This is a genomic window from Amycolatopsis sp. TNS106 (assembly GCF_019330265.1).
Taxonomy (GTDB): Bacteria; Actinomycetota; Actinomycetes; order Mycobacteriales; family Pseudonocardiaceae; genus Amycolatopsis; species Amycolatopsis lurida.
The window spans coordinates 1,479,969-1,537,639 of record NZ_CP024972.1 but is presented as its reverse complement, the minus strand read 5'-3'; the positions used below and the strand labels follow the sequence as shown (position 1 = coordinate 1,537,639).

Annotated in this window: 50 protein-coding genes (2 of these 50 cut by a window edge); 23 read left to right on the top strand and 27 right to left on the bottom strand. The window is 67.8% G+C overall.

Features of this window, described 5'->3' with window-relative positions; genetic code table 11:
- A protein-coding gene (locus CVV72_RS06845; protein ID WP_219151564.1) for an MFS transporter crosses the window boundary here: on the bottom strand, window positions 1-985 show its 5' portion. Its footprint begins 389 nt before the window's first position; the window shows 985 of its 1,374 coding nt (coding positions 1-985); it begins with the start codon at window positions 983-985; the stop codon falls past the left edge of the window.
- A gap of 148 nt (window positions 986-1,133) precedes the next feature.
- On the opposite strand from CVV72_RS06845, the gene CVV72_RS06840 reads away from it, so the two are divergent.
- Genes CVV72_RS06840 through CVV72_RS06810 form a run of 7 tightly spaced genes read left to right on the top strand, consistent with a single transcriptional unit; the run spans window position 1,134 to window position 8,393 of the window.
- Window positions 1,134-2,597 (top strand): fumarylacetoacetate hydrolase family protein, encoded by a 1,464-nt coding sequence (locus tag CVV72_RS06840; protein WP_219151563.1) that lies wholly within the window; start codon window positions 1,134-1,136, stop codon window positions 2,595-2,597.
- The gene (locus CVV72_RS06835) at window positions 2,579-3,250 is read left to right on the top strand and encodes a GntR family transcriptional regulator (RefSeq protein WP_125676801.1); all 672 of its coding nucleotides are present in this window, start codon (window positions 2,579-2,581) and stop codon (window positions 3,248-3,250) included. The genes CVV72_RS06840 and CVV72_RS06835 overlap by 19 nt, the downstream gene beginning before the upstream one ends.
- A gap of 16 nt (window positions 3,251-3,266) precedes the next feature.
- Complete coding sequence (hpaE, locus tag CVV72_RS06830) at window positions 3,267-4,772, top strand: 5-carboxymethyl-2-hydroxymuconate semialdehyde dehydrogenase (protein ID WP_219151562.1); 1,506 nt, start codon at window positions 3,267-3,269, stop codon at window positions 4,770-4,772.
- Window positions 4,773-4,803: 31 nt separating this feature from the next.
- Window positions 4,804-5,898: a 3,4-dihydroxyphenylacetate 2,3-dioxygenase gene (hpaD, locus tag CVV72_RS06825; RefSeq protein WP_219151561.1), complete on the top strand. Its 1,095-nt coding sequence runs from the start codon at window positions 4,804-4,806 to the stop codon at window positions 5,896-5,898.
- Between the two features lie 9 nt (window positions 5,899-5,907).
- Window positions 5,908-6,693 carry a 2-oxo-hept-4-ene-1,7-dioate hydratase gene (gene hpaH, locus CVV72_RS06820; RefSeq protein ID WP_219151560.1) on the top strand — a complete coding sequence of 262 codons (786 nt, stop codon included), beginning with the start codon at window positions 5,908-5,910 and terminating at the stop codon, window positions 6,691-6,693.
- A complete protein-coding gene (locus tag CVV72_RS06815) occupies window positions 6,678-7,445 on the top strand; it encodes an HpcH/HpaI aldolase/citrate lyase family protein (RefSeq protein ID WP_219151559.1) in 768 nt (255 codons plus the stop codon). Before hpaH ends, CVV72_RS06815 begins: the two co-directional genes overlap by 16 nt.
- A 9-nt stretch (window positions 7,446-7,454) precedes the next feature.
- The gene (locus tag CVV72_RS06810) at window positions 7,455-8,393 is read left to right on the top strand and encodes a squalene cyclase (RefSeq protein ID WP_219151558.1); all 939 of its coding nucleotides are present in this window, start codon (window positions 7,455-7,457) and stop codon (window positions 8,391-8,393) included.
- A 277-nt stretch (window positions 8,394-8,670) separates the two neighbouring features.
- Here the strand turns inward: CVV72_RS06810 and CVV72_RS06805 are convergent, their stop codons facing one another.
- Both CVV72_RS06805 and CVV72_RS06800 read right to left on the bottom strand, forming a co-directional pair.
- On the bottom strand, window positions 8,671-9,912 hold the full coding sequence (locus CVV72_RS06805; protein WP_219151557.1) for an HNH endonuclease signature motif containing protein: 1,242 nt from the start codon (window positions 9,910-9,912) through the stop codon (window positions 8,671-8,673).
- A gap of 139 nt (window positions 9,913-10,051) precedes the next feature.
- Window positions 10,052-11,410, bottom strand: a complete 1,359-nt coding sequence (locus CVV72_RS06800; RefSeq protein ID WP_219151556.1) for an MFS transporter — start codon at window positions 11,408-11,410, stop codon at window positions 10,052-10,054.
- A gap of 40 nt (window positions 11,411-11,450) precedes the next feature.
- On the opposite strand from CVV72_RS06800, the gene CVV72_RS06795 reads away from it, so the two are divergent.
- Window positions 11,451-12,005 (top strand): hypothetical protein, encoded by a 555-nt coding sequence (locus CVV72_RS06795; protein WP_219151555.1) that lies wholly within the window; start codon window positions 11,451-11,453, stop codon window positions 12,003-12,005.
- Here the strand turns inward: CVV72_RS06795 and CVV72_RS06790 are convergent.
- The gene (locus CVV72_RS06790; protein WP_034323802.1) at window positions 11,983-12,387 is read right to left on the bottom strand and encodes a hypothetical protein; all 405 of its coding nucleotides are present in this window, start codon (window positions 12,385-12,387) and stop codon (window positions 11,983-11,985) included. The two genes, CVV72_RS06795 and CVV72_RS06790, sit on opposite strands and share 23 nt — an antisense overlap.
- Before the next feature lie 59 nt (window positions 12,388-12,446).
- Between CVV72_RS06790 and CVV72_RS06785 the strand changes: the two genes are divergently transcribed.
- Window positions 12,447-12,668, top strand: coding sequence for a hypothetical protein (locus CVV72_RS06785; protein ID WP_219151554.1), 222 nt, complete (start codon window positions 12,447-12,449; stop codon window positions 12,666-12,668).
- Between the two features lie 18 nt (window positions 12,669-12,686).
- Here CVV72_RS06785 and CVV72_RS06780 read toward each other — a convergent pair whose 3' ends face one another.
- The 15 genes from CVV72_RS06780 to CVV72_RS06710 all read right to left on the bottom strand — a co-directional run bounded on the left by CVV72_RS06780 (window position 12,687) and on the right by CVV72_RS06710 (window position 35,377).
- Window positions 12,687-16,421, bottom strand: a complete 3,735-nt coding sequence (locus CVV72_RS06780) for a glycoside hydrolase family 2 TIM barrel-domain containing protein (RefSeq protein ID WP_219151553.1) — start codon at window positions 16,419-16,421, stop codon at window positions 12,687-12,689.
- 22 nt (window positions 16,422-16,443) lie between these two features.
- Entirely contained in the window at window positions 16,444-17,901 is a 1,458-nt protein-coding gene (locus CVV72_RS06775; protein ID WP_255632559.1) for a family 43 glycosylhydrolase, read from the bottom strand.
- A 2-nt stretch (window positions 17,902-17,903) separates the two neighbouring features.
- Window positions 17,904-20,438, bottom strand: coding sequence for an alpha-L-arabinofuranosidase C-terminal domain-containing protein (locus tag CVV72_RS06770; RefSeq protein ID WP_219151551.1), 2,535 nt, complete (start codon window positions 20,436-20,438; stop codon window positions 17,904-17,906).
- A gap of 88 nt (window positions 20,439-20,526) precedes the next feature.
- Window positions 20,527-21,774: a multiple monosaccharide ABC transporter permease gene (gene mmsB / locus CVV72_RS06765; RefSeq protein ID WP_219151550.1), complete on the bottom strand. Its 1,248-nt coding sequence runs from the start codon at window positions 21,772-21,774 to the stop codon at window positions 20,527-20,529.
- A gap of 3 nt (window positions 21,775-21,777) precedes the next feature.
- Window positions 21,778-23,301, bottom strand: coding sequence for a multiple monosaccharide ABC transporter ATP-binding protein (gene mmsA / locus CVV72_RS06760; protein ID WP_198935859.1), 1,524 nt, complete (start codon window positions 23,299-23,301; stop codon window positions 21,778-21,780).
- A 4-nt stretch (window positions 23,302-23,305) separates the two neighbouring features.
- On the bottom strand, window positions 23,306-24,433 hold the full coding sequence (chvE, locus tag CVV72_RS06755) for a multiple monosaccharide ABC transporter substrate-binding protein (RefSeq protein WP_219151549.1): 1,128 nt from the start codon (window positions 24,431-24,433) through the stop codon (window positions 23,306-23,308).
- 26 nt (window positions 24,434-24,459) lie between these two features.
- Window positions 24,460-25,965, bottom strand: coding sequence for an L-arabinose isomerase (gene araA, locus CVV72_RS06750; RefSeq protein WP_219151548.1), 1,506 nt, complete (start codon window positions 25,963-25,965; stop codon window positions 24,460-24,462).
- Entirely contained in the window at window positions 25,962-26,648 is a 687-nt protein-coding gene (locus CVV72_RS06745; protein WP_219151547.1) for an L-ribulose-5-phosphate 4-epimerase, read from the bottom strand. Before CVV72_RS06745 ends, araA begins: the two co-directional genes overlap by 4 nt.
- Entirely contained in the window at window positions 26,645-28,318 is a 1,674-nt protein-coding gene (gene araB / locus CVV72_RS06740; RefSeq protein ID WP_219151546.1) for a ribulokinase, read from the bottom strand. Before araB ends, CVV72_RS06745 begins: the two co-directional genes overlap by 4 nt.
- A 151-nt stretch (window positions 28,319-28,469) precedes the next feature.
- The gene (yjfF, locus tag CVV72_RS06735) at window positions 28,470-29,453 is read right to left on the bottom strand and encodes a galactofuranose ABC transporter, permease protein YjfF (RefSeq protein WP_219151545.1); all 984 of its coding nucleotides are present in this window, start codon (window positions 29,451-29,453) and stop codon (window positions 28,470-28,472) included.
- On the bottom strand, window positions 29,450-30,487 hold the full coding sequence (locus CVV72_RS06730) for an ABC transporter permease (RefSeq protein WP_219151544.1): 1,038 nt from the start codon (window positions 30,485-30,487) through the stop codon (window positions 29,450-29,452). The genes yjfF and CVV72_RS06730 overlap by 4 nt, the downstream gene beginning before the upstream one ends.
- Window positions 30,484-31,986, bottom strand: a complete 1,503-nt coding sequence (locus tag CVV72_RS06725; protein ID WP_219153852.1) for a sugar ABC transporter ATP-binding protein — start codon at window positions 31,984-31,986, stop codon at window positions 30,484-30,486. Before CVV72_RS06725 ends, CVV72_RS06730 begins: the two co-directional genes overlap by 4 nt.
- Before the next feature lie 22 nt (window positions 31,987-32,008).
- The gene (locus tag CVV72_RS06720) at window positions 32,009-32,980 is read right to left on the bottom strand and encodes an ABC transporter substrate-binding protein (protein ID WP_219151543.1); all 972 of its coding nucleotides are present in this window, start codon (window positions 32,978-32,980) and stop codon (window positions 32,009-32,011) included.
- Window positions 32,981-33,058: 78 nt separating this feature from the next.
- On the bottom strand, window positions 33,059-34,072 hold the full coding sequence (locus CVV72_RS06715; RefSeq protein ID WP_219151542.1) for a LacI family DNA-binding transcriptional regulator: 1,014 nt from the start codon (window positions 34,070-34,072) through the stop codon (window positions 33,059-33,061).
- A 258-nt stretch (window positions 34,073-34,330) separates the two neighbouring features.
- Window positions 34,331-35,377, bottom strand: coding sequence for a LacI family DNA-binding transcriptional regulator (locus tag CVV72_RS06710; RefSeq protein ID WP_219151541.1), 1,047 nt, complete (start codon window positions 35,375-35,377; stop codon window positions 34,331-34,333).
- A gap of 225 nt (window positions 35,378-35,602) precedes the next feature.
- On the opposite strand from CVV72_RS06710, the gene CVV72_RS06705 reads away from it, so the two are divergent.
- The 4 genes from CVV72_RS06705 to CVV72_RS06690 are packed head-to-tail and all read left to right on the top strand — an operon-like array spanning window position 35,603 to window position 40,148.
- A complete protein-coding gene (locus tag CVV72_RS06705) occupies window positions 35,603-36,904 on the top strand; it encodes an extracellular solute-binding protein (RefSeq protein ID WP_219151540.1) in 1,302 nt (433 codons plus the stop codon).
- 3 nt (window positions 36,905-36,907) lie between these two features.
- Window positions 36,908-37,888, top strand: a complete 981-nt coding sequence (locus CVV72_RS06700) for a carbohydrate ABC transporter permease (protein ID WP_219151539.1) — start codon at window positions 36,908-36,910, stop codon at window positions 37,886-37,888.
- Window positions 37,885-38,742 carry a carbohydrate ABC transporter permease gene (locus CVV72_RS06695; RefSeq protein ID WP_219151538.1) on the top strand — a complete coding sequence of 286 codons (858 nt, stop codon included), beginning with the start codon at window positions 37,885-37,887 and terminating at the stop codon, window positions 38,740-38,742. The genes CVV72_RS06700 and CVV72_RS06695 overlap by 4 nt, the downstream gene beginning before the upstream one ends.
- A 2-nt stretch (window positions 38,743-38,744) precedes the next feature.
- Window positions 38,745-40,148 carry a GH1 family beta-glucosidase gene (locus tag CVV72_RS06690; RefSeq protein ID WP_219151537.1) on the top strand — a complete coding sequence of 468 codons (1,404 nt, stop codon included), beginning with the start codon at window positions 38,745-38,747 and terminating at the stop codon, window positions 40,146-40,148.
- Window positions 40,149-40,197: 49 nt separating this feature from the next.
- Here CVV72_RS06690 and CVV72_RS06685 read toward each other — a convergent pair whose 3' ends face one another.
- Window positions 40,198-40,461: a hypothetical protein gene (locus tag CVV72_RS06685; protein WP_219151536.1), complete on the bottom strand. Its 264-nt coding sequence runs from the start codon at window positions 40,459-40,461 to the stop codon at window positions 40,198-40,200.
- Entirely contained in the window at window positions 40,428-40,991 is a 564-nt protein-coding gene (locus CVV72_RS06680; RefSeq protein WP_219151535.1) for a hypothetical protein, read from the bottom strand. The genes CVV72_RS06685 and CVV72_RS06680 overlap by 34 nt, the downstream gene beginning before the upstream one ends.
- 410 nt (window positions 40,992-41,401) lie before the next feature.
- On the opposite strand from CVV72_RS06680, the gene abc-f reads away from it, so the two are divergent.
- The gene (gene abc-f, locus CVV72_RS06675) at window positions 41,402-43,021 is read left to right on the top strand and encodes a ribosomal protection-like ABC-F family protein (protein WP_219151534.1); all 1,620 of its coding nucleotides are present in this window, start codon (window positions 41,402-41,404) and stop codon (window positions 43,019-43,021) included.
- A gap of 284 nt (window positions 43,022-43,305) precedes the next feature.
- On the top strand, window positions 43,306-44,544 hold the full coding sequence (locus tag CVV72_RS06670) for an HNH endonuclease signature motif containing protein (protein WP_219151533.1): 1,239 nt from the start codon (window positions 43,306-43,308) through the stop codon (window positions 44,542-44,544).
- Between the two features lie 1,019 nt (window positions 44,545-45,563).
- Here the strand turns inward: CVV72_RS06670 and CVV72_RS06665 are convergent.
- Window positions 45,564-45,908 (bottom strand): MmcQ/YjbR family DNA-binding protein, encoded by a 345-nt coding sequence (locus CVV72_RS06665; RefSeq protein WP_125683301.1) that lies wholly within the window; start codon window positions 45,906-45,908, stop codon window positions 45,564-45,566.
- Window positions 45,909-46,032: 124 nt separating this feature from the next.
- Here CVV72_RS06665 and CVV72_RS06660 point away from each other — a divergent pair, with 124 nt between their 5' ends.
- Both CVV72_RS06660 and CVV72_RS06655 read left to right on the top strand, forming a co-directional pair.
- The gene (locus CVV72_RS06660) at window positions 46,033-46,662 is read left to right on the top strand and encodes a class I SAM-dependent methyltransferase (RefSeq protein WP_219151532.1); all 630 of its coding nucleotides are present in this window, start codon (window positions 46,033-46,035) and stop codon (window positions 46,660-46,662) included.
- Between the two features lie 2 nt (window positions 46,663-46,664).
- Window positions 46,665-47,459 carry a glycosyltransferase gene (locus CVV72_RS06655; protein WP_219151531.1) on the top strand — a complete coding sequence of 265 codons (795 nt, stop codon included), beginning with the start codon at window positions 46,665-46,667 and terminating at the stop codon, window positions 47,457-47,459.
- On the opposite strand, the gene CVV72_RS06650 is transcribed toward CVV72_RS06655, so the two are convergent.
- Entirely contained in the window at window positions 47,377-47,973 is a 597-nt protein-coding gene (locus CVV72_RS06650; RefSeq protein ID WP_219151530.1) for a TetR/AcrR family transcriptional regulator, read from the bottom strand. The genes CVV72_RS06655 and CVV72_RS06650 overlap by 83 nt on opposite strands.
- A gap of 99 nt (window positions 47,974-48,072) precedes the next feature.
- On the opposite strand from CVV72_RS06650, the gene CVV72_RS06645 reads away from it, so the two are divergent.
- Window positions 48,073-49,449: a cytochrome P450 gene (locus CVV72_RS06645; protein WP_219151529.1), complete on the top strand. Its 1,377-nt coding sequence runs from the start codon at window positions 48,073-48,075 to the stop codon at window positions 49,447-49,449.
- 29 nt (window positions 49,450-49,478) lie between these two features.
- On the opposite strand, the gene CVV72_RS06640 is transcribed toward CVV72_RS06645, so the two are convergent.
- On the bottom strand, window positions 49,479-50,153 hold the full coding sequence (locus CVV72_RS06640) for a helix-turn-helix domain-containing protein (protein WP_219151528.1): 675 nt from the start codon (window positions 50,151-50,153) through the stop codon (window positions 49,479-49,481).
- Between the two features lie 48 nt (window positions 50,154-50,201).
- Here CVV72_RS06640 and CVV72_RS06635 point away from each other — a divergent pair, with 48 nt between their 5' ends.
- Window positions 50,202-50,621 carry a DUF1761 domain-containing protein gene (locus tag CVV72_RS06635; RefSeq protein ID WP_219151527.1) on the top strand — a complete coding sequence of 140 codons (420 nt, stop codon included), beginning with the start codon at window positions 50,202-50,204 and terminating at the stop codon, window positions 50,619-50,621.
- A 100-nt stretch (window positions 50,622-50,721) separates the two neighbouring features.
- A complete protein-coding gene (locus CVV72_RS06630; protein WP_219151526.1) occupies window positions 50,722-51,174 on the top strand; it encodes a carboxymuconolactone decarboxylase family protein in 453 nt (150 codons plus the stop codon).
- 5 nt (window positions 51,175-51,179) lie between these two features.
- Here the strand turns inward: CVV72_RS06630 and CVV72_RS06625 are convergent, their stop codons facing one another.
- Window positions 51,180-51,905: a metalloregulator ArsR/SmtB family transcription factor gene (locus CVV72_RS06625; protein ID WP_219153851.1), complete on the bottom strand. Its 726-nt coding sequence runs from the start codon at window positions 51,903-51,905 to the stop codon at window positions 51,180-51,182.
- 133 nt (window positions 51,906-52,038) lie between these two features.
- Here CVV72_RS06625 and folE point away from each other — a divergent pair, with 133 nt between their 5' ends.
- On the top strand, window positions 52,039-52,635 hold the full coding sequence (gene folE, locus CVV72_RS06620) for a GTP cyclohydrolase I FolE (RefSeq protein ID WP_219151525.1): 597 nt from the start codon (window positions 52,039-52,041) through the stop codon (window positions 52,633-52,635).
- Here folE and CVV72_RS06615 read toward each other — a convergent pair.
- Entirely contained in the window at window positions 52,625-53,875 is a 1,251-nt protein-coding gene (locus CVV72_RS06615; RefSeq protein ID WP_219151524.1) for an MFS transporter, read from the bottom strand. The genes folE and CVV72_RS06615 overlap by 11 nt on opposite strands.
- 106 nt (window positions 53,876-53,981) lie before the next feature.
- Here CVV72_RS06615 and CVV72_RS06610 point away from each other — a divergent pair, with 106 nt between their 5' ends.
- Entirely contained in the window at window positions 53,982-56,519 is a 2,538-nt protein-coding gene (locus CVV72_RS06610) for a P-loop NTPase fold protein (RefSeq protein ID WP_219151523.1), read from the top strand.
- Here the strand turns inward: CVV72_RS06610 and CVV72_RS06605 are convergent.
- Complete coding sequence (locus CVV72_RS06605; RefSeq protein WP_219151522.1) at window positions 56,468-57,208, bottom strand: flavin reductase family protein; 741 nt, start codon at window positions 57,206-57,208, stop codon at window positions 56,468-56,470. The genes CVV72_RS06610 and CVV72_RS06605 overlap by 52 nt on opposite strands.
- Before the next feature lie 245 nt (window positions 57,209-57,453).
- Between CVV72_RS06605 and CVV72_RS06600 the strand changes: the two genes are divergently transcribed.
- Window positions 57,454-57,671, top strand: partial view of an AMP-binding protein gene (locus tag CVV72_RS06600; protein WP_219151521.1) — the beginning only. The gene runs 1,852 nt beyond the window's last position; the window shows 218 of its 2,070 coding nt (coding positions 1-218); its start codon is at window positions 57,454-57,456; the stop codon falls past the right edge of the window.

Below are 57,671 nucleotides of genomic sequence, written 5' to 3'. Positions count from 1 at the left end.
GTTGCGCGATCCAGCCGACCACGTAGGTGCGCCGCCTGCCGATCCGGTCGGACACCGCGCCCGCCGCCCACGTCGACAGCAACCAGGTCGCCGCCGAGGCGGTCACCGCCCACAGCACCGGACCCCGGTCGAGGCCGATCGGGCCCTTCGGGTTGGTCGCGTAGTTCTGGATGTAGCCGCCGGTGGTCATGTAGCCGACGGCGTTGTTGCCCGCGAACACCAGCGCGGCCACCAGGACGAGCACGGCGTGCTTGCGGAACAGCTGGATGATCGGGGTCCGGGTCCGCTCACGCCGTTCGGCGATCTCCCGGAACACCGGGCTCTCCTCGACGCGGCGCCGCACGTAATGGCCGACCAGGATCAGCCCGACACTGAGCAGGAACGGGATACGCCAGCCCCAGTCGAGGAACGCCTGGCCAGGGACGAGCAGGCTGGTCAGCGCCAGGACACCGGAGGCCAGCAGCAGCCCCAGCGGGACACCGATCTGCGGCGAGGCGCCGAAAAGTCCCCTGCGCTTCGACGGCGCGTGCTCGACGGCCATCAGGACCGCGCCGCCCCATTCACCACCGGCCGAAACCCCTTGGAGGATCCGCAACAGGATCAGCAGCACCGGCGCGAGGACACCGATCTGGTCGAACGTCGGCAGTACACCGATCAGCGTGGTCGCGGCACCCATCAGGATCAGGGTGAGTACCAGAACCACCCGACGGCCGTACTTGTCGCCGAAGTGCCCGGCGAGGAACGCCCCGAGCGGGCGGAACAGGAAGCTCACGCCCACCGTGGCGAAGGAGACGAGCGTGCTGTTGGCACCGAGGCCGGAGAAGAACAGCTTGCCGAAGACGAGACCGGCGGCGGACGCGTAAACGAAGAAGTCGTACCACTCGACCGTGGTGCCGACGACGGTCGCGAACGCGACCCGGCGCCGATCGGAAGACGGTGGAGCGGTCCGGCCGGGCGTGCGTTCATCCTGCGCTGGATTCGACACCTTGACTCCTTTGACGTAGGCCTGACGCGAGTGGCGGCCCGCAGGGATGTCCGGGCGAGGCGAAGGCCACTCGGTGACCGCCTTGCCACTGTGGCACGGAATCATATACGTTATTAGATACGAAGCAAGGTCGAGGATTCAGGGGAACATGGGCACTTACGAGGCACCGTCCGGTCCGACGGCCACCCGGCCGGGCAAGATCATCGCCGTCCACCTCAGCTACGCGTCACGCGCCGAGCAGCGCGGGCGGCGTCCGGCGAACCCGTCGTACTTCTTCAAGCCGTCGAGCTCGATCGGCACGTCCGGCGGTACGGTCGAACGGCCGGCCGGGACCGAACTGCTGGCCTTCGAAGGCGAGATCGCCCTGGTCATCGGCACCACGGCCCGGTGGGTCAAGCCGGACCAGGCGTGGGACCACGTCGCCGCGGTCACCGCCGCGAACGACTTCGGCCTCTACGACCTGCGCGCCGCGGACAAGGGCTCCAACGTCCGGTCCAAGGGGGGCGACGGCTACACCCCGCTCGGCCCCGGCCTCATCGACGCCCGCGACATCGATCCCTCGTCGCTGCGCATCCGCACCTGGGTGAACGGTGACCTGGTGCAGGAGGACACCACGGCCGGGCTGCTGTTCCCCCTGCGGCAGTTCGTTTCCGACCTCTCCCAGCACTTCACGCTGGAACCGGGCGACGTCATCCTCACCGGGACCCCGGCAGGCTCGACGGTGGTCTCCCCCGGCGACGTCGTCGTGGTCGAAGTGGACGTTCCCGGCACCTCGGTCAGCAGCGGAAGGCTCCACACCACCGTCACCCAGGGAATCCGGTCCTTTTCGGACATCGGCAGCCTGCCCGAGGTCGACGACAAGCAGCGCGCCGAAGCCTGGGGAACTCCCTCCGAAGCGGCCGAAGAGAACTCGCCCACGCTCAGCGAGGAACTGCGCGCCAAGCTGCTGCGCGCACCTGTCGCGGGCTTGTCCGCCCAGCTGCGCAAACGCGGGCTGAACAACGTCGCGATCGACGGCGTACGCCCCAATCTGCCCGGCTCGAAGGTCGTCGGCACGGCGAGGACCTTGCGCTTCGTCCCGAACCGCGAAGACCTGTTCAAGTCCCACGGCGGCGGTTACAACGCGCAGAAGCGCCTCTTCGACTCGGTCGGCGCCGGCGAGGTGATCGTCATCGAAGCACGCGGTGACAAGGGTTCCGGGACACTCGGCGACATCCTGGCGTTGCGGGCGCGGTACCTCGGCGCCGCCGGCGTGGTCACCGACGGCGGGGTCCGAGACTTCGAAGCCGTCGCCGCGACCGGGCTCCCGGTGTTCTCGCAAGGCCCGCATCCGGCGGTCCTCGGACGCAAGCACGTGCCGTGGGACACCGACGTCGCGGTCGCCTGCGGCGGGGCCACCGTGCTGCCCGGCGACATCATCGTCGGTGACGACGACGGTGTGGTCGTCATCCCGCCGTCGCTGGCCGAAGAGATCGCCGACGCGGCGCTCGTCCAGGAGGACGAGGACTCCTGGATCGCCGAGCAGGTCGGACAGGGCCGCCCGATCGAGGGGCTCTTCCCGCTGAACCCGTTGTGGCGGGAAAGGTATGAGGCATGGCAGAAGAAGCAGTGAAGACGACCAGCAAGTCCGAACTCGCCTACGAGTGGCTGCGTGAGCGGATCGCCAGGCACGAGTACGGGCCCGGCTACCGGCTCGTCCTCGCCGAGATCGCCGGCGCGCTCGACATGAGCGTCGTCCCGGTGCGCGAGGCGATCCGGCGGCTGGAGGCCGAACGGCTCGTCACCTTCGAGCGCAACGTCGGCGCGCGGGTGGCGATGGTGGACCAGAACGAGTACGTCCACGCCATGCAGACCCTCGGCGTCGTCGAAGGGGTCGCCACCGCGCTGTCCGCGCCGCAACTGTCCGAAGAGAACATCGCGCGGGCGCGGCGGGTCAACGAGCGCATGATCGCGCTGCTCGACCACTTCGACGCACACGAGTTCACCGCGCTGAACCAGCAGTTCCACTCGTTGCTCTTCGAGTGCTGCCCGAACCCGCAGATCCTCGACCTCGTGCACCAGGGCTGGACCCGGCTGTCCGGGCTGCGCGACTCCACGTTCGCGTTCGTCCCCGACCGCGCGCACCGCTCGGTCGAGGAACACGAAGAGATCCTCCGGCTGATCACCGAGAAGGCCGACCCGCTCGACATCGAATTCGCCGCGCGCAATCACCGGTGGGCCACCATGCAGGCCTTTTTGGACGCTCGAGAGCGCGCGAACCGCTGACTGAGGAGGGCACATCTTGACCACCACCACTCCCCGGCCGATCCCGGACGGTGTCCCGGAGCGGATCCGGCACTACATCGGCGGCGAACTCGCCGATTCGGCCGACGGCGCCGTCTTCGACGTGATCGACCCGGTCACCAACGAGGTCTACGTCCAGGCCGCCGCGGGGAAGAAGGCCGACATCGATCGCGCCGTCGCCGCCGCGCGGAAGGCGTTCACCGAAGGACCCTGGCCCAAGCTGTTGCCGCGCGAGCGTTCGCGCGTGCTGAACCGCATCGCCGATCTCGTCGAGTCGCGGGACAAGCGGCTGGCCGCGCTGGAGAGTTTCGACTCGGGTCTGCCGATCTCGCAGGCGCTCGGCCAGGCGCGCCGGGCGGCGGAGAACTTCCGGTTCTTCGCCGACCTGATCGTCGCGCAGGCCGACGACACCTACAAGGTGCCCGGCCGCCAGATCAACTACGTCAATCGCAAGCCGATCGGCGTCGCCGGGCTGATCACGCCGTGGAACACGCCGTTCATGCTGGAGTCGTGGAAACTCGCGCCCGCGCTCGCGACCGGCAACACCGTCGTGCTCAAGCCCGCCGAGTTCACCCCGCTCTCCGCGTCGCTCTGGGCGGAGATCTTCGAGGAGGCCGGGCTGCCGCCGGGCGTGTTCAACCTCGTCAACGGCTTCGGTGAGGACGCCGGTGACGCGCTGGTGAAGCACCCGGACGTCCCGCTGATCTCGTTCACCGGCGAGAGCCGCACCGGCAGCCTGATCTTCGGCAACGCCGCGCCGTTCCTCAAAGGACTGTCGATGGAACTGGGCGGCAAATCGCCCGCCATCGTCTTCGCCGACGCCGATCTGGAGACCGCGATCGACGCGACGATCTTCGGCGTGTTCTCGCTCAACGGCGAACGCTGCACCGCGGGCAGCCGGATCCTGGTCGAGCGTGCGATCTACGACGAGTTCGTCGAGCGTTATGCCGCGCAGGCCAAGCGGGTCAAGGTGGGCGACCCGAGCGATCCCGCGACCGAGGTCGGCGCGCTGGTGCACCCCGAGCACTACGACAAGGTCATGAAGTACATCGAGATCGGCAAGACCGAGGGCAGGCTGGTCGCCGGTGGTGGCCGCCCGGACGGCTTCCCGACCGGGAACTACGTGGCACCGACGGTGTTCGCCGACGTCAAACCGGACGCCCGGATCTTCCAGGAGGAGATCTTCGGCCCGGTCGTCGCGATCACGCCGTTCGACGGCGAAGACGAAGCACTGGCGCTGGCGAACAACACGAAGTACGGGCTCGCGGCCTACATCTGGACCAACGACCTCAAGCGGGCGCACAACTTCGCGCAGTCCGTCGAAGCGGGCATGGTCTGGCTCAACTCGAACAACGTCCGTGACCTGCGCACGCCTTTCGGCGGGGTGAAGGCGTCCGGGCTGGGACACGAGGGCGGCTACCGCTCGATCGATTTCTACACCGACCAGCAGGCGGTGCACATCAATCTCGGCGAGGTGCACAACCCCGCCTTCGGCAAGGGCTGACCCCGTTCCCCCGTCCACGAAGGATGACGCAATGAAGCCGATCCCCACCCCGAAATCGCCGCCGCCGGACGTCCTGCGCTGCGCGTACATGGAACTCGTCGTCACCGATCTGGCGCGTTCGCGCGCGTTCTACGCCGATGTCCTCGGACTGACGGTGACCGAAGAGGACGAGACCACGGTCAGCCTCCGCACGATCGACGAGTTCATCCACCACAACCTCGTGCTGCGCCAGGGACCGGTCGCCGCGGTCGCGGCGTTCTCGTACCGGGTGCGGTCGCCGGAGGACCTGGACAAGGCCGTCGCGTTCTACACGGAACTGGGCTGCCGGGTCGAGCGCAACGAGAACGGGTTCACCCGAGGTATCGGCGACTCGGTGCGGGTGCAGGATCCCCTCGGCTTCCCGCTCGAGTTCTTCCACGACGTCCAGCACGTCGACAGACTCAGCTGGCGCTACGACCTGCACGTCCCTGGCGCGCTGGTCCGGCTCGACCACTTCAACCAGGTCACGCCCGACGTCCCGCTCGCGGTCAAGCACATGGAAGACCTCAACTTCCGGGTCACCGAAGACATCCAGGACGACCAGGGCGTCACGTACGCGGCCTGGATGCGCCGCAAGCCGACCGTGCACGACACCGCGATGACCGGCGGCGACGGGCCGCGGATGCACCACGTCGCCTTCGCGACGCACGAGAAGCACAACATCCTGTCCATTTGCGACAAACTCGGCTCGCTGCGGATGTCGGACCACATCGAACGCGGCCCCGGCAGGCACGGCGTCTCCAACGCGTTCTACCTGTACCTGCGCGACCCGGACGGGCACCGCGTCGAGATCTACACGCAGGATTACTACACCGGCGACCCCGACAACCCGGTCGTCACCTGGGACGTGCACGACAACCAGCGCCGCGACTGGTGGGGCACGCCGGTGGTCCCGTCGTGGTACACCGACGCCTCTCTCGTGCTCGACCTCGACGGCAAACCCCAGCCGGTGGCCGCGCGGACCGAGGAGAGCGAACTGGAAGTCACCATCGGCGCCGACGGCTTCTCCTATACCCGCAAGGGTGACGACGAAGGCGAACTGCCGGCCTGGAAACAGGGCGAGTACAAACTCGGCAACCAGCTCTGAGGCGGGGACATGCTCGAACAGGAAACGATCACCGCGATCGCCGACGAACTGGCGGCCGCGGAGGAAGCCCGGGAGACCATCCCGCTGCTGACGGCGCGCTATCCGGACATGACCGTCGAGGACTCGTACGCCGTGCAGAACGAATGGCGGCGCCGGGGTATCGCGGCGGGGCGACGTCCGGTCGGCCGCAAGATCGGGCTGACGTCGAAGGTCATGCAGGCGGCCACCGGGATCACCGAGCCCGACTACGGCGCCATCTTCGCGGACATGGTGTTCGAGAACGGTTCCGTGATCGAGCACAGCCGGTTCTCGAACGTGCGCATCGAGGTCGAGCTGGCCTTCGTGCTCCGTGATCCCCTCGCCGGACCGGACACCACGGTGTTCGACGTGCTTCGCGCGACCGAGTACGTCGTACCCGCGCTGGAGATCCTGTCGTCCCGGATCGAGATGGCGGGCCGGACCATCGTCGACACGATCAGCGACAACGCGGCCATGGGCGGGATGGTCTACGGCGGCAACCCGGTCGCGGTGGACGCCGTCGACCTGCGGTGGGTTTCGGCACTGTTGTACCGCAACGAAACCATCGAGGAATCCGGTGTCGCCGCCGCGGTGCTGAACCATCCCGCGAACGGCGTCGCCTGGCTGGCGAACAAACTCGCCCAGCACGGTGACCAGCTCGACCCGGGCGACATCGTGCTGGCCGGGTCGTTCACGCGGCCGATGTGGGTGCACCCCGGTGACACCGTGACCGCCGACTACCGGGACCTTGGGGCGATCACATGCCGCTTCGTCTAGACCCGCCGTTCCGGGATCGGCTGGGCGAGCGGCCGCGGATCGGCATGTGGGTCACGTCGGGCAGCCCGGTCGTCGCGGAGATCTGCGCGGGTTCCGGACTCGACTGGCTGCTCGTCGACACCGAGCACTCCCCCGCCGGGCTCGAGACGGTGCAGTCGTTGCTGCAGGTGATCGCCGCGTATCCGATCACGCCGATGGTGCGCGCGCCGTCCGGCGACGCTGTCGCATTGAAGCAATTGCTCGACCTTGGCGCGCAGAACCTGCTGGTGCCCATGGTCGACAGCGCGGAGGAGGCGGAAGCCGTGGTGCGGGCCGTCCGCTACCCGCCGCGTGGCGTGCGCGGGGTCGGCAGCGCCCTGTCGCGGTCGGCACGCTGGAACCGGGTCGAGGACTACCTCGCGAAGGCCGAGGAGTTCACTTCGCTGTTCGTCCAGATCGAGTCGACGACGGGGGTCGCGGCCGCCGCCGAGATCGCCGCTGTCGACGGCGTCGACGGGGTGTTCGTCGGGCCTTCCGATCTGGCCGCCTCGATGGGGCTGCTCGGGCAGCAGACCCACACCGACGTCACCGTGGCCGTCTTGAGCACCTTCGAGGCCGTCCTTGCTCAGGGGAAACCGGTGGGAGTCAACGCGTTCGACCCCGCACAGGCCCAGCGCTACCTCGACGCGGGCGCTTCGTTCGTGCTGGTCGGCGCCGATGTCTCTCTGCTCGCTCAAGGTTCGGAGGCGCTGGCGCGGCGGCATCAGGCTTAAGGTCTCGGCATGCTCCCGTGGCTGCTCGACTCCGACCCCGCCCTGCGCTGGCAGGTGGAACGCGACCTCGCGCACGAGCCGCCCGAGGTCTGGGAGGCGACGCGGGCGCGGATCGCGACCGAAGGTTTCGGCGCGCGCCTGCTCGCCCACCAGGACCCGGACGGCCAGTGGGCGGGCGGCGCGTTCTTTCCCGCCGGCTTCACCGGTGCGGAAGGCGGGCAGCCGTGGACGGCGACGACCTGGTCGCTGAACACCCTGCGCGAGTGGGGCATGGACGCCGCGGCCCTGCACGGGACCGCCGAACTCCTCGCCGAGAACAGCCGATGGGAGTACGGCGACCTGCCGTACTGGGGCGGCGAGGTCGACTGCTGCATCAACGCGTGGACCCTCGCGAACGGCCTGTGGCTCGGCGCCGACGTCGCCTCGCTCGTCTTGTGGTTCTCGGAGCATCAGCAGCCCGACGGTGGCTGGAACTGCGAGTGGGTCTCGGGTTCCCAGCGCTCGTCCGTGCACTCGACGCTCAACTCGCTCAAGGGCCTGCTCGCCTTCGAGACCGCGACCGGCGGCACTCCGGCTTCGCGGGCAGCGCGGCGCTCAGGTGAGGAGTACCTGCTGGAGCGGGGCCTGTTCCGGCGGCTCTCGACCGGGTCGGAGATCGCGCCGTGGATCACGGTCTTCGCGTATCCGTTCCGCTGGTTCTACGACGTGCTGAACGCGGCCGACTACTTTCGTGAGGCGTCACTGCACGACTCCACTGCTCCGGATCCGCGGATGGCCGAAGCCGTCGAACGCATCCGTACCGCGCGGCAGCCGGACGGGACTTGGCTACAGGCCCACCGGCACGCCGGGAAGGTGTGGTTCGAGGTCGACGTCGAGGCGGGCGAGCCGTCGAAGTGGCTGACGTTGCACGGCACTCGAGTGTTGAACTGGTGGGATTCCGCGATTTGAGTATGTGCGGGTCTTCTTCGTGCGCTCGGGCGCGAGGTCTCTGGCGGGCACGGCGTGCCGTGAAGGCCTCCTTGCCTACCCTGAGGGTAGTGAAGGGGCCCCTCGCTACCTGCTCGCGTGGTTGGAGGCACGCATGATCGGGGTCCGGACATACGTTCGGGTCTGGCATGGGTCGCCGTCGGGACGTGACGTGGCATTTTCGAGTCGGTATTCGGGTTCGCCGGGGTGTGGGCATGGCGAGGGGCCCGTCGCCGGGTGGCTGGCGGGCTCCTCGAGTTCAGACGTGGTGCAGGGTGTTGCGCCGGGGTTGTCGAAGCGGATCTCGGTATTGCGGCGGGATGAATTCCGGAAGTCCGTCGGCGGCCATGCGGACTTCCCAGTCGCCGTGGTGGATCAGGCGGTGGTGGAATCCGCAGAGCAGGACGAGGTTGCGGAGGTCGGTCGGTCCGCCGTCTGCCCAGTGCACGATGTGGTGGGCGTGGCAGTTCTTGGGTTTCCGGTGACAGCCAGGGAAGGCGCAGCCCCCGTCGCGGATATTCAACGCCCGACGCTGACCCGGTGTCACGAACCGTCTGAGTCTCCCCACATCCAAGGGTTCGCCCGCGGCGCTCATCACGACGGGCAGCATCAGGCAGTCGCAGGCGGCCAGCCGGGCTTCCCTCGCGGTCATCGTGCCGACGAAGTCCAGGCACGCGGTCCCGAGACCTGACTTCAACTCGTCAAGTCCGATGGTGACATGGACGAGGGTGCGGTAGCCGCTGGTGCCAGGCTGGTCCGGGCACGCGATCGCCAGATCCAGGATGTCGACCCAGGCATCACCCATGCGCTCGCATTTCATCCGCAGATCCGCCTGGCCGAATTCGTCGACTGGGCGGGGTTGCGCGTAGGCCTCGAGTGCGGCGGCGGTGCGGGCCCCGGTCTCGTCATCGAGCAACCCGGTGAGTTTCCAGAACCCGTCTTTGCGGCGCTCCAGGGTGATTTCCCGGCGCGGCTCCTTCGGTTCCGGATCCTTGGGCGCCTTGCCGTCAGGGTCGAGCAAGGCGAGCAGGTTCGCCTCGGCCTTGGCCAGCTGCCGGGGACCGGCACTCGGGGCAAGATCGGCGAGAATCTTCTCCGCGTTCGCGCGGTCCTCGGCCGGGAGTTTCTTCACGATCTCCAGGATCTGATCGATCCGCTCGTCCCCGACCAGGCCCTCCGCCGCCACAGCGGCGGTGGCGGGCAGCGTGGCGGGAACCTCGGTGCCGTCCAACGCGCGGCTGGGATTCAGGGCGATGGCCCGCTTCACCACGGCACCCGCTTCACCGATCGACAGCCCCGCGATATCGGCGAACCAGTTCGCCGTGCGGCCATAGCCGTACAAGTCTTTGACGCCCCGGGACTCGATCTCCGCCAGGTACCGCCCTAACCCGGCGGTGGCCATGCGAATCACCCGTAAGGACTGCTGCACGCCATGGGCAAGCTCGAGCTTGCCGGCGCGCCACAACTCCTGCGGCAGTTCGGGAAGGAAGGTCTCGGACACGCCTCCAGAATACCGCAAACAATAGAACATGTGTTCGTAATTTTAAGCAACCGCCAAAGGGAACAGTAACCACTGACGAGTGAATCAGGTCGGCAACCTGAATGACCGTCCGCAAGGCATCCGAAAGGCAATTAGGTGACTAATTGCGAAGGACTCGAGCCCCGACAATTCGCGAGCGCCCCGGAAGCCGAAGCGCGGCCGCGACACCGCCAACGGCGACGAGACCCACGAACCCGAACACGACACCGAAAGCCAAGGCCGGCCGTGATTCGAGCCCCGCCAGGATCGCGCCGGTCACCGCCACCCCGGCCACCGCGCCCACCTGCCGGACCGTGTTGAACAGACCCGAGGCGCCGCCTGCGGCGTCGGGTTCGACGGATGCCATCGCGATGGCGGACAGCGGTGACCACGCCATCGCGTTGGCAGCACCCAGAAACGCGGCGCCCACCGAGATCCACCAGGGGTTCAGGCTCAACACCACCACCAGCCCGATGAACAGAATGCTCGTAGCGAGCAGGCTCATGCCGAGTATCGCCGGGCGTCGACCGCCCACCCGATCGACCCAACGGCCTGCGGGCGGGGACACCAGGATCGCGACGACCGCGTCCGGCGCGAGGACCACCGCGGCTTCCATCGGGCCGAAACCGCGGATCTCTTGAACATAGAGCATGGTGGGCAGTGCCATCGCGAGAACCGTCGCGCCGAGCGATGCCATCGCGATGCTCGCGGACGAATACCCGGACGAGCGATAGAGGCGCAAGGGCGCGAGCGCGTCTTCACCCTGGCCCCTTTCCCGAAACCAGAAAAAGACGAGAAGCACACCGGCGAGGGCGGCCGCAGGCACAGAAAGCGGGCTCCACGACAGGAGGGCCCACACCAGCAGACTCAGGCCCGCCGTACTCGACGCGGCTCCGAGCAGGTCGAAGCGTGCGCTATTCCCCTGGCTGCCCGGAATCAGGCGGATGCCCAGGACGACGGCGACGGCGCAGAGCGGCACATTGACCCAGAAGGTCCAGCGCCAATCCAAACTCGCTGTCAGCAGCCCGCCCAGAATGGGGCCGAGCAAGGTGGCCGCTGCAGCCACCGAGCCCCAGATGCCGAACGCCCGGCCCCGCTCGTCTTCGGCGAAGAGCCGTCGGATCAACGTGAGTGGTTGCGGTGCCATCGCGGCCGCGGCCAGGCCTTGCAGAATCCGGAACGCGATGAGCCAGCCGATCGACGGCGCGAGCCCGCACAGCGCCGAGGCGACGCCGAAGCCGCCCATCCCGAAAAGGTAGACCCGCTTGAGGTCGAAGAGATCACCGAGACGACCGGCGACCAGCAGCGGAACCGAAAACGCCAGCAGATAGCCTGCCGTCACCCAGAAGAGCGCGGCGACGTCCCCACCCAGATCGGCTTGGATGCTCGGGCTCGCCACCGCGACGATCGTCGTGTCGAGCAGGAGCACGAAGAACCCCGCGAGCAGCGCCGCGAGCCCACCCCATCTCGACGGCCCCATAACGCACACCTTAATGACGATCGCGGTTTAGGGTCTTGCCATGACCGCACTTCCGCGCGGCGGTGCCCCCGCCGAGGCTTTGGCCGAGGTCGAAGCGAGCATCGAGGACCGGTGGCGGTCGTTCCTCGCGGAATACGAGGTGACCGCCGGAACGAAAGAGGAGGCCGACCTCGCCGAATCGGTCATCGCCGACACTTCCGCGTTCGAATGGCGAATCGTCGACGCCGCCTTCGACAGGTTGACCTGCACCGACTGCGGCATCGGGCTCGGTGCGGGGCCCGTCGGCTGTGAGAAATGCGATCAGGCCAACGGCTTCCGGTTCGCGGCCATCGAGACCGACAGGCCAGCCACACCGCCGGGCACCGAGCACGGGCTCCGCGTCGCCACCGCGGTCGCCCGCACCCGGCACCGTTACGGTGTCCGGGCCCGTTGCGGTTTCGAACTCGGCCTTCCGCCTCTCCTCGACGGCGAGCTGCCCGGTACGGCTCAAGCGCAGGCGTACCGGGCAGCGATCAACAAGCTCACGGAAGAGGAATGCGAGCGTGTGACCTCGTTCGATGAGGTCACACGGCTCAGTAGTCGTCGCGTCCGGTGAACTGCTGCTCCAGCAGCTCCGCGGAACCCGCGACGAGCTCGAGCGGGTCGGTGAACTCGTTGATGTCGAGGTTCACCAACGGCAGGGAATGGCGCAGCACCAGGTGTTCGCCCATGACCACCAGCCCGCCGACGACGATCGTGTTGCCGATCTCGGTCAGCACGGACTCCAGGTCGACCTCGCTGACCCGTGCGAACGGCGTCGCGATCTGCACCCAGTCCTCACGGCGATCGAAGACCTCCCGTGCGATGACCACGGTCTGGGCCCGCTCTTCGTAGTCGTCGTCGCCATAGGACAACCGGATGCGAATTTCGTCCGTTTCGTCCTTCACCACCCGATATTCGTGCCGTACGAACGCGACCAGATCGGCCCATTCCGCCATGAATTCAATCTCCCTCGCAGTCGAAGATCGAGACTAGCGACAGCGGACGGTCTCGAACCGTGCCTCGTGCCGACATCACCCGGACGAAGCAGCATGCCCATGACTTCGCCCTGGACCGGCGACATGATCTACCCGCCCAGGCCGGCGGCCGCACACCGGAGGTGGGCGGAGACCCAGTCGGCCAAAGAGAGCGGCGCCGATCGGCGGCGGGCCGGTTCACCTACGGCATCGGGATCGGTTACGGCGCGGACGCCGCGCGGGATCCCTTCACCGCGCCGTGAAGGGATCCCGCCGGTCGGTCAGCCGCCTGCCGGCAGCCCCGCTCGCGCTTCCTGCGAGGTCAACGGCCGAAGCGAAAGCGTGTACTCGTAGTTGCTGTCGGGCTGGACCTGGCTGCGTTCCCGCACCGGGTTCGGCGTGTCACCGACGCCGGTCACCGCGTGGCTCGCGTGCAGCGTGAACCAGCCCTTGTTGCGCTGCAACTGGAACGGATACGCCGCCCGGTCGAGATCGTCGAACGGTGTCACGCTGACGTCGTTCGCGCCGCCGACCAGCAGGCCACCGGTCCGGCCGTCGGTGAGCAGCGCCCATCGGCTGTCGGTGTGGTTGCCGTGGTCCTGCGGCCGGTGGTACTCGACGTACTGCTGGTCCACCGTGCTCGACTGCACGCCGATCGGCGTCCCGTCCTTGCGGTCGACGTAGCTCTCGGCCTTTCGCCCATACCAGGCGAACCGGTCGTATCGGTCCGGCACCGCGAGCGAGACACCGATCCGGGGCAGATACGGCAGTGTGCGCACACTCCCTTGCGGCACCACCCGGTTGCCGAGACTCAAGGTCCCGGTCCGGTCGACGGCGTACGTCATCGTCTGGTCGAACCACGCCCCGGCGACGTCGGGTGCCGCGACCCGGCTGTCGACGATCACCCGCACGCCGCGCGAGCCGTCCTTCTCGACCCGGACACCGGTGACCGTGGTCTTCAAGCGATCCAGGCCGGCCTTACGCCAGTCCTCGCCCTCGGCCCTGCCCCAGGCGAAGGTCTCGTTGCTGATGGGCGCCCGCCACGCGTCGAGCTTCGGCCCGCCGGTCAGCAGTTCCTTGCCCTGATGCCGGATGGACGCCAGGGCGCCGGTGGCCTTGTCCACCTTGTACGTGACTCCCGCCGCCGACGCCGTCACCGAACCCGCGTCCTCGACGATCCCGACGGACTTCCCGTCGAGCGGACTCCGGTACAGGCCGGGAATCCGCTTCCCGCCCAGGGAGAACTGGTCGTGTGCCAGGATGTGCCCCCGCGCGAGCATCGACTCGCCCTGTGTCGTCACCGCTTCGACGGTGAGGAACCGCTCGCGGTCCCCGGGATTCGGCGGCGCGGGCACGGCGATCCGCCCGGTCGCCCCGGCGCCGACCCGCAACGGCTGCTCGCCCCGGGCGACGATCCGGGAGCCTTCCTGGATCCGCCACCGCAGGTTCAGCTCGTCGGTGCCCTTGAACTGCCGTTCGTTGGTCACCGACACCGTGCCGCCGGCGTAGGCGAACCGGAGCGGCTGGTGTGCCCACGCCATCTGCGCGGTCTCCGGCTGCGCCGAACGATCCGAGTCGATCAGACCGTCCACACCGGACAGACTGGAGCCGTAGGACAGGTGGCTCCCCCGGTCCGTGACGCTGTCGAAGTCCAGCGCCAGGACGGCACCGCCCGCCGGGGTGGAGCCGGACAGTTCAGCGGCGGACAGCGGCTTGTCGTAGATGCGGGCGTCGTCGACTGCGCCGCGGCCCATCCAGCCGATACTCGACGGATCGTTCCACGACGTTTCGAAGTCGCGGCCGATGTTGACCTCCGCCGAAGACGAGTCGATCGCGCCGGTGAACGGTTTGCTCCCGATCTCCTTGCCGTCGAGATAGAGCCGCAAGGCTGTTCCGTCGTAGGTGCCGCTCACCCGGTGCCAGTTCCCGTAGAAATCGGCAGGCACCTTCGCCTGCACCGCCTGCCATGTTCCACTGTGGATGAAGAACTCCAGGGTGTCCTGTGTCTTCATCTTGAGCGCGTACTGGTGGTCGCCCTTGCCGAGGATGCGGAAGTCGCCGGTCCATTTCCCCGGCTTCACCCAGGCGTCCAAGGTCAGCGCCTTCCCGGTGATGTCGAGTTTCCGGTCGCGGTAGACCTCGACGAAATCGTCCAGCCCGGACAACGCCAGCGCCTTGCCGCGATGGCCGTCGACCAGCTCCGGTTTGCCGCTGAGGTGCGCCGAGATGTCGTTGCCCGACGAATCGGGCGTGATCCGGATCCGCTGCCGGATGTTCTGCTCCGCCCAGTCCCAGATGAACCCGCCCTGGGTCTGCGGATTCGCCCGGATCGTGTCCCAGAACTCGCGGAAGTTGCCGAGACTGTTGCCCATGGCGTGGGCGTACTCGCCGAAGATCAGCGGTTTGGTGGTGTTCTTCGCCTGCTCGGCGAACTTCTCCGGAGACGGATACCGCGGACCCCACACGTCCGCGAACGGCGCGTCCCCGTCCGGGCTGTTCGACTGGTGGTAGATCGGCCGGGTCGGTTCGTTCGCATCCAGCCATTCCGCCAGCGCGAAGTGATGCGCGCCGAGGCCCGCCTCGTTGCCGGTGTCCCACAGGAACACGCTCGGGTGGTTCTTGTCCCGTTCGACCATGCCGATCATGCGGTCGAAGAAGGCGTCCCGCCAGGCCGGATCGTTCGCCTGGCAGTACTGAGCGCAGTTCTCGTGGTTGTGGGTCTCGATATCGATCTCGTCGTCGATCCAGAGCCCGTGCCGGTCGGCCAGCTCGTAGAAATAGGGATCCGACGGGTAGTGCGAGGTCCGGACCGCGTTGACGTTGAGCTGCTTCATCAGCGCGACGTCGCGTTCCTGCGCGCGGCGGGGCACGTGCCTGCCGTGATCGGGGTCGGTCTCCGCCCGGTTGACGCCCTTGAAGAGCACCCGTTTCCCGTTGACCAGCAGCTGTTTGTCGCGGATCTCGATCTCGCGGAACCCGACCGTCTCGCTGGTGATGTGCGTGACGCGGCCGTCGGGCGCGGTCAACGTGAGCACCGCCGTGTACAGGTTCGGCGTCTCGTCGGTCCACTTCGCCGGATTCCGGACGGGCAGGCTCAACGTGGTCTTGCCACCCGCGTCGACCTCCCCGCTCGTGGTCCCGACCTCCTTGCCCGCGGCGTCACGCAGGCTCAACCCGACCCGGTGCTTGCCCGTGGTTCCACCGGGTTTGGTGGCGACCTCGACCGCGGCCTTGAGGGTGGCGTCGGTGTAGGTCGCGTCGAGGTCGGTCGTCAGCCCGACGTCCTGGATGAACGTCCCCTGTGTCGAATGCAGGGTCACCGAGCGGAAGATGCCCGAGTACCGCCACTGGTCGACGTCCTCCAGATAGGCACCCGCACTCCAGCGGTGCACCTGCACGGCGATCCGGTTCGGGCCCGGGCGCAGCGCGGAGGAGATGTCGAACTCCGCCGGTGTGTAGCCGCCCTGGTCGTAGCCGATGTACTTCCCGTTGACCCAGACGAAGTACGCCGACGTGACACCCTCGAAGCGCAGGAAGGTCTCGCGTTCCGCCCAGTCCGCCGGCAGGGTGAAGTCACGGACGTAGGCGCCGGTCGGGTTGACGTCGCGCGGGACGCGCGGCGGGTCGTCGGGCTGGATCTCGGTGGCGATGTTGCGGAAGATCGGATGGTCCAGACCGTCCGTCTGCCAGGTGTGCGGGACGGAGACTTCGCGCCAGCGCGACGCGTCGTAGCCGTCCTCGTGGAATCCCGCCGGTACCTGCGACGGGTTGTCCGCCATCGCGATCCGCCACTTGCCGTCGAGCGACTGGGTGTACGGACTGCGTTCATCGCGGCGAGCCGCGGCCGAGACGTCGGCGTAAGGACGAAGGAATGCGTGCGGTGGCTCCTGGCCTTCGGCGACTTTGCGTGGATCGTCGAGATAGGACTGGACGTCGGCGGCCGCCGGAGTGACGGCCGCGACGAGGGTCCCGGCGAGCATCGCCAGGACCAGGACGATGGGGCGTGTTCGCAGCACTGCGTTCAACCTCCCAGGGAGTTCAGCTGAGCCGGAAGCTGACCCGTTGACGATCCCGCACCGTGGCACCGGGACGGAAGACCAAGATCCTTCCCTTGTCGTGGGCCAAATAGGTGGCAGGCTCACCCGGGAGGCGGAACGACACCGCCAGCCGGTCGGAAAGGCCCGGCACCTGGGTGAAACTCGCCGCCCGGCCGTACGCGTCGCTCTCCTCGTACGGATCGATCCGCACGGTCGTCGCGTCCACGACCCGGACGTACCGGTCCGGGAAGTTCACCGACTGCAGGGCGACGGTGCCCGCTCCACGGAACCCCGCGACGACGCGGAACTGCGAATCGGCGAGCTCGCGGACGTTGCCGTCGGCGGTCAGGCGGTACTCGTAGTGCCGTACGTACAACGCCGGATCGTCCAACGGGGACAGTCGCACGCAAGGGCCGCCCTTGCCCACCGGCACACCGAAACTCGGTGTCCCGTCGTCGTTCCAGTACAACCGCTGCACCCGCGTGTGCCGGTTCGGGTCATACAGCGGATCGCCGGTGATGTCGCGGTAGTCGCGGGCGTGGTACACGAGCACGTCCGAGCCGTCCTCGGCGACGGTGAACGAGTTGTGCCCGGGCCCGTACTGCCGGGTGGCCTCGTTCGTGGTGAACACCGGCTGCGGTGACTTCGTCCACGAACGCGGGTCGAGCAGGTCCGAACGTTCGTCCGCGGTGAGCAGCCCCATGCAGTAGCGCGCGTCGGTGGCACTCGCCGAGTAGGTCATGAACACCCGTCCGTTGCGGATGAGCACCGCCGGTCCCTCGTTGACCTTGAACCCCTGGATCTCCCACGGCAGCGTGGGCACCGCGAGCCGGACGGGATCACCCTTGAGGGCCAGTGGCGAGGCCATCTCGGCGAGGTACAGGTTGCTGTTGGTCGCGATCCCGGGTTCGCTCTGGGCCCAGGCGAAGTAGCGCTTGCCGCGATGCTCGAACGTCGTCGAATCGAGCGTGAACGTGTCCCATTCGGTCACCATCTGCCCGCGTAGCACCCACGTGCCCGCGCGTGGATCGTCCGAAGTGGACTCCAGCACATAGGTGCGGATTCGGAAGACGTCGTCGGAGTCACCCGCGGCGAAGTAGACGTACCAGCGTCCGTCGATCCGATGCAGTTCCGGCGCCCAGATGTGGCCGCCCATCTTGCCGGACGACGGACGCCGCCAGATCGTCGTCTCCCTGGCGGTGGCCAAGCCGTCGATCGTGGCGGCGCCGCGCACGACGATGCGGTCGTATTCGGGCACCGAACCGGTCAGGTAGTACATCCCGTTCACCGGCCGGGTGATGAACGGGTCGGCCCGCTGTTCGACCAGCGGGTTCCGGGTGGTCAGCGACGCGGGAGCGACCTCGGCGGCTTGGGCCGTACCCGGCGCCAGGCCGCCGACGGCGGTGACGGCCAAGAGCCCGACTCCGGCTTTGAACAGGTCACGGCGGTCGATGGTCATGGTCATCCCCTCACTCGGGCCGGGAACCGCAGGAAGGTCACGGAGTTCGGCGGAAAGGTGTAGGTGAAGGCGTTCGACACGCCGGAGAACCGCGATTCACGGGGTGCGATCGGCGTACTGAAAGCGGTGTTGACGTCGTCCGGCGAGCCTTGGAGCGTTGTCACCCGGGCGGTCGAACCAGGCTGGACGCGCGTGCCGAGATCGACCCGAGTGCGGGCGGCCGCTGCCTGGGCGTTGACCACCTTGACCACGAGTTCACCGGTCTTGACGTCGCGGGTGACGACCTGTCGGAACGGCTCGGCGACCTTGTCGTCGGTGAACGAGCCCCACTTCTGCCCGTCGAGGAACAGCGTGACCTGACGGCCCCGCACCTCGACCCGAAGGTCGTACTGCTTGCCGGTCTCGATCCTGGTGTCGTTCTGAAGCAAGGTCGTCTTGCCCCCGCCTTCGGTCTTCTCGACGGCGGAGACGGTGTTGTTCCAGCCGCCGAGGTTCCACCAGTAGTTGTTGCCGGTGTCCTTGACGCCGAACGCGACCAGGAAGCCTTCCCTGCCGCCGGTCTTGGTCGCCTTCACCGAGAAGTCGTAGTTGCTCCACGACGGATCACCCGCGGTCACCAGGGTGTTCTCGGCGGCCTGGTCCGACTGGACGTAGGCCCCGTTCGACACCGCCCAGGCACCTCGTCCGGCCACCTTCGACCAGCGCGAGTCGTCGCCGGAGAAGTCGTCCGAGAACAGCTGCGCGCCGTCGGCAGAGGTGACCTTGACGTCGTCATAGGCCGCGCTCGTCGCCCAGGTGGACAGGCCGATCGCGCCCGAGATCGGCGCGACCGTGGCAGGCGTGGCCGAGGCCTTGCTAGGGACCACGTGATCACCGACGTTGGTCATGAACAGCTTCTGCGTCTCGTAACTGGCCGAAGCCCACGAACGCTGGTTGTCGAACCAGATCATGTCCGGTTTCCACTGCACGTAGTCGGTGTTCGCCAGCAGCGGCGCGTACGACGCGAGCTTGACGACGTCTGCGTTCCGCTCCAGTCCGGTCATGTACGCGGCCTCGGCCAGCGCGTTGCCGAACTTGTTGTCCAGCGACGCGTATTCACCGAGGAACACCTTCGGGCCGTTGCGGTCGTAGGTGTCGTAGCGCTGGTTGTTCTGGAGGAACCACTGCGGGCTGTTGTAGTAATGCTCGTCGACCATCGAGACCTTCGCGTTCCGGTTGAGGTCCCACAGCCGGTCGAACGTCCCGCCGGTGTCGTCCGGTCCCGAGTTGCTGATCACCGTGATCCCCGGATACTTCGCCGCGATCGCCGTGCGGAACTCGGTGAAGCGGGCGAAGAACTCGTCGGGCAGGTTCTCCTCGTTGCCGACGCCGACATGCGTCAGGTTGAACGGTGCCGGATGCCCCATCTCGGCCCGCTTCCTGCCCCAGGTGGAGGTGACCGGGCCGTTGGCGAACTCGATCAGATCGAGCGTGTCCTGGATGTGCCGCCGCAGCAGCGCCGGGTCGTCGGTCGCCTTGTTCTGACCGCAGCCGGTGACCAGCGCCGGCACCACCGGCAGCGGCATCGCGCCGATGTCCTCGGAGAACTGGAAGTATTCGTAGTAGCCGATGCCGTAGGACTGGTTGTAGCCCCAGAAGTTCGCGTTCGTGGCCCGCTGCTCGACCGGGCCGATGGTGTCCTTCCATTGGTACGACCGCTTCCGTTCCCAGTTCGGCGCCTCGTAACCCTGGTGGCTGCCGGTGTTGACGAGGCAGCCGCCGGGGAACCGCACGAAACCGGGTTTGAGCGCGGCGATCTTCTCCGCGAGATCGATCCGCATGCCGTTGGGGCGGTTCTTGTAGGTGTCGCGCGGGAACAGCGACACCATGTCCAGCCGCAGGGTCCCGCCGCCGGACGCGGTGAGCGCGAGCCTGCCCAGCGCGCTCGACTCCCGCGCCCGGACACTGCCGGTGTACTTCACCCAGCCGTCGCCGCGGACCTGCACCCGCAGCGGATCGGCGAGCGGCTTGCCCGCCGGATCGGTGACGGCCACCGTGAGCGGAGTGCCCGCCGCCCGATCGGTCCGGGCGAACACCGAGAAGTCGTACTGCTTGCCCTTCTCGACCCGGATCCCCGAGTTGTAGCCGGAGTTCGCGACGCCGTACTCGCCGCCGGCGAGGTCGAGCTTGAGGTAGCGGCGGTTCCGTTCGTTGAGCCGCCGGTCGTCGTCGGCCACCGTCGCCGTACCGGTTCCGCCGTTGAGCGACGTGGGTGCCCACGACGTCAACGGCGTGTACGACGCGTTGTCGGCCTTGTCGTACTCGAAGGACCGGTTCTGCACGAGTTCCGCGTACAGCCCGCCGTCGGCGGCGCGGTTGATGTCCTCGAAGAAGACCCCGTACATCGAACGGTCGATCGCGGCACCGCGTCCCGCCGCTTCGACGGCGAGGCTGTAGTCGGTCGTCGGTGTCTGGCCCGAAGCGGTCTGAACGGGCACGAGGACACCGGCGGCGATGGTCAGGGACAGCACACCGATCCGGGTTGACCTGCTGCGCACAGCACTTCCTTTCGCGACGTTGCGAGGAATGGTCGAGCGGGTCGTGAGTGTCTTGGGTCGTTGGAACGACCCAAGACACTCACGACCGTCAGGCGACGGTCCGGGCCCGCCGTTTCGTCCAGATGTCGTACGCGACGGCGGCGAGCAGCACGAAACCCTTGACCAGGTTCACGCTCTCCGTCGGCGCGCCGATGAGGGACATACCGTTGTTGATCACGCCCATGATGAGACCGCCGGTGATCGCGCCGACCACCTTGCCGACGCCGCCCTGCACCGCGGCGCCGCCGATGAACGCCGCGGCGATCGCGTCGAGTTCGAACATGTTGCCCGCGGTCGGTCCGGCCTGGTTGAGCCGTCCGGCCACGATGATCCCGGCGAGCGCCGACAGCACGCCCATGTTGACGAAGATCCAGAACGTCACGGACTTGACCTTCACCCCGGACAGCGTCGCCGCCTGGAGGTTCCCCCCGATCGCGTAGATGTGGCGGCCGAACACCGCGCGCGTCGTCACCAGCGAGTAGCCGATCACCAGCACGGACAGCAGGATCAGCACCCACGGCAGGTTCTTGTACCGTGCCAGCTGCACCACCACGAACAGCACCACGGCGGCCGCCGCGACGATCTTCAGCAGGAACATCGGCAGCGGGTCCACCTCCTGCAGGTAGTTCAGCCGGGCCGTCCGCTTGCGCCACCGGGAGACGACCGCGCCCGCGATCGCCAGCGCGCCCACCAGGAGGCTGACGACGTCGGCGCCGCCGAGCGGGCCGAGCCCGATATTGCCGAGATACCCACCGGTGAACCCGTTCGCCAGCGTCCGCACCTCGTCCGGGAAGGGGCCGATCCCCTGGTTCCCGAGCACGGTGAGGGTCAGCGCGCGGAAGATCAGCATTCCCGCCAGGGTCACGATGAACGCGGGGATGCCGAAGTAGGCGACCCAATACCCTTGCCATGCGCCGATCACCGCGCCGACGGCCAGCGTGATCAGCAGCGCGATCGGCCACGCCATACCCATGTTCACCATCAGCACGGCCGAGATCGCGCCGGTCAGCGCCACCACGGAACCCACCGACAGGTCGATGTGCCCGGCGATGATGATCAGGATCATGCCGATCGCGAGGATCAGCACGTACGAGTTCTGTACGATCAGGTTCGAGATGTTCTGCGGTTCCAGCAGCGCGCCGCCGGTGAGGATCGAGAACAACACGACGATCAGCGCGAACGCGACGTAGATGCCGCTCTCGCGCGGGTTGAACGAGATCCGGCGCGGCGCCCTGGGCTGCCCGGCTCCCTGCTGGTCCGGGACACCGGTGACGGTGTCGGCGGAGGCGGTGCTCATGTCTTACTCCTGTTCCCTGGTCATCGCCCGCATGAGGACCTCTTGGGTGGCCTCGGCCCGGCCGACCTCACCGGTGATCCGGCCCGCCGACAGCGTGTAGATCCGGTCGCACAGACCGAGCAGCTCCGGCAGCTCGGACGAGATGACCAGGACGGCCTTCCCCTCGTCGGCGAGCCGGTTGACGATCGTGTAGATCTCGTACTTCGCGCCGACGTCGATGCCGCGGGTGGGCTCGTCGAGGATCAGCACGTCCGGATCGGTGAGGATCCATTTGGACAGCACGACCTTCTGCTGGTTGCCGCCGGAGAGCGTGCCGGTCACGCTGCGCACGTCCGGGGCCTTGATGTTCATGCTCTTGCGGAATTCTTCGGCGACACGGTGTTCTTCGTTCTCGTCCACCCAGCCGCGCCGGGCGAGTTTGCCCAGCGCCGCGCCGGAGATGTTGCGCTGGATGTCCTCGATGAGGTTGAGCCCGTAGCGTTTGCGGTCTTCGGTGGCGTACGCGATCCCGTTCGCGACGGCGTCGCCGACCGTGCGCACCTCGATCTCCTTGCCGTCCTTGATCAGGCGACCGGAGATGTCCTTGCCGTACGAACGGCCGAAGACGCTCATCGCGAGCTCGGTCCGGCCGGCGCCCATCAGTCCCGCCAGCCCGACGATCTCGCCGCGCCGCAACGTCAGGCTCGCGCCGTCCACGACCACCCGGCCGTGCTGCGTCGGGCTGTGCACGGTCCAGTCCTCGATCCGGAGAACCTCGTCGCCGATCCGCGGTTCCCTCGGCGGGAACCGGTTCTCCAGCTTCCGGCCGACCATCCCCGCGATGATCCGGTCCTCGGTCACCGTGCTCGCGTCGAGCGTCTCGATCGTCCTGCCGTCCCGCAGGATGGTGATCGAATCGGCGATCGCGGCGATCTCGTTGAGCTTGTGCGAGATCAGGACGCAGGTGACGCCGTCGTCGCGCAGGCCGCGCAGCAGTTCGAGCAGATGCGCCGAATCGTCGTCGTTCAACGCCGCCGTCGGCTCGTCCAGGATCAGCAGTTTGACCTCTTTGGACAGTGCCTTGGCGATCTCGACCAGCTGCTGTTTGCCCACACCGATGTCGAGCACCGGCGTCACCGGGTTCTCCCGCAGGCCGACGCGCCGCAGCAGCTCGCCCGCCTCGGAGTTGGTCCGGTTCCAGTCGATCAGCCCTCCGCGCGCCTTCTCGTTGCCGAGGAAGATGTTCTCCGCGATGGACAGCTGCTGGCACAGCGCGAGTTCCTGGTGGATGATCACGATCCCGCGGCGTTCGCTGTCGCGGATCGCGGAGAACGCGCACGGCTCGCCGTCGAAGACGATCTCACCGTCGTACGAGCCGTGCGCGTAGACGCCCGAGAGCACCTTCATCAGCGTGGACTTGCCCGCGCCGTTCTCACCACAGATCGCGTGGATCTCGCCCCGGCGCACCGACAGGTTGACGTCCTGCAGCGCCTTCACGCCGGGGAAGGTCTTGGTGATCCCCCGCATCCGAAGGATTTCGTCGGTCACGTCGCTACCTCAGCTGTTCCGCTTTGTAGTAGCCCGAGTCGATGAGTTCCTTCTGGTAGTTGCCCTTGTTGAGGATCACCGACTCCAGCAGGAACGCCGGGACAACCTTCTGGCCGTTGTTGTAGTCGGTGGTGTTGTTGGTCTCGGCCTTGCCGCCCTTGAGCACCGCGTCGGCCATCTTCACCGTGGTCTCGGCGAGTTTGCGGGTGTCCTTGAAGATCGTCGAGTACTGCTCACCCGCGATGATCGACTTCACCGACGCGACCTCGGCGTCCTGGCCGGTGACCACGGGGTACGGCTGGCCCGGGGTGCCGTAGCCGTTGCTCTTCAGCGCCGAGAGGATGCCGATGGAGAGCCCGTCGTACGGCGAGAGCACGCCCTGCACCTTGTCGCCTGAGCTGTAGGTCTTGGTCAGCAGGTCTTCCATCCGCCGCTGCGCGGTCGCCGCCTGCCAGCGCAGGATCGCCGCGACGTTGAACGCGGTCTGGCCGCTCTTGACGACCAGCGTCCCGTTGTCCAGATACGGCTTCAGCACGGACATGGCGCCGTTGAAGAAGAACGTCGCGTTGTTGTCGTCCGGCGAACCGGCGAAGAGCTCGACGTTGAACGGTCCCTTGCCCTCACCGGGCGAACCGTCCTCCTTGAGCACCTTCAACCCGGTCAGCAGCGACGTCGCCTGCTGCACGCCGACCTTGAAGTTGTCGAAGGTCGCGTAGTAGTCGACGTTCGGGGTGTTGCGGATCAGCCGGTCATAGGCGATGACCGGGATCTTCTTGTCCGCGGCCTCCTGCAGCTGGGTGGTGATCGCGGTGCCGTCGATCGAGGCGATCACGAGCAGTTTCGCGCCCTTGGTGATCTGGTTCTCGATCTGGTTCACCTGGGTGGGGATGTCGTCCTCGGCGTACTGCAGGTCGACCTGGTAACCCAGCTTCTCCAGCGCCGCCTTGATGTTGTCGCCGTCGTGGATCCAGCGCTCCGACGACTTGGTCGGCATGGTGACGCCGACGAGGCCGCCCGCGGCACCTCCCGCGGCCGCCTGCTGATCGACGGTCTTCTCACTCGAACCGCAGGCCGTGAGCGCGGCACCGAGGCCGACCGCCACGGCCAGTGTGGCCAGTTTCGTGAACTTCATTGTTCCTTCTCTCCGGTGGGGACCGATCAGAATCCTTGTGCGAGCCGGTGATAGGCCTGGTTCCAGCGCATCCGGTCGGCGATCGAGGCGGAGGTCGTGGTCTGGTCGATCACCAGCAGCTCGACGTCGAGCATGGTGGCGAAATCCCGGATCGATTCGGCTCCGACGGCCTGCGTGAGCACCGTGTGGTGCGGTCCGCCCGCGGTGATCCAGGCTTCGGCGGACGTCGCCAGCGACGGCGCCGGCTTCCACACCGCGCGCGCCACCGGCAGATTCGGCAGCGGCTCATCCGGCGCGACGACCTCGACCTCGTTGGCCACCAGGCGGAACCGGTCGCCGAGGTCGGCGAGGCCGATCACGACGGCGTCACCGGCGGCGGCGTCGAACACCAGGCGGACGGGATCTTCGCGGCCGCCGATGCCGAGCGGGTGGATCTCGCACGAAGGCTTGGCGGCGGCGATGGTCGGGCAGACTTCGAGCATGTGCGCGCCGAGGATCTTCGGCTCGCCGGGCCCGAAGTGGTAGGTGTAGTCCTCCATGAACGACGTTCCGCGCTCGGAGTCGCGGCCCATCGCCTTCACCGCGGTCAGCAGCGCGGACGTCTTCCAGTCCCCCTCGCCGCCGAAGCCGTAGCCGTCGGCCATCAGCCGCTGCACCGCGAGCCCCGGGAGCTGCCGCAGTCCACCGAGATCCTCGAAGTTCGTGGTGAACGCCCCGAAACCGCCGTCCGTCAGGAACGTGCGAAGCCCCTTCTCGATCCGAGCGGCGTACCGCAGCGACTCGTGCCGCTCCCCCGCCTCGGCCAGCTCCGGCGCGAGCGCGTACGAGTCGGCGTATTCCTCGACGAGCGTGTCGACCTCGGCGTCGGGCACCGCGTCGACCAGTGCGACGAGTTCGTTGACGCCGTAGGTGTTCACCGAGACGCCGAACTTCAGCTCCGCCTCGACCTTGTCCCCGTCGGTGACCGCGACGTCGCGCATGTTGTCACCGAACCGCGCGAGCTTGAGCGAACCGATCGTCTGGCGGCCGACCGCCGCGCGGACCCAGGCGTCGATCCGGTCGGCGACCGACGGATCCGCCGCGTGCCCGGCGATGGTCTTGCGCGGCACCCCGAGCCGGGTCTGGATGTAGCCGAACTCGCGGTCGCCGTGGGCGGCCTGGTTCAGGTTCATGAAGTCCATGTCGATGGACTGCCACGGCAGCGCCTCGTTGAGCTGCGTGTGCAGATGCAGCAAGGGTTTCCGCAGCGCGTCCAGGCCGGTGATCCACATCTTCGCCGGCGAGAACGTGTGCATCCAGGCGATCACGCCGACACAGGCGTCGTCCGCGTTCGCCTCGAGCATCACGCGCCGGATCGCCGACGGCTCGGTCAGCACCGGCTTGGCGACGATCCCGGCCGAGATCCGGCCGGTGTCGGCCAGCATCCGCTGGATCTGCAACGACTGGCCCGCGACCTGTTCGAGGGTCTCCTCGCCGTAGAGCGCCTGGCTCCCGGTGAGGAACCAGACCTCGGTCTTCCGCTGTGTGCTCACTTCTCTCCCTGCTGGCCGTAGACGTTCTGGTAGCGCGCGTAGAGCCGGTCCACGTCCTGTTCGGACAGTGGCTCCGGCGTTCCCAGCGCGGAAGCGATGTGGACGGTCTTCGCGACGTCCTCGACCATCACCGCGGCCTTGACCGCGTCCCGTGCCGTGCGGCCGACGGTGAACGGGCCGTGGTTGCGCATCAGCACCGCGGGCGAGCGGCTGGACCGCAGCGTCTCGACGATGCCCCTGCCGATCGAGTCGTCGCCGATCAAGGCGAACGGCCCGACCGGGATCTCCCCGCCGAACTCGTCCGCGATCATCGTGAGCACGCACGGGATCGGTTCGCCGACAGCGGCCCACGCGGTCGCATACGTCGAATGCGTGTGCACGACACCGCCGACCTCCGGCATGTGCCGGTAGACGTAGGCGTGTGCGGCCGTGTCCGATGACGGCGCCAGGTCGCCGTGGACGACTTCGCCGTACAGGTCGGTGACGACCATCGTGTCGGCGGTCAGGTCGGCGTAGGACACGCCGGACGGTTTGATCACCATCAGGTCGTGCCCGGGGACGCGCGCCGACACGTTGCCCGCGGTCCAGATGACCAGCTCGTAGCGAGTCAGCTCACTGTGCAACCGGGCGACGGTGTCCCGCAGTTCTTCGAAGGTGTCCGTGATCTCCACGGCGAGACTCATCGGTGCTGTCCTTTCCTGGCGGCACGGCGACCGGCGGCGAGCCGGTGCATGACGTCGTTGACGCCGCGGCCGAAGTAGTCGTGCAGCGCGGCGTACTCGGCGTAGAGGTCGTCGTAGGCCTTCACGTTTTCGGCGATCGGGCGGTGGACCGCGCGGCGGACCGAGCCCATCGCGAGCGCCGCGGCCGGGACGTCCGGATGCGCTCCGGCGGCGACGGCGGCGTGGATCGCCGAGCCCAGCGCGGGGCTCTGCGCGGAGCCCGCCACCGAGAGCGGCAGGTTCGTCACGTCGGCGTAGATCTGCATCAGCAGCGGATTCTTGACCAGGCCACCGGCGACGATCAGTTCGGTGACCGGCACCCCGGCGCGCTCGAAGGTCTCGATGATCGTCCTGGTGCCGAACGCGGTCGCTTCCAGCAGCGCGCGATAGGTGTCCTCGGCGCGGGTCGCGAGCGTCTGCCCGACGACGACGCCGGACAGTTCGTGGTCGACCAGCACCGACCGGTTCCCGCTGTGCCAGTCGAGCGCGACGAGACCGTGCTCACCGATCTCCTGCAGCGAGGCGAGCCGGGTGAGCAACTCGTGGACGGAGATCCCCGCTTCCCTGGAATCGTCCACATAGGACGCCGGGACGCCGTGCTCGACGAACCACGCGAAGATGTCGCCGACGCCGCTCTGGCCCGCCTCGTAACCCCACTGCCCGGAAACGATCCCGCCGTCGACGACGCCGCACATCCCCGGCACCTCGCGCAGTTCGGCGCCGTTCATCACATGGCAGGTGGAGGTGCCCATGATCGCGACCATCTGCCCCGGCTCCACCGCTTGGACGGCGGGCGCGGTGACATGCGCGTCGACGTTGCCGACGGCGACCGCGATCCCTTCCGGCAACCCGGTCCATTCCGCCGCCTGGGCGCTCAGGCCTCCCGCCTTGGCGCCGAGAGCACCCAGCGGATGGACGAGCTTGTCGTCCACGAAGGACCCGAAGCCGGGCGCGAGCTCCTCCAGGAACTCGGCGCTCGGATAGCGGCCGTCCTGCAGAATCCCCTTGTACCCGGCGGTGCACGCGTTGCGCACGTAGGTCCCGGTGAGCTGCCAGACGATCCAGTCGGCGAGTTCGACCCAGTGCCGCATCCGGTCGTAGACCTCGGGCGCCTCTTCGAAGACCTCCAGCGCCTTGGCGAACTCCCACTCCGAGGAGATCAGCCCGCCGTAGCGCGGGAGCCAAGACTCATCGCGCTCGCGCGCCAGCGCGTTGATCCGGTCGGCCTGCGGCTGCGCGGAATGGTGCCGCCACAGCTTCACGTAGGCATGCGGATTCCCGGCGAACTCGGGAAGTTCGCACAGCGGCGTGCCGTCGGCCGTGGTCGGCACCATCGTGCACGCGGTGAAGTCGGTGCCGAGGCCGATCACGTCGGCGGGATCCGCGCCGGCGGCCCGGACGGCTTCCGGCACAGCGGTGCGGAGGACGTCGACGTAGTCCGACGGCACCTGCAGCGCCCAGTCCGGCGGCAGACCGTGCCCGGTCTCGGGCAGGATCCGGTCGATCACGCCGTGCCGGTACTCCGAAACCGCGCTGCCCAGTTCCGCGCCGTCGCGGACGCGGACCACGACGGCCCGGCCGGACAGCGTCCCGAAGTCGACGCCGACGACCAGCGGCTCCCCTGTACTCACTTCTTCTCCCGCATTGTTAGCGTTCACATTTCTGGCCGAAAACCACGACCACGCGTGCTTGAAGCCGTAACTCGCGTGTTCGGAGCCGTAACTCACGTGTCTCCAGCCGATCCGGCTCTGATCACGCGAGTTACGCCCCTGATCACGCGAGTCACGTGGTCCGCCTGCCGACGAGGCGTTGGAGGACGATGAAAACGAACAGCAGCGCGCCGGTGATGATCGACGTCCACCAGGAGTTCAGCGTGCCGTCGAAGGTGATCAGGGTCTGGATGATGCCCAGCACCATGATCCCGAGCACCGTCCCGAGGACGTAGCCGGAACCGCCGGTGAGCAACGTGCCACCGATGACGACGGCCGCGATCGCGGTCAGTTCCAGCCCGACGCCGTTGAGCGGATCGCCGGAAGACTTGTACAGCACCAGGAGCAGACCGCCGAGCGCCGAGCAGAACCCGCTGAGCGTGTAGACCGAGATCCGCGTGCGGCCGACGTTCAGGCCCATCAGCAGCGCGGACTTCGGGTTACCGCCGATCGCGTAGACCGTCCTGCCGAACCGCGTTCCGTAAAGGACGTACGCGGCGACGGCGACCACGACCAGCGCGACGACCACGCCGATCGAGATGTGCAGCTCCCCGCCGAGCGGGATCTGCGTCTGCGCGAGGCTCGCGACCGTCGGGTCGTCGATCGAGTAAGCCTGGGTGCTGATCGTGTAGCAGAGCCCCCTGGCGAAGAACATCCCGATGAGCGTCGCGATGAACGGCTGGATCTCGAAGACCTGGATCAGCACACCCATCCCGAAGCCCAGCGCCGCGCCGATCGCCAGGACCGCGGGGATCACCGCGAAAACCGGCCAGCCCTGGTTCTGCAGCAGGTCGGCGGAGACCACTGTGGACAGCGCAACGACCGAACCCACCGACAGGTCGATCCCGCCGGTGAGGATCACGAACGTCATCCCGACGGCGACGACCAGCAGGAACGCGTTGTTGATGAACAGGTCGAGCACGACCTGCCCGGAACCGAACGCCGTGTAGCTCGACGCGCCGTAGATGTACGCGCCGATGAGCATCGCCATCGTCGCCAGGATCGGCAGGTGCCGCTGCCTCGGCCGATAGCCCTTGATGCGGTCGAGTGTCGTCATACCCCGGCCTCCACCTTCTCCGGCACGACGGCGGCAGGCGGCGGGACCGCTTTCCGCCGCCTCGCGAGCTTCTTGCGGAACACCGGCGACTGCAGCAGGCAGACCGCCAGCACGACCACGGCCTTGAAGAGCATGATCGACTGCGGCGCGATGCCGAGCGCGTAGACGGTGGTCGTCAACGTCTGGATGAGCAACGCGCCGATCACCGATCCGGTGAGCGAGAACCGGCCACCGGTCAGCAGCGTCCCGCCGATGACGACGGCGAGGATCGCGTCGAGTTCGATGAACTGTCCGGCGTTGTTCCCGTCGGCGCTGTGCACGTTCGCGCTGATCATCAGTCCGGCGATGCCGGCGCAGAGCGCGCAGAAGACGTAGGTGAGCCAGATCAGCCGGGCCGACCGGAGCCCGGCGAGCCTGCCCGCCTCCGGGTTGCCGCCCACCGATTCGACCAGCAGTCCCAGCGCCGACCGGCGGACCAGCACGGCGGCGATGGCGAACACCGCCAGCGCGATGAGGATCGCGCTGGGCAGGCCGAAGGTGAACCCGCTGCCGATCCACTCGTAGGGATGCGAATTGACGGTGATGATCTGGCCGCCGGTGATCAGCTGGGCGATACCGCGGCCCGCGACCATCAGGATCAGCGTCGCGATGATCGGCTGGATGCCCAGGACCGCGACGAGCCAGCCGTTCCACACGCCGAGCGCGAGGGCCAGCCCCAACGCCATCCCGACCGCGGCGAGCGTCCCGCCGAGGCTGTTCTGATCACCGAGTCCGCTGATGTGCAGGCAGGCGAGCGCGCCGCTGATCGCGACCACCGCGCCGACGGAGAGGTCGATCCCCCGCGTCGCCACCACCAGGGTCATGCCGATCGCGATGAGGATCAGCGGGGCGCCGTTCTTCAGGATGTCGATCAGGTTCCCGTAGAGATGCCCGTCGCGGAATTCGATCGCGAAGAACGCCGGATGGACGATGAGGTCGCCGAGCAGCAGCGCCAGCAGCGCGACCACGGGCCAGAACAGCCGATGCTTGGTCATCGTGCGACTCCTTCGGCCATCGTCGCCATGACGCGGTCCGCGGTCAGCGATTCGTTGTCCAGTACGGCGACCACCGCACGGTCGCGCAGCACGACGACCCGGTGGCTCAACCGCAGCACCTCCTCGAGTTCGGCGGAGATGAACACGACGGCCATCCCCTCACGCGAGAGCCGGGCGACCAGCCGTTGGATCTCCGTCTTGGCGCCGATGTCGATGCCGCGGGTCGGCTCGTCGAGGATCAGCAACCGCGGTTCGGTGATCAGCCACCTCGCGAGCAGCACCTTCTGCTGGTTGCCGCCGCTCAGGTCACCGACCTTCGCTTCCGCGTTGGCGGGCCGGATGTCGAGCATTTCGATGTAGCGTTCGGCGATCTCGTCCTGCCGCCGCCGCGGGATCGGCCGCGCCCAGCCTCGCGAGGCCTGCAACGCGAGCACGATGTTCTCGCGCACGGTGAGTTCCTCGACGAGGCCTTCGGTCTTGCGGTTCTCCGAACAGAACGCGATGCGGTGGTCGAGTCCGGTCCGCGGCGTCTTCAGCGACACCGGCTCGCCGTCGATCCGCACGGAACCGCTGTCCGCGTGATCGGCGCCGAACAGCAGCCGCGCCAGTTCGGTGCGGCCCGAACCGAGCAACCCGGCGAGGCCGACGACCTCGCCCGCCCGGATGTCGAGCGAGAACGGCGCGACACCGCCCTTGCGGCCGACGTCGCCCGCTTCGAGGAACACCGGCGCTCCGGCGAGGTCGTGCCGGCTGTGGCCCGCGTCCTCGATGTCTTCGAGTGCTTCGAGTTCCTTGCCGATCATCCTGGTGACCAGGTCGACCGGGGTGATCTCCTCCGTGCGGTACTCGCCGATCAGCTTCCCGTTGCGCAGCACCGTCATCCGGTCCGCGACGGCGAAGACCTGCTCGATGAAATGGGAGACGAACAGGATCGCCATCCCCTGATCCCGCAGCGAACGCACCACCTTCAGCAGCTGCACGACCTCGCCTGCGTCCAAACTGGACGTCGGTTCGTCGAGCACGAGAACCCGCGCGTCGACGTCGAGCGCCCTGGCGATCGCGACCAGTTGCTGCACCGCGATCGAGCAGCCGCCCAGCTCGGCCGAAACGTCCACCTCGACGTCCAGCCTGGCCAGCAGCGCGGCCGCCCGGCGGCGTGTCTCACGCCAGTCGATGCGGCCGCGCCGTCGCGGCTCCTTGCCGAGGCAGATGTTCTCCGCCACCGACAGGTTCGGGCAGAGGTTCACTTCCTGGTAGACGGTGCTAACGCCGGAGCGCTGTGCCTCTCCCGGGCCGCTGAACGCGACCGGGGAGCCGTCGAGTTCGATCGTGCCCGCGTCCACCCCGTGAACGCCGGTGAGCACCTTGATCAGGGTGGACTTCCCGGCACCGTTCTCGCCCATCAGGGCGTGCACTTCGCCGGGGAACATCCGGAAGGAGACGTCGTCGAGGGCGACCACGCCGGGGAACTCCTTCCGGATGTGGCTCATCCGCAGCATCGCGAGGGGTTCTGTCATCGGCTCAGTACTGGCGTTGCGGCAGCGCGGCCTTCGCGGCGGCCTGGTCGAATTCGGTCTCGGTGGTCTCGATGCGCGGAGGGACCTGCTCACCGGCGGCGACCTTCTTCACCAGGTCCATCAGCTGCGGTCCGAGCAGCGGGTTGCATTCGACGACGTGGTTGATCTTGCCGTCGGCCAGTGCCTGCAGGGCGTCGCGGACGCCGTCGACCGAGACGATCTTGATGTCCTTGCCGGGCACCTTCCCGGCCGCCTCGATCGCTTCGATGGCGCCGAGCGCCATGTCGTCGTTGTGCGCGTACAGCACGTCGATCTTGGGCTGGGACTTCAGGAAGGCCTCCATGACCTCCTTGCCCTTGGCCCGGGTGAACTCACCGGTCTGCGAAGCGACGACCTTGAACCTCGGGTTCGACGAGATGACGTCGGCGAATCCCTTCTTGCGGTCGTTCGCCGGCGCGGAACCGGTGGTGCCCTGAAGTTCCACGATGCTGACGTCACCCGCCGCGGAGCCGAACTCCTTGGCCAGCCACTCGCCCGCCTTCTTGCCCTCGGCGACGAAGTCCGAACCGAGGAAGGTCTTGTACAGCGACTTGTCCGGCGAGTCGACGGCCCGGTCGGTCAGGATCACCGGGATGTTCGCCGTCTTCGCCTCCTTGAGCACGGTGTCCCAGCCTGATTCCACGACCGGCGAGAAGGCGATCACCTTCACCTTCTGCTGGATGTAGGACCGGATCGCGGCGATCTGGTTCTCCTGCTTCTGCTGCGCGTCGGAGAACTTCAGCTCGATCCCGGCCGCCTTCGCGGACTCCTGGATCGACTTCGTGTTCGCCGTGCGCCAGCCGCTTTCCGCGCCCACCTGGGCGAAGCCGAGGGTGAGGGCGCCGCCACCACCCGTCCCGCCGCCACCGCCGCACGCGGAGAGCAGGAGCAGCCCGGCCACTCCGGCCACGATCGCCGTCCACGGTTTTCTTGCCACATCGACTCCTAGATCCGCACTGATCAGTTGAGTTAGCGTTAACACTCACACCTTGAGCCTCGAAAACGGCTCTGGATGCTACGAAAGGCCGGTGCTCTCCCGCACGATCAGTTCGGGGACCACCAGGTCGCGGTCGCGGTTCTCCCCGCCGTTCATCCGGCGGCGGAGCAGGTCGAACGTGCGCCTCCCGACTTCGACGAAGTCCTGGCGCACCGTCGTCAGCGGCGGCGTGTAGTACGCCGCCTCGGGAACGTCGTCGAAGCCGACGATCCGCATCTCCCCCGGCACGTTCACCCCTGCTTCGGTGCAGGCGCGGAGAAAACCGAGGGCCATCTGGTCGTTCGCCACGAACACCGCGTCCAGCCCCTGTTCGCCGACGAGGGACCGTCCCGCCGCGTACCCGGAACGCGCGCTCCAGTCACCGCGGATGACGGGTGGGATCCGTGCGCCGTGCCGCTGCAGGGTCTCGCGCCAGCCACGTTCGCGGTCGAGCGCCTCCAGCCAGTCTTCGGGGCCGGCCACGTGCCAGACGGTCTGATGACCGAGGCCGAGAAGGTGCTCGGTGGCGCGCCGCGCGCCGTCGTACTGGTCCACCGAGATCACCGGCACCGGCGCCTTCTCCCCGCCGCCGACCGCGACGAGCGGCACGTCGCTGGGCGCCGCCTCCAGCGCACGGGCGGCGGTGACGTGCGGTGCGATCACGACGATGCCTTCGACGGCCTGGCGCCGCAGGCGCTCCACCGCGTCCGTGATGGACGACCGGCCCGGACGGCTGATGCTGGTTATGGTCGTCGCGTAGCCGGCTTCGCGGGCGGCGTGCTCGATACCGCTCAAGGTGCTGGCCGGACCGTAGAGGTTGGCCTCCAGCGCGACCACTCCGAGCGTGCCCGAGCGGCCGGTGACCAGCGCGCGGGCGACCGAGTTCGGCCGGTAGTCCAGTTGCTCGATGGCGGCGTTGACGCGGACGCGCGTCTCGGCGCGGACCGGCCCGGTGCCGTTGATGACCCGCGAGACCGTCATATGCGAAACCCCCGCGAGCGCGGCCACGTCGGTGAGACTGGCCTGCTTGCTCTCGGTGGTTTCGCGCGCCATCGCCTGTCTCCCAATCCCGGTACCGTGTGACGAGTGCCGCAAGTGTTAGCGATAACACGTGCCGGGTCAAGCGCTCCCCGAGTCACAGTCGGGTCACGGAACCGGCTACGCGCGGCCGCTGGCGGCGATGCGGATTACGAGAGGTGAGTCGAACGTGGCATGTCGCGAAAGCCACTTTCGGGACGTCTGATGTCTCGAAAGTGGCTTTCGCGACACCGCCCGCGGGGCTGTCACGTCCGGCGCAGACGTGATACCGCCTCAGCTGGAGGCGCGATGCGTGAGCGAGACCGGCAAGATCCGCTGGCGGGGCTTGAGATCCCGGTCGTCCATCACCGCGAGCAGGGTCTCGACCATCACGCGCACCTGCTCGCGCGGGTCCTGGTGGACCGACGTCAGCGGCGGGTCCATCTCCGGCGCGAGGGTCGCGTTGTCGTCGAAGCTGACGACGGCGACGTCCGACGGGATACGCCGTCCGGCGGAATGCAGGGTGCGGAGCGCGCCGAGGGCCATCATGTCGCTGGCCACGAAGACGGCGTCGAGGTCGGGGCGCCGCGCGAGCAGGTTCGCCATCGCCTTCGCGCCGCCGGTCAGGGTGAAGTCGCCTTCCTCCATCAGGTCCGCCGGGTCGAGTCCGGCGTCGAGGAGGGTCTTGCGCCAGCCGGAGAGCCGATCAATCGCCGCGCTCTGGTCCTGCGGGCCCGCGATCGTGGCGATCCGGCGATGGCCCGCCTCGACCAGATGCGCGACCGCGAGCTTCGCGCCGCCCTCGTTGTCGAAGTCGACGACGTGGACACCGCGTTTCAACCCGGCCGCCTGCCCGCCGTACACCACCGGGATCCTCAACTGCCGCAACGCCTTGGGCAGCGGATCGGTCCGATGCGGCGCGAAGACCAGTACGCCGTCGACGTGCCCGCCGTCCAGGAACCGGACCGTGCGGTCGAGATCCTCGCGGGTGTCACTGAAGATCAGGACCATCTGGCAGCCGACGTCGGCGAGTTCGCGATAGCCCGCACGCATGACCGCGGTGCGGTACGGGTCGTCGAGCAGCCGCGCCTCCGGCTCCGACAGCACGACCGCGACCGCGCCGGTCCGTTTGGTCACCAGCGATCTGGCCGCCTGGTTCGGGGAATAGCCGAGTTCGCGCGCCGCGGCCTGGACCTTCTCGCGGGAGCGCGCGCTGACGTAGCCGTCGTCGTTCAGCGCGCGGGACGCCGTCGACCGGCTGACCCCGGCGGACGCGGCGACGTCCTCCAGTGTCGGCCTGCCGTCTTCCCCTGGTCGAGGCCCCACCCGCGCCACCTTCACTGTTCAGCTCCATCCGGACACCGACAGCTTAGTGCGCGGCGAGCGACGACACTGAGAGCGCTCCCCTGATGGAAACACTCTCATTACAAGCCCTTGACACGGCCATACCTTGGCGACAGACTCTGCGCATCCTGGGAGCGCTCCCATTTTCTCCTCACCCCCATCAGCAAGGGACGAAGACGTGAGAAGAGTCCACCAACCCATCGGCGCAAGGGGTTAAGAACCGTGAGAAGCATCCGGAACGGCCTGGTGCTGGCACTGGGTATCACGATGACGACGTTCGGACTGGCGGCGTGCGGTGGTGACGACGGCGGGACCCCCGCCGCGTCGGACCCGAACGCGAAGATCGAACTGTCGCTGGCGACGTTCACCGAGTTCGGCTACGAGGAGCTCATTCCCGAGTACGAACGACTGCACCCGAACATCAAGATCACCCACCGCAAGACCGGTCAGGGCGGGCCGTACCACCAGGATCTGATCACGAAACTGGCCGCGGGTTCCGGCCTCGCCGACGTCACCGCCGTCGAGGAAGGGCATCTGTCGAACGTCCTCGACAAGGGCTCGAAGTTCAACGACCTGACCAAGATCGGCCCGGCGGAGGCCTCCCCCGACCGCTGGCTCGCCTGGAAGTACGACGCGGCGAAGACCAAGGACGGCAAGGTCATCGGCTACGGGACGGACATCGGCCCGCTGGCGATGTGCTACCGCAAGGACATGCTCGAAGCGGCAGGCATGCCGTCCGACCCCGAAGCGGTCAAGCCCTTGTTCGCTACTTGGGACAGCTACTTCGCCGCCGGCGACCAGTACGTCGCCAAGACCGGCGGGAAGGCGTGGTTCGACTCGGCCGCCCAGAACTTCAACTCCATGGTCAACCAGCTCCCCACCGGGTACATCGGCAACGACGACAAGCCGACGCTGGAATCGAACCAGGGCATCAAGGACGCCTGGACCAAGGTCACCGGCGCGGTCGCCAAAGGACAGTCGGCCAAGCTGACCGCGTTCAGCAACGAGTGGAACTCCGGTTTCAAGCAGGGCGCCTTCGCGACGAAGGTGTGCCCCGCGTGGATGCTCGGCGTGATCGAGGAGCACTCGGGGCCCGAAAACGCCGGCAAATGGGCGGTCACCGCGGCCTTCCCCGGTGGCGGCGGGAACTGGGGCGGCTCGTACCTGACCGTGCCCACGCAGTCGAAGCACCCGAAGGAGGCGGCCGAACTCGCCGCCTGGCTGACCGCGCCCGAACAGCAGATCAAGGCGTTCAAGGCGAAGGGCACCTTCCCCAGCCAGGTCAAGGCACTGGAGGACCAGGCGCTGCTGAGCGAGACCGACGCCTACTTCGGCGGCGCCAAGATCGGCCAGTTGTTCGCCGAGCAGGCGAAGAAGGTCGCGAAGCCACAGTACAAGGGCCCCGGTGACGGCCAGATCCAGGAGAACGCGTCGAGCCCGGCGCTGCAGGCCGTCGAACAGGGCAAGTCGGCGGACGAGGGCTGGACGCAACTGCTCGACGCCGCGAAGAAGATCACGCGCTGACCGATGACCGTCGTCGACAAGATCGCGCCGGACGAGGAGAAGGCCGGGGTGCGCACGTCGCCCCGGCCCACCCTCCGCCATCGGCTGAGCCGGTGGGACGTCAAGGTCTCGCCGTACCTCTACATCGCCCCGTTCTTCGTCGTGTTCGGGATCGTCGGGTTGTTCCCGCTGCTGTACACGGCGTACGTGTCCCTGTTCAGCTGGGAGGCGGGTGACGACAACCCCGTTTTCATCGGGCTGGACAACTTCAAGGAGTTGTTCGCCGACACGCAGTTCTGGAACGCGCTCGAGAACACCGTCAGCATCTTCCTGCTCTCCAGCGTTCCGCAGCTGATCATCGCGGTGCTCCTGGCGGCGCTGCTGAGCGCCAGGCTCCGCGGGGCGACGGGCTGGCGCGTCGGCATCCTGCTCCCCTACGCCGCCAGCCTGGTGGCGCTCGGGATCATCTTCGCGAACCTGTTCGGGCCGAGGTACGGGCTGGTCAACGGCCTGCTGCAGACGATCGGACTCGACCCGGTCGACTGGCAGGCAGGCCGGTTCAGCAGCCACGCCGCGATCGCGATCATGGTGAACTGGCGCTGGACCGGGTACAACGCGCTGATCGTGCTCGCGGCGATGCAGGCCATCCCGAAGGAACTGCACGAGGCCGCCCTGATCGACGGCGCGGGCGCCGCACGCCGCTTCTTCAGCATCACGCTCCCCTTGCTGAAGCCGACGCTGATCTTCGTCACGATCACCTCGACGATCGGCGGCCTGCAGATCTTCACCGAGCCCAAGCTGTTCGACGCCATGCCGGGCTCGAACAACGGCGGCTCGTCCAACCAGTTCCAGACCGTGACGCTGTACCTGTACCAAACGGCCTTCGAGAACTACGAACTCGGTTATGCCTCGGCGATCGCGTGGGTGCTGTTCGTGATCATCGTGCTGATCGCGCTGGTGAACTTCTTCCTCACCGGCAGGCTCACGGCGGTGAAGAAGAAATGACAGCCCTCCACAGTGGACTCAAGCGAGGCGTCTCGGCACTGGGCAAGCCACGCAGGGCGACCTACGTCGTGCTCGTGATCTTCGTGCTGGGCTCGCTCTTCCCGTTCTACTGGTCGTTCCTGGTCGCCAGCCGGGACAGCGGGATGCTCACCGAACGGGTCCCGCCCTTCCTGCCCGGCGGGAACTTCTTCGCCAACGCGGCCAGGGTGTTCGACACCGTGCCGTTCTGGAAGGCGCTCGCGAACAGCCTGATCGTGTCCGGCACGGTCACCCTCACCACGGTGCTGTTCTCGTCGCTGGCCGGGTTCGCCTTCGCCAAACTGCGCTTCCGTGGGCGGAACGGGCTGTTCGTGTTCATCGTCATCACCCTCGCCGTACCGACCCAGCTCGGCATCATCCCGTTGTTCATGGCGATGTCGGAGTTCGGCTGGGCAGGCGGATTGCAGTCGGTGATCGTGCCCAACCTGGTGACCGCGTTCGGCGTCTTCTGGATGCGTCAGTACACAGTGGACGCCGTACCGTACGAACTGATCGAGGCGGCGCGCGTCGACGGCTGCAGCATGATCCGGATCTTCTGGAACGTCTGCCTGCCCGCCGTCCGGCCGGCGGCGGCGATCCTGGCGATGTTCACGTTCATGACGTCGTGGAACGACTTCCTCTGGCCGCTCGTGGTGCTGGACGCCGGCAACCCCACCGTCCAGCTGGCGCTGGAGAAGCTGCAGAGCGGTTATTACGTCGATTACTCGCTGGTGCTGGCCGGGACCACCCTGGCCACCATCCCGATCCTCATCGTCTTCCTCCTCCTCGGCCGCCAGATCGTGGCCGGGATCATGCAAGGTGCCGTGAAAGGGTGACCATGTCCGCTCATCCCGACAGTGTCCGGGCGAAGACCGCGCTCCTGTTCCCGCCCGGATTCGTGTGGGGCGCCGCCACCGCGGCCTTCCAGGTCGAAGGGGCCACGGCCGCCGACGGCCGGACCGACTCGATCTGGGACGTCTTCGCCCGCCGCCCCGGCGCCGTCGCCGGTGGTGACACCGGGGAGCCGGGCGCCGATCACTACCGGCGTTATGCCGAAGACGTCGATCTGATGCGAGGGCTCGGGCTCGGCGCGTACCGCTTCTCGCTGTCGTGGCCGCGGATCCGGCCCGACGGCGGTGCGCCGAACCCGCGCGGCCTAGCGTTCTACGACCGGCTCGTCGACAAGCTGCTCGAAGCCGGAGTGGAGCCGTGGGCGACGCTGTATCACTGGGATCTCCCCCAGTCACTGGAAGACGAGGGCGGCTGGGCGGCACGTGAGACCGCCTTCCGGTTCGCCGAATACGCCGAAACGGTCGTCGCACGCCTGGGCGACCGGGTGCCGCGCTGGTCCACCTTGAACGAACCGTGGTGTGCCGCGATGCTGGGTTACGCGCGCGGGATCCACGCGCCCGGCAGGCAGGAACCCCGCGCCGCCGTCGCGGCCGCGCACCATCTGCTGCTGGGCCACGGACTGGCGATGGACGTCCTGCGGCGGCACGCGCCGGCCGCGTCGTCGGGGATCACGCTGAACCTGTACCCGGTGTCGGCGGTCGACCCCTCGTCCACTGTGGACTCCGAGGCCGCGCGCCGGATCGACGGCCTGCAGAACCGGCTGTTCCTGGATCCGGTGCTGCGTGGCGCCTACCCCGGGGACCTGCTGACCGACCTGGCGCCGCTCGGTATCGGAGAGCTGGTGCGGGACGGCGACCTCGCGACCATCGCCGCTCCGATCGACTGGCTGGGCGTCAACTACTACCGCGGCTACCAGGTCGCGGGCACCCCGCTGCCCGGCAGCGAACCGGCGGGCACCGACTGGCTCGGCTCCCCCGACGTCCATTTCGTACCCGACGAAGCGGCGCCCCGCACCGACTCCGGCTGGGAGGTCCAGCCCTCGCGGCTCACCGAATGCCTACTCCAGGTCCACCGCGACTATCGGCCGATCCCGTTGTACATCACCGAGAACGGCGCTTCCTATCCGGACGCGGTGATCGGCGGGGACATCGCGGACACCGACCGGATCGCCTTCCTCGACTCGCATCTGCGCGCCGCGTACGAGGCGATCGAGGCAGGCGTCGACCTGCGCGGCTATTTCTATTGGTCGCTGCTCGACAACTTCGAGTGGGCCGAGGGGTACGGCAAACGGTTCGGCCTCGTCCATGTCGACTACGCGACGCAGCGGCGGACGCCGAAACAGAGCGCGCTCTGGTATGCCAGGGCGATCAGTCTCAACGGGCTGAGCTGAGGACAGGGCCGTTCAGGACACCTCCGTCCTGAACGGCCCTTCCTGACGACTACCGGCGGACGACCGCGGCCCGTTCGGCGGCGGCCCTCCGGTCAAGGCCATGGACCTCGGCGATACGGAAATCGTCGACGCAGCCAGGTACGTCCGCCGGGGAGACACAGTTGTCGGGCCGGTTGCCGCTCACCACGGCCTCGTTCACCAGCGTGTGGATGCCGCCACCGGATGCCGGCTGCGGGTACGAGCCGGCCCCGGACTCGCCCGCGGCGTTGTCGCTGACCTTCACCTCGTCGAGGGTGAGGTTGTCGTCGAACACTCCGAGTCCGCCGCCTCGACCTCCGTAGCCGGAGTGCCCGGAGTACCCGCCCGGCCCGCTTGGTTGCCCGTGACGGTGGCGGGATTCAGCAGCAGGCCCCCGCTGGACGACACGAACGCACCGCCTGCGACGCCACCGCCCGTACCGCCCTTGCCGCTACTCCCGGCGCTGTTGTCGGACACACCGCCACCGGTGATTCGCAGGACGGTGCCACCGAGGGCCTCGACACCCCCACCGTAACCGGCGGACCCGCCTCGGCCACCCGGCTTGGCCGCCGCACCGTTTCCGTCCGGGCCGCCGGAGCAGTTGGAGTTACCGCCGAAACCGCCGCTGCCCCCGGTCCCTCGCGGGGTGGTGGCGGTCGCGTCCGCGCCAGGCCCACCCGAACCGGCGGTGTTGCCGCTGATGACGCTGTCGGTGATGATCAGTGGGCCCCTGTTCTTGACACCGCCGCCGGGCCCGCCCGGGTTCGCGTCTCCATAGGAGTTGGTCCCGATTCCGTCGGGGGCATGCCCGCCCGCGATCGTCACTTCATTGAGGGTCAGGTCTTCCCTCGATGGAAGGCAGCCCGGCTTTCCAGTAGGCATCGGCGACTCGTCTTCGGCTTCCGGTATTCGACATCAACGGAACACCTCCCACACGCTTACCGGTAGTCGGGAATCGTGGTGAACAAACGAATGGACATCGGAATTCGCACCTTGCCGCCGACACCCCGCGGGATCGCGGTGGCCACACTCGGGCAGGTCTTGTTATCGTAGGCGCGGACCTGATCGACGAGCAGTGGAGACCAGACGTGGCAGGTGAAGACGACATCTCCGGGTGAGCCGGAGTAGGCAGGCCACCGGCGTCGACGCCGACGTGGCCTCTTTGTCGTCCCCTCAAGCCACGTCCATCGCGGTGCAGCCTCATGGCGCCCGCTGTCTTTCACGAGGTCATTTCCATGTCAGACGCCTTCGTCGTCGTGTCCGCGCTCTCTTTCTCCTGGCCGGACGACACTCCGGTCTTCGAGGACCTGTCCTTCACCGTGCCCGGTGGCCGTACCGGCCTGGTCGCGCCGAACGGGGCCGGCAAGAGCACGCTCCTCAAACTGATCGCCGGTGAGCTGCGGCCGGTGTCCGGGTCGGTCTCCACCCAGGGAGTCCTCGGCTATCTGCCGCAGTCGCTGCCGCTCACCGCCGGCCTGAACGTGGCCGAAGTGCTGGGCATCGCGCCGCAGCTCGCGGCACTGAGCGCGATCGAGTCCGGCGACGCGAGCGAAGAGCACTTCACCACCATCGGAAACGACTGGGACATCGAAGAGCGTACCCGCGCCCAGCTCGACCGGCTCGGCCTCGACGGCATTTCGCTGGACCGGAGCCTGCGCACCTTGAGCGGCGGGCAGATCATCTCCCTCGGCCTGGCCGCGCAACTGCTGAAGCGGCCCGACATCCTGCTCCTGGACGAACCGACCAACAATCTCGACCTCGACGCCCGCCGCAAGCTCTACGGGGTACTCGAAGACTGGTCCGGCTGCCTGCTGCTGGTGAGTCACGACCGGGAACTGCTCGACCGGATGGATCGGATCGCCGAACTCGACCGCGGCGATCTCCGCTACCACGGCGGGAACTTCACCCAGTACGAAGCGGCCGTCAAGGCCGAGCAAGAGGTCGCCGAACGCAACGTCCGCAGCGCCGAACAAGAGGTCAAACGCGAGAAACGGGAGATGCAGCAGGCCCGCGAGCGGGCGGCACGCCGCGCGGGCAACGCCGCCAGGAACCTCGGCAACGCGGGCCTGCCGAAGATCTTCGCCGGCACCATGAAACGCAACGCCCAGGAGTCCGCGGGCAAGGCCAACGAGACACACGCCGCACGGGTCAGCGACGCGAAGAACCGCCTCGACGAGGCCGAACGTTCTCTCCGCGATGACCAGAAGATCGCACTGATCCTGCCGGGCACCAACGTCCCCGCCGGGCGCACGATGTTCCACGGCGAGCACATCCAGGTCCGCTACGGCGACCGGAACGTCTTCGCGGGCGACGGAGTCGACCTGACGATCCGCGGTCCCGAACGGATCGCGCTGACCGGCGGAAACGGCACCGGCAAGTCGACCCTTCTCCGGGTGCTCAACGGAGATCTCACTCCTGACAGTGGCGTGGTCAAGCGAGCCGAGGGCCGGATTGCCTACCTCTCCCAACGGCTGGATCTCCTGGACCTCGACCGGTCGATCGCCGAGAACTTCGCCGCGTTCGCCCCAAGCCTCCCCGAGTCACAACGGATGACCCTGCTCGCCCGCTTCCTGTTCCGAGGCGCGCGAAGCCAGCTGCCCGTCGGCGTGCTCTCCGGGGGCGAACGCCTGCGAGCCACCCTGGCCTGCGTCCTCTTCGCCGAGCCCGCGCCGCAACTCCTGTTGCTCGACGAGCCGACCAACAACCTCGACCTGGTCAGCGTCGGGCAGTTGGAGAGCGCATTGGGGGCGTATCAAGGGGCTTTCGTGGTCGTCAGCCACGACGAGCGGTTCCTTCGGGAGATCAAGGTGGATCGGCGGGTGCGGTTGGCCGACGGGACTCTCGTGGAGTCCTGAGCTCCCTTCGGCCGGGTCCTGAGTGGCACCGTCATACATGCGGACCGCCGTCGGCTTCACTCTTGAGTGTCGCGATACGAGCGCCTCGGAAAGTTTCGAACCGGGGCGCTCGTGAGTCGTCAGGGCTCGAGTCCTTCGCAATTAGTCACCTAATTGCCTTTCGGATGCCTTGCGGACGGTCATTCAGGTTGCCGACCTGATTCACTCGTCAGTGGTTACTGTTCCCTTTGGCGGTTGCTTAAAATTACGAACACATGTTCTATTGTTTGCGGTATTCTGGAGGCGTGTCCGAGACCTTTCTCCCCGAGTTGCCGCAGGAGCTGTGGCGCGCTGGCAAGCTGGAGCTTGCCCATGGCGTGCAACAGTCCTTGCAGGTGATTCGGATGGCCACCGCCGGGTTGGGGCGGTATTTGGCGGAGATCGAGTCCCGGGGCGTCAAAGACTTGTACGGCTATGGCCGCACGGCTGCGTGGTTTGCGGATATCGCGGGACTGTCGGTCGGTGAAGCGGGTGCCGTGGTGAAGCGGGCCATCGCCCTGAATCCCAGCCGCGCGTTGGACGGCACCGAGGTTCCCGCCACGCTGCCCGCCACCGCCGCTGTGGCGGCGGAGGGCCTGGTCGGGGACGAGCGGATCGATCAGATCCTGGAGATCGTGAAGAAACTTCCGGCCGAGGACCGCGCGAACGCGGAGAAGATTCTCGCCGGTCTTGCCCCGAGTGCCGGTCCTCGGCAGCTGGCCAAGGCCGAGGCGAACCTCCTGGCGTTACTGGACCCCGACGGCAAGGAACCCAAGGACCCTGAACCGAAGGAGCCGCGCCGCGAGATCACCCTGGAGCGCCGCAAAGACGGGTTCTGGAAACTCACCGGTCTTCTGGATGACGAGACCGGGGCCCGCACCGCCGCCGCACTCGAGGCCTATGCCCAACCCCGCCCAGTCGACGAATTCGGCCAGGCGGATCTGCGGATGAAATGCGAGCGCATGGGTGATGCCTGGGTCGATATTCTCGATCTGGCGATCGCCTGCCCGGACCAGCCCGGCACCAGCGGGTATCGGACGTTGGTGAACGTCACCATCGGACTCGACGAACTCAAATCCGGTCTTGGGACCGCGTGCCTGGACTTCGTCGGCACGATGACCGCCCGCGACGCTCGGCTGGCCGCCTGTGACTGCCTCATGTTGCCCGTCGTGATGAGCGCCGCGGGCGAACCCTTGGATGTGGGGAGACTCAGACGGTTCGTGACACCGGGCCAGCGGCGGGCGTTGAATATCCGCGACGGAGGCTGCGCGTTCCCGGGCTGTCACCGGAAACCCAAGCACTGCCACGCCCACCACATCCTTCACTGGGCAGACGGCGGACCGACGGATCTCCGGAACCTCGTGCTGCTCTGCGGATTCCACCACCGCCTGATCCATCACGGTGACTGGGAAGTCCGCATGGCCGCCGACGGACTACCGGAGTTCATCCCACCTCAGTACCGGGATCCGCTCCGACAACCTAGACGCAACACCCTCCACCGCTGAACTCGAGGAGCCCGCCAGCCACCCGGCGACGGGCCCCTCGCCATGCCCACACCCCGGCGAACCCGAATACCGACTCGAAGATGCCACGTCACGTCCCGACGGCGACCCACACCTACAAACGCGACGCGGTTCCGCAGGCAGGACGGCGGCACACATGTGACCGGAGCCGGATCTCCAGCAGATGACGCGAGATCGGCTTCCAGCCACGGGAGATCGGTGCCCAATTACGCGAGTTCGCCCTCAACCACGCGAGCAGGTAGCGAAGGCCTCCTTCGCCCTGAAGGTAGTGAAGGAGGCCTTCACGGACCACCGACCTGCATACCGATCACACCCGAGAAGATTCGGAACCGAAGCAAGAGCCGGCGACGGACTGGAAAGAAAAGGTCCCGCTTCCGCTCAGCGAAGGCTGGGGGTTCCTGCGAGCAGGAAGCGGGAGTTTATGGCCGGTACGGGGCCGCCTCTCGGCGAAAGGCTCAACACGGCTCCGGCCGAACCGGTATTCCGTGAAGGCGAAGGGTGAGGCCCGGGGGCACCATCCGTACCGACACTCTCTACAACGCACAACCGTTCGAAATGTTCCCCGGCACCGATCCCGAATCGGTGTGACCCGCGTCTACGCTCAAAGGTACGAAAAGACCCGCCCCCGCTCTGCGAAGGCCTGGGGGTTACCTGCGAGCGGAAGCGGGAGCCGACAATTCATATAACGCGGCGACACTCGAAATTGTTCCCGGCGAGCGAGTGACGCCCGTCAACCCGACTGCCGGTCGGACGAAAAAGACCCGCTCCCGCTCAGCGAAGGCCTGGGGGTAACCTGCGAGCGGAAGCGGGAGCAAAGGCCGATACGGTGGGCCGCCTCTCGGCGAAAGGCACGACATGGCTCCGGCCGAACCGGTATTCCATGAAGGCGAAGGGTGAGGCCCGGGGGCACCATCCGTACCGACACTCTCTACAACGCCACGACCCGGAAAATGTTCCCCGCGAAAAAAGTGACGCGCGTCAACACACGAATGCCGGAACGCTCAGCAGGGCGGCGGAACCTGATCGACCAGTTCTTCGGGAGCGGACAGCCGCCAGGCCTCGTAGACCAATTCGTTCAGCTCGTCGGATTCGATACCGTCGAGGTACACCACCACCCAGCCGAATCCCCCGGCCGTGAACTGCACCTCGAAGACGTCGGGCCGCTCGGCCACGAGGGCTTCCTGTTCCGAGAGCGTCTGCTTCAATCCGACGGTCTGGGTCCGCGGCCAGTAGTAGCCGAACCGCTTCCCGCGCACGCTGAACGACTCCCACTCCTTCGCGTCGGACCGCTCGACGTCGGCGAGCGACTTCAGCATCCGGTGGAACTCGTCACTCGACACGCTCATCTTGAACCCCAAACCCCAGTGACTCCGTCGGCTCCAGTCTAAGGGCCCGGGTGGGCCCGTCCTTTGAGGACGTCGATCGGTAGCCTCGCCGGAGGGAGATCCACTCGATCCGGGGAGCTGTGCGATGGACCGACCGGTCACGGCGGCAGAGTTGTTCGACGCCATCGGTTCCGCCTACGAAGACGTCTTCGGACGGGCGCCGGCGGTCGACAGGGCGGTGCGGCATCTGCTGGACACCTTGCCGCCGTCGTCGAGAGTGCTCGACATCGGCAGCGGGACCGGCAGGCCGGTGGCCGAGGACCTCTCCTCCGCCGGTCATCTGGTGACCGGCCTCGATGTGTCGCCGGTGATGATCGGGCTCGCCCGTGAGCAGGTTCCAGCCGCCACCTTCGTCCACGTCGACGTACGTGAATGGACCTCGCCGTCCGAGTCGTGGGAGGCCGTCTGCGCCTTCTTCCCGTTCCTCCAGATGCCGCGCAAGGACACCGAAGCCGTGCTCGCGGACATCGCGCGCTGGCTCGTGCCGGGTGGGCTTTTCGCGCTGGTCACCGTTCCGCGTGACGCCGAGGACGTGCCGGCGGAGTTCTTCGGCCGCACCTTCCTCGAGACCAGTTTCGCCCCGGACGACCTCGTGCGGCGAGTCGAGGCGGCCGGGCTGGAGGTCACCGGAACCCATTCGGGGCTCTTCACCGCGGACGAGCCGGGGACACCGCCGGAGGAGCACCTGCTGATCCTCGCCCGCCGCCCGGAGTGAGCATGCCGGTCGTCAGCGTGATCACCCCGGTCCACCCGCCGAGCCTGCCGTACTTGACCGAGGCGTACGAATCCCTCGCCGCGCAGGAACTCCCGCCGGGCTGGGCCTGGGAATGGCTGGTGCAGGAGGACGGCGAGACCGGTCTGCTCGACGGCGTCCTCCCCGCGGACGAGCGGGTACTGCCCGGCTCGGGGCGCCGGGGCGGCCCCGGAGTCGCGCGGATGATGGCGTTGTCCCGCGCCTCCGGCGAGCTGATCAAGGCACTCGACGCGGACGACCTCCTGGCGTCCGGCGCGCTCGCACGCGACATCGCGGCGCTGGAGGATCCCGCGATCGGCTGGACGACCTGCCGGGTCCTCGACCTCCTTCCCGACGGGACCACGGCGGGCGTCGACAGCGATCCCGAGGAGGGCCGGATCGAACGCGGCGCGATCCTGCGCCACTGGCAGCGCAACGGTTACGTGTCGTCGGTGGTGGCCGGGACGTTGTGCATCCGCCGCGACCTGCTGCTGGAACTGGGCGGCTGGATGGCGCTGCCCGCGTCGGAGGACACCGGGCTGATCCTCGCCGCCAACGCCTGCTCCGACGGCTACTTCGTCTCCGCGTGCGGCATGTTCTACCGGAAGTGGGCCGGTCAGGTCACCCGGTCCGCGGCGCACAACGACGACGGCGAGCGACTCGCGCGGATGAAGCTGATCGAGGAGCGCGCCGAGGTCATGCTGGCACGTCGACCAGGTCGAGCAACGCCTTCGCGCACAGATCCCGGATCTCTTCCCGGGTCAGCTTCCGGTACTTGAGCCAGTCGAGGCAGACCGCGACGACGAAGGCCAGCCATCCGCGGACGAGCACCCGCAGGCTCTCCGGCGGCTCGCCGTCCGGGCACAGCACCTCCAGGATCCGGCGTCCCTGCTCGGCGAAGTTGTTGTCCAGGACTTCGCGCACGCCGTCGACGGCGATCGACGTGCCCGAGTGCAGTGCCCGATAGCCGTCCTCGTTGGCTTCGACGTAGCGCAGGTACGCGTCGAGCCCGGCCGTCAACTGCTCCGCGACGGGGAGCGTGGGATCGGACTTGGTCATCTCGAGCAGCCGTTCACCCTGCGCCTTGACGACCTCGGTGACGAAGTCCCGTTTCGTCGGGAAGTAGTGGTACAGCAGCCCCCGGGACACCTCGGCGATGTCAGCGACCTGCTCGATCCACACGTCGTCGTACGGCCGCTCCGCGAACAGGCGGGCGCCGATCCGCAGCAGCTGTTCCCGCCGCTCGGCGGTGCTCAGCCTGCTGCGGTGCTTCCCGGAAGTACTCGGCGCCATCCGCGCATCGTACTTACTTGACACGAGTTCAGTAACAGGCCACGCTCGCTATTGGATGCCGGTTCAACAGTGCTCACAGTGCTCATCAGGAGGGGCTCGATGGCCACCGCTCTCCCCCACCCCCCGCGACGGATTCCGCTGATCGGCGACGTACTCGGCGTGTCGCCGAAGACGCCGGTCCAGGACTCGATGCGGCACGCCGCCGAGCTGGGCCCGGTCTTCGAGCGCAAGGTGTTCGGCCGGAGCATCGTGTTCGTCAACGGCGCCGGCATGGTCGCCGACCTCTCCGACGAGAAGCGCTTCGCGAAGCACGTCACGCCCGCGATCTCGAACCTGCGCCCGCTCGGCGGCGACGGACTGTTCACCGCGCACAACGAAGAGCCGAACTGGCGGCGCGCACACGAGATCCTCGCGCCCGCGTTCAGCCGCAACGCCATGCAGCGCTATCACCCGACGATGCTGGCGATCACCCGTGAACTGCTGGACACGTGGGACAGGGGCGGCGAGGTCGACGTCGCGGACGACATGACCAAGCTGACGCTGGAGACCATCGGCCGGACGGGATTCGGTTACAGCTTCTCTTCGTTCGCACGCGCCGAGCCGCATCCGTTCGTCGCCGCGATGGTCCGCACGCTGCGGCACGCCCAGCGAAGGGCGATCCAGCCGCCGGTCATCGGCCCGCTCCTCAGCCGCAAGGCGAACCGGCGCAACGAAGCCGACCTGGCGTTCCTCCACTCAGTCGTCGCCGACGTCATCGAGGCGCGCCGGGACGACCCGAGCACCGAAGACCTGCTCGGCCTCATGCTGAACACCACGCAGCCGAGTACCGGCGAGGCGCTGGACGAGGACAACATCCGGCATCAGATCATCACCTTCCTCGTCGCCGGGCACGAAACCACGTCGGGCGCGCTTTCGTTCGCGCTCTACTACCTCGCCAGGAGTCCGGACGTCCTGGCCCGCGCCCAGTCCGAAGTGGACAGAGTCTGGGGTGACGACCCGGACCCGTCCTACGAGGAAGTCGCGAAACTCCGCTACGTCCGGCGAGTGCTCGACGAAGCGCTCCGGCTCTGGCCGACGGCGCCCGCGTTCGCGCGCCAGGCCCAGGTGGACACGGTCGTCGGCGGCGAGTACCCGATGCGGAAAGGGCAGTGGGCGCTCGTCCTCATTCCGGCACTGCACCGTGACCCCGTGTGGGGAGACGATCCCGAGTCGTTCGACCCGGACCGCTTCTCCCCCGAACGCAACCGTGCCCGCCCGGCGCACGTCTACAAACCCTTCGGCACCGGCGAGCGGGCCTGTATCGGGCGGCAGTTCGCCCTGCACGAGGCGACCCTGGTGCTCGGCATGGTGCTGAGCCGGTACGAGCTGCGCGGCGACCCGTCCTATCTGCTGAAGGTGCAGGAGCTGCTGACCCTCAAGCCGGAGGGCTTCAAACTGCAGGTCTCGCTCCGCGACCGAGCGACGGTGACCGCCTGAGCCGGTGAACTCGGCTCTTCCACGTCCGGTCAGTCGCCGTCGGTCACCGGGCTCGCCTTCCCACGAACGCTGACGAACGCGGTTCGGAGGACAGTGGAGTCGCCCCGGAACTCGCCCGCGGCGACGGCCTGCTCGATGCCGATCGCTCCAGCCGCCAAAGCCACGATCACGTCGGGATCGGCGGTGAAGACCGACGCCGGTACCCGATCGGGCACGAAGGTGCTCGGACCGTCGTCGTCGATCCGAAGGACCATGAGGAAGCCGTCCGTCTCGATGCCGAGCTCGACGGGCGGAGAACTGGTCACGCCGCGGAGAAGCGCAGGCAGGGCCAGGGTCAGCCAGCGCGGCTGAAAGGCATCGTCGCCCTGGCCGGTCGACAGTAGTGGCGCGCCCCACCGGCCGAGCGCCTCCATCGCCTCTCGGAGCCCCGCCCCCCGCGACGTGAGGGCGTAGGCGACGGCGGCGTCCTGGAGGCGACGCTCGACGATCCCATTCGCCTCCATGGTCTTCAGCCGCTCGGACAGGAGGTTCGTCGCGATACCCCTGAGTGAGGTCTTCAGCTCCGTGAACCGCATCGGGCCGGCGAGGAGTTCGCGCACGATGAGGAGGGTCCATCGGTCACCCACGACGTCCAGGGAGCGCGCGAGCGCGCAGAACTGCCCGTAGGTTCGAGGGCTCTTCGAGTGCCGGTTGACTTTATCCATCACGGTTGATTATATCCACTGCACTGCACAGGGGAAAGGAGCGGTTCCGTGGAGCTGAGCATCGCCTGGCCGCCCGTCACGGTCGCCATCGTGGCCGGGATGGCGATCGCGTGGATCTGGTACAGCGACTGGGGTCTCGTCGGCGGCACCTGGCGGAAGCTGACCGGCGTGACCAAGGAGGACTCCGCGAGAAGCGGCAAGCGGCCGTTCGTCGTCCTGGTGGCGTCGATCGTCGTCACCGCTCTGGCACTCGCGGCCGCCAGCTCCATCGCATCCAGCTTCTTCGCCACGAACTCCTTCTGGGTCGCTCCGGCGGTCGGATTCGTGGCGTGGCTGGGTTTTTCGCTGTCCACCCTGGCACAGCACAACGGTTTCGAGCAGAAGCCCGCTCGGCTGACCGTGATCAACAGCGCTTATCAGCTCGTGCTGTTCGTGGGCATGGCGGTCCCGATCGGGTTGCTTCAGTAGCAGCGTGCAGCGAAGCGCCAGGGCCCCTGGTGAGTCACATCTCCGCTCCGGGATCCGTCAGTGCGGTGGAAGCAAGACGGAAACCCTGAAGGAGAACAGTATGGAAACCCGCATCCCGAACCCCGCCCTCGCGAACCCGGCCACCCTGAAGGCCTTGATCGCACTGGCGGAGTCGACCGGCGACACCGGTGTCCCGAAGACCACGCACTACCTCATGCACGTCCGCGCCAGCCAGATCAACGGGTGCAGCGGCTGTCTGGAGATGCACACCAAGGAACTGCGCAAGGCGGGCGAGTCCGACGAGCGGATCTTCACCGTGGCGGCGTGGCGCGACACGGCCTACTTCACCGACGCCGAACGCGCGGCGCTCGCGCTCGCCGAGGCCATCACCCGCATCGCGGACCGGGCCGACCCGGTCGACGACGAGGTCTGGAACGAAGCGGCTCGCCACTACGACGAAAAGCAGCTCTCGAGCCTGGTCCTGTCCATCGCCGCCATCAACACCTGGAACCGGCTCAACGTCGCCACTCGGCAGATCGCCGGCGCCGCCTGAGCGACCTACTCGGCCTGCCGTAACTCGACACAGCACTCGGCCGCGCCGGGAACGAGGGCCGCCTCCACGTTCCCGGCGCGCACGCCGTTCAGGAAACCGGCGAGGAAAGCCTGGTTGATCCCGCAGACGAGCTCCGGGGCTTCCGCGGCCAGCGGATGGAACGGGCAGTTCCGCAGCCGGACGCAGGTCCTGCTGTCCCGGCTCGGCTCGAAACCGTAGCGGCGAAGCATTCCCTCGGCCACGGTGAGCGCGCGTTCCGTGCCGAGCCTGCCGGGACGTGTTCGCGCTCGTTCTTCTTCGCCCGCCGCGAAACCGCGCTCCCCCGCGACCCGCAGCACGGCCTCTCTCGCGGTCTCACCGCTCCCCTCGGCCAGCACGGCCTCGGCGAGAATGCCCGCCAGGATTTCGTGGCGCCGGACGGGAAGCTGCACCTGGATGGCCTCGTCGACAGGTTCGTAGACCTTCGGCCTGCGCCCCACCTTCACCACCGGACCGGCCGCGAAACCGAATCTGAGCAGTCCGGCCGCCACGAGCTTGTCGAGATGGAAGGCGGCGAGCTTGCGGGAAATCCCGACCGCCGCGGCGGCCTCGTCCCGCGTGACAGGACGCCTCGCACGCCGGGCGTAGGCGTACATGCCGCGACGAAGGTCGTCGTCGAGCGCCGCCACCGCGGCGATGGCGGGTGCGTCGAGGCCGTCCTCGTCGGGCAAGTCGGACACTGTCACGTTCACCACGATATCGCCTATCTCAACCGGCGGAACATTCTGGACTGCCGATCTACCATGTAAGATGAGCCACCGGTGCAAAAACACCCAAAAGTCTTGGTTTAATACACAGGGGATCGCGCTCAGCCTAGGAGGCCCAATGTCCACTCCCGCCTTGCGCGTCGTGCACGAATCCGGGCCGGGGCCGGACCTGGTGGCGGCCGAGGCCGCGGCCGCCGATCTCCTCACCGCACTGGGCATTTCGCTGGACTCCGAGAGCCTCCGCGGCACGCCGGGCCGGATGGCACGCGCGTACGCCGAGCTCTTCACCCCTCGGCCGTTCGATCTCACGACCTTCCCCAACGACGAGGGCTACGACGAACTCGTCCTCGCCAGGGGGATCCCGGTCCGGTCGGTCTGCGAACACCACCTGCTGCCGTTCGTCGGGGTCGCGCACGTCGGATATCTGCCGGGCGAGCGGATTCTCGGCCTGTCCAAGCTGGCCAGGATCGTCGAGCACTTCGCCTGCCGTCCGCAGGTTCAGGAACGGCTCACGAAGCAGGTCGCCGACTGGCTCGAAGAGCAGCTCGAACCGCGTGGTGTCGGCGTGGTGATCGAAGCCGAGCACTCGTGCATGACGTTGCGCGGGGTCCAGGCCGTCGGGTCGAGCACCGTCACTTCGACCCTGCTCGGCACACTGCGTGAAGACGCTCGTTCGCGCCAGGAGTTCTTCGCGCTCACGGGGATCAACGGCTGACAGCGGGCTCTTGCGCGTAGGCCGCGGAGACGACCTCGCGGTCGAACACCCGCCAGGTGAGCGCGGAAACGATTACCGCGACCACGAAACCGGCCCAGTACGGCGTCGTCAGCCCGAACTTCGACGCCACCGCCCCGCCGAGTACCGCACCGACGCAGTTGCCGCCCGCGATGATGAACAGGCTGGTGCTGCCGACCCGGCCCAGCATGTCGGGCGGGGTGAGCCGCTGACGCAGGGAACTGCCGACGATTCCCCACAGGGCCCCGTGCACCCCGAAGAGGAACAGGATCACCCCGACCACCGCCGCGCTCGTGCTCGTCGCGAGCACCAGGTGGGTCGCGGCCTCGATAACCAGCCCGATCCGCAGCGTCCAGGTCGGCGTGCACCAGGCGATCAGCCGGTCGCCCATGACCGAGCCGAGCAGCCCGCCCACCGCCATGCAGGTGAAGAGCAGGCCGTAGCCGACCGAACCCAGCTGGAGCCGTTCCTTCGCGAGCAGCACCAGTACCGAGGTGGCCGCGACGAGTGTCAGGTTCAGCATCCCGATCAACCCGATCATGGTCCGCAGCAGACGCTGACCGGCGAGCCAGCGGAACCCCTCGGCCACCTCCGGCCGCATCGACCGGCGCACGACCGGCCCGCCGGTGCCGTCACCGGGCCGTGACCGGTAGGCGCCCGCGATCAACCCGAGCAGCAGGGCGCTGACCGCGTACGTGCCGGCGTTGACGTAGAACGGGATGCTCGCCGCGACGCCGAACAGGAATCCGCTCAGCGGCCCCGAGAGCATGCCGTGGGTCAGCGTCGTCCCGGCGTACAGCCGCCCGTTCGCCCGCTCCAGCAACGCTTTCGGGACGATCGAAGGCAGCATCGCCCCGCCCGCCGTCCGGAACACGACTTCGCTCGCGTTGATCACGAAGAGGACGGCGTACAGCAAGGTGATGCTGACGCTACCCATCGAGATCGCGACGGCCAGCAGCGCGACGGCGGGTACGCGGATCCAGTCGAGGGTGATCATCAGCTTGCGCCGGTCAACCCGGTCGACGAGCACTCCGCCCGGCAGCGAGAAGAGCAGCCAAGGCAGCCACGCCACGGCGAACCCGCCCGAAACCACGAGCGGTTCGTCGGTGCGGGAAGCGATCAGCAACGGCGCCGCCACCGTCGCGAGACCGCTGCCCAGCGCGGACGTCGTACTCGCCGCCCAGAGTTTCGCGTACCTGCCGTCGAGCCGCTCCCCCGTCATGGGATCAACGTAGCGACCGGTGACCGAACGGATGCGGAGTTTCACCCACAGCTGAGCGCCTGCCCCCTAGACTGCCCTTCCGTTCGGCCTTGGGAGGGGAGCACGGATGGTGCTGGTGCGCGACGTCGATCCGTCGATTCTGCTGATGAACAAGGCGCCGGGCGAGAAGCCGGGGCCTTATCTGCCCAGGGACATCGACCCCCCGCTCAGGTCCGCGCTCGAGACCACGCCGTTCACCCTCCTCGTCCACGAGGTCTACTCGGGTGCGAGGCGATCGGCCTGGGAAGCCTTGACGATGACGTATGCCGGAACGGAACTGGTCATCGAGCCGGAACTCGACGAGCTCGTGACCGACCGGCACGACGGCCGGGCAGTGCTCTGGCTCGACCGGAAGCTCCCCCAAACCCTCGGCCGCGACCCCGCCGCGGTGGCCAAGTGGCTGGACAAGGATCCTCGGCGCCGGCTTCTCGGGCTGGTCGGCGAAAGCCAATACGACCACCCCGAACTGCGTGCGGCGATCGATCGCCTCGGGCCCGCCGTTTTCCACATCGGCCCGAACCTCTCCGCCGCCGAACGTGAAGAAGCCAGGGCGATGTTCCCCGCGTCAGGGCCGATCCGCACGATCGACGAGATCGCCGTCGCGCGCGAGCCCGCCGGTTCCGAGGACAAGGATCGGGACCCCTTCCCCACCCACCTCGCGGACTACCGGCCCGACACCGACGACGGCGTCGACCGCCTCGGCATCGGTCCCGACGTGCGCATGCTCGCCGACCTGGTGGTCTCGCGGATGATCACCCCTCCCCTGTCGATCGGCCTGTTCGGCAGCTGGGGTTCGGGCAAGAGCTTCTTCATGCGCCAGATGCAACTGCGCGTCCGCGAACTCGCCGATTCCGCGCGGGCGGCCGAAACCGAGGCGGGCGCGCACGGGAAGTCTGTGTCCTCCTACTGTTCGAGTGTCCGCCAGATCAGCTTCAACGCCTGGCACTACAGCGAAGCGAACCTCCTCGCCAGCCTCGCCACGCATATCTTCGACAACCTCGCCGCGAGCGGCGCCGAGAACGACCTTCAGCGCCAAGCCGACCTGCTCGCCGAACGCCGCAAGACCGAGAAAACGCTGCTCGGCAGGCTCAGCGCGGTCCGCCTCGAACGCAGAACCCTGACGGCTCGCCAGAAGCAGGCGAACCGGAGGCGGCGAAAGCCGCGTGAATACGTCCGCGCGGTGTTCGACAGCCTCACCGAGGCGGACAAGGCCTGGATCGCGTCCAGGATCGGTGTCGACCAGCCGACCGCCGAAGACCTCGAACGGCTGGCGCAGGAGACCGGCGGGCTGCGTTCGGACGTCGCCGAATTCTGGCGACGACTGCGGCAGGATCCGGTTCCGCTGCTGGTCCTGATCGGCGGACTGGTGACGGTCCTTGTCGTCACCCTGCTCGTCGGCCGGTCGCAGGTGTCCGGAGTGCTCGGCGGGCTCACGGTGGTGAGTTCCGCGCTCACCGTCGTGCTGCGGATGCGCGCCAGTGCGGACCGGATCCACCAGGCGCTCGACAAGCTCGGCGGACCGTCCGAAGAGGACGAAGAGACCGAGCGGCGCCTCGCCGAACTGGACGCCGAATCCGACCGGCTCGAAAAGGCGGTCACCGAACTCGCGCCCGGGCTGGACCTCGTGTCGTTCGCCGAGTCCCGGGTGTCGGACTACGTCGAGCATCTGGGCGTGGTCTCCTTGCTGCGCAAGGATCTCGAAACGTTCGCGACCATGCTCGCCGAGGTACCGCACGGTTCGGGGAAGATCGAACGGACCGTGCTGTACATCGACGACCTCGACCGCTGCCCGCCGAAGGTCGTCGTCCAGGTCCTCGAAGCCATCCACCTCCTGCTGGCGCTGCCGGTGTTCGTCGTCGTGGTGGGCGTCGACTCCCGCTGGCTCAAGAAGGCCGTCGAGCAGCACTACGAGGAGATGCTCGGCGACGATCCCGAATCCTTCGCCGAGAGTTACCTCGAGAAGATCTTCCAGGTGCCGTTCACGTTGTCCCCCATGGACGATCCAGGGTTCGCGGGGCTCGTGCGCGGGCTCGCCGACACCGAGGCCCCCGATGCCATTCCGGTGACGACCCCCGCCGGAACGGATCGGGCCACCGGCGACCGTCCTCCCCTGGCCGCGGCCGCTTCGTCTCCTCGGACGGAAGCACCGAAACCGTCGTCCGAACAGTCCACAATAGACGTCCGACCTCCTCGACTGGTGATTTCCCAGGCTGAACTGGACTTCCTGCCGACCCTGGCCCCGCTCATCCGGTCCCCGCGGGCCGCCAAGAGACTGCTGAATCTGTACCGCCTCCTGCGGGCGCGGTTCGCCGGTGAGGAGCTGGCCGGATTCCTCGCCGACGGTGACCGCGAGGCCCCGTTCCGCGCGGTGCTGGTCCTGCTGGCGATCCACGTCGGCCATCCGGAGGCCGTCGCGTGGTTCGCGAACCTCGACGGAACGGGCCCCGGCGACAGCGCCCTCGAAATCGTGTCGTCGCTGAACGACCACGAACTGCGGCCGAAGCTCGAACGCGGCCTGTCCGGCGAAGGGTGGCCACTGCTGGCCGCGTCCTATCAGCGCTGGCTGCCGTTGGTGAACCGGTTCTCGTTCGCCCGCGACGACTGATCCCGCGACCGTTCGATGTCGGGCCCCCGGTAGAGCCGCTCCGGGATCCGCGCCAGTGTCGACGGATGGACCTGCGGGCCGAGGCCGTAGAGCTTCTGGAAGCTCATGATCAGCGGCCGCCACCGGTCGGGGTCGATCCGGTCTTCGGTACCCGGCATCCGCACGTCGTCGTGGACGTGGACACGCTGCACGCGGACCTCGAACACGAGGACGCCGCCGCGTTGTTTCGGGTCGTCCTCCGCGAGCGGGTGGACGGCCTCGACGACGGCCTCCATCGTCACCGGGCACTCCGCGACGCGCGGCGGCCGGACCGTCTCCGAGGGCACCGGAGTGAGCCCGGCGCGGGCGAACTTGTCCGGTTCGTGCCGGTAGCCGCGTTCGTACTTGCGGGCCGGGACGGGATCCGACCCGGTGGTCAGCGCCAGCCTGTCGACGGCGGCCGCCAGCGCGTCAGAAGGGAGATTCAGAACACATTCACGGTTACGCATGAGATTCTGCGCCGTCTTCGCTTTCGCGCCCAGCCCGAGCATGCCCCGCCAGCCGAGCCAGAACGCCGAGGACATCGGGGCCAGGTTCGGGGCGCCCGCCTGGTCGACCGTCGAAAGGAGCACCACCGGGGTGCCGAAGTAGAGGATTCCCGGCTCGATACGGGTATGCGCGGCCTCGGCCGCCGTCGTGGAAACTGTCACGTTCGCCAGCTTCGCCGCCTCGCGCGTCGGAGACTGGCGTAAATCGGACGTCGCGATCAACACCGTCGGCGGACGGCTTCGCGCCACCGGAGCACTTACCCTTTCCGAGGTGACTCTCCTGGGCACGCGATCGTTCGGAGTACTGCGTACGGCCGATTGCTGGTAGGTTCGCCGAACTTGAACGACGAAGGAGGCGCCGGCAGCGGCCCGGTCGACACCCGAACGCGCGTGGTGAGGCGAATCGCATGCGAGACGATGTGGTCCAGGCGAGCTCGATTCTCGGGCACTCCCCCGGCCAGGTTTGGGAAGTGATCGGCGATCCCGAGTCCTACTCGAGGTTCGTCGCCGAGATCAGCTGGTGCGAGATCCAGCGGCCCGCCGAACGCGGGCGCGGTCCGAAATGCCTCGTCCGGTTGGAGCCGCGGCCGGGAACACTCGTCGTCGGTGACATCGAGGCCCGAGT

Coding starts and splice junctions, on each gene's coding strand:
- CVV72_RS06630 (WP_219151526.1), top strand. CDS start 50,722: ATGGAAACCCGCATCCCGAACCCCGCCCTCGCGAACCCGGCCACCCTG.
- CVV72_RS06815 (WP_219151559.1), top strand. CDS start 6,678: ATGCCGCTTCGTCTAGACCCGCCGTTCCGGGATCGGCTGGGCGAGCGG.
- folE (WP_219151525.1), top strand. CDS start 52,039: ATGTCCACTCCCGCCTTGCGCGTCGTGCACGAATCCGGGCCGGGGCCG.
- CVV72_RS06660 (WP_219151532.1), top strand. CDS start 46,033: ATGGACCGACCGGTCACGGCGGCAGAGTTGTTCGACGCCATCGGTTCC.
- yjfF (WP_219151545.1), bottom strand. CDS start 29,453: ATGACGACACTCGACCGCATCAAGGGCTATCGGCCGAGGCAGCGGCAC.
- CVV72_RS06745 (WP_219151547.1), bottom strand. CDS start 26,648: ATGAGTCTCGCCGTGGAGATCACGGACACCTTCGAAGAACTGCGGGAC.
- CVV72_RS06725 (WP_219153852.1), bottom strand. CDS start 31,986: ATGCTGCGGATGAGCCACATCCGGAAGGAGTTCCCCGGCGTGGTCGCC.
- chvE (WP_219151549.1), bottom strand. CDS start 24,433: ATGAAGTTCACGAAACTGGCCACACTGGCCGTGGCGGTCGGCCTCGGT.
- abc-f (WP_219151534.1), top strand. CDS start 41,402: ATGTCAGACGCCTTCGTCGTCGTGTCCGCGCTCTCTTTCTCCTGGCCG.
- CVV72_RS06730 (WP_219151544.1), bottom strand. CDS start 30,487: ATGACCAAGCATCGGCTGTTCTGGCCCGTGGTCGCGCTGCTGGCGCTG.
- CVV72_RS06800 (WP_219151556.1), bottom strand. CDS start 11,410: ATGGGGCCGTCGAGATGGGGTGGGCTCGCGGCGCTGCTCGCGGGGTTC.
- CVV72_RS06665 (WP_125683301.1), bottom strand. CDS start 45,908: ATGAGCGTGTCGAGTGACGAGTTCCACCGGATGCTGAAGTCGCTCGCC.
- mmsB (WP_219151550.1), bottom strand. CDS start 21,774: ATGAGCACCGCCTCCGCCGACACCGTCACCGGTGTCCCGGACCAGCAG.
- hpaD (WP_219151561.1), top strand. CDS start 4,804: ATGAAGCCGATCCCCACCCCGAAATCGCCGCCGCCGGACGTCCTGCGC.
- CVV72_RS06775 (WP_255632559.1), bottom strand. CDS start 17,901: ATGACCATCGACCGCCGTGACCTGTTCAAAGCCGGAGTCGGGCTCTTG.
- CVV72_RS06840 (WP_219151563.1), top strand. CDS start 1,134: ATGGGCACTTACGAGGCACCGTCCGGTCCGACGGCCACCCGGCCGGGC.
- CVV72_RS06640 (WP_219151528.1), bottom strand. CDS start 50,153: ATGGATAAAGTCAACCGGCACTCGAAGAGCCCTCGAACCTACGGGCAG.
- CVV72_RS06790 (WP_034323802.1), bottom strand. CDS start 12,387: ATGGCGGAATGGGCCGATCTGGTCGCGTTCGTACGGCACGAATATCGG.
- CVV72_RS06810 (WP_219151558.1), top strand. CDS start 7,455: ATGCTCCCGTGGCTGCTCGACTCCGACCCCGCCCTGCGCTGGCAGGTG.
- CVV72_RS06695 (WP_219151538.1), top strand. CDS start 37,885: ATGACAGCCCTCCACAGTGGACTCAAGCGAGGCGTCTCGGCACTGGGC.
- CVV72_RS06715 (WP_219151542.1), bottom strand. CDS start 34,072: ATGGCGCGCGAAACCACCGAGAGCAAGCAGGCCAGTCTCACCGACGTG.
- CVV72_RS06650 (WP_219151530.1), bottom strand. CDS start 47,973: ATGGCGCCGAGTACTTCCGGGAAGCACCGCAGCAGGCTGAGCACCGCC.
- CVV72_RS06700 (WP_219151539.1), top strand. CDS start 36,908: ATGACCGTCGTCGACAAGATCGCGCCGGACGAGGAGAAGGCCGGGGTG.
- CVV72_RS06835 (WP_125676801.1), top strand. CDS start 2,579: ATGGCAGAAGAAGCAGTGAAGACGACCAGCAAGTCCGAACTCGCCTAC.
- CVV72_RS06610 (WP_219151523.1), top strand. CDS start 53,982: ATGGTGCTGGTGCGCGACGTCGATCCGTCGATTCTGCTGATGAACAAG.
- CVV72_RS06655 (WP_219151531.1), top strand. CDS start 46,665: ATGCCGGTCGTCAGCGTGATCACCCCGGTCCACCCGCCGAGCCTGCCG.
- CVV72_RS06795 (WP_219151555.1), top strand. CDS start 11,451: ATGACCGCACTTCCGCGCGGCGGTGCCCCCGCCGAGGCTTTGGCCGAG.
- CVV72_RS06645 (WP_219151529.1), top strand. CDS start 48,073: ATGGCCACCGCTCTCCCCCACCCCCCGCGACGGATTCCGCTGATCGGC.
- CVV72_RS06690 (WP_219151537.1), top strand. CDS start 38,745: ATGTCCGCTCATCCCGACAGTGTCCGGGCGAAGACCGCGCTCCTGTTC.
- CVV72_RS06615 (WP_219151524.1), bottom strand. CDS start 53,875: ATGACGGGGGAGCGGCTCGACGGCAGGTACGCGAAACTCTGGGCGGCG.
- hpaH (WP_219151560.1), top strand. CDS start 5,908: ATGCTCGAACAGGAAACGATCACCGCGATCGCCGACGAACTGGCGGCC.